The organism is Herbiconiux sp. VKM Ac-2851, assembly GCF_013205105.1.
GTDB classification, from domain to species: Bacteria; Actinomycetota; Actinomycetes; order Actinomycetales; family Microbacteriaceae; genus Herbiconiux; species Herbiconiux flava.
Genome location: NZ_JABMLJ010000003.1, coordinates 1 through 56290 on the forward strand (window position 1 = coordinate 1; position 56290 = coordinate 56290).

The 56290-nt window shown below is 68.8% G+C and carries 54 protein-coding genes (1 of these 54 cut by a window edge); 24 read left to right on the forward strand and 30 right to left on the reverse strand.

Annotated features, from left to right (window positions below; genetic code table 11):
- Positions 1–352 precede the first annotated feature (352 nt).
- Positions 353–667: a hypothetical protein gene (locus HQQ85_RS12920; protein ID WP_173182977.1), complete on the reverse strand. Its 315-nt coding sequence runs from the start codon at positions 665–667 to the stop codon at positions 353–355.
- 411 nt (positions 668–1078) lie between these two features.
- On the opposite strand from HQQ85_RS12920, the gene HQQ85_RS12925 reads away from it, so the two are divergent.
- Genes HQQ85_RS12925 through HQQ85_RS12945 form a run of 5 tightly spaced genes read left to right on the forward strand, consistent with a single transcriptional unit; the run spans position 1079 to position 5869 of the window.
- Entirely contained in the window at positions 1079–2527 is a 1449-nt protein-coding gene (locus HQQ85_RS12925) for an MFS transporter (RefSeq protein ID WP_254069457.1), read from the forward strand.
- Positions 2528–2566: 39 nt separating this feature from the next.
- The gene (locus HQQ85_RS12930) at positions 2567–3469 is read left to right on the forward strand and encodes an ABC transporter substrate-binding protein (protein ID WP_173182978.1); all 903 of its coding nucleotides are present in this window, start codon (positions 2567–2569) and stop codon (positions 3467–3469) included.
- Positions 3466–4464, forward strand: coding sequence for an ornithine cyclodeaminase family protein (locus HQQ85_RS12935; protein WP_173182979.1), 999 nt, complete (start codon positions 3466–3468; stop codon positions 4462–4464). The genes HQQ85_RS12930 and HQQ85_RS12935 overlap by 4 nt, the downstream gene beginning before the upstream one ends.
- Positions 4461–5177 (forward strand): aspartate/glutamate racemase family protein, encoded by a 717-nt coding sequence (locus HQQ85_RS12940; RefSeq protein ID WP_173182980.1) that lies wholly within the window; start codon positions 4461–4463, stop codon positions 5175–5177. Before HQQ85_RS12935 ends, HQQ85_RS12940 begins: the two co-directional genes overlap by 4 nt.
- Before the next feature lie 17 nt (positions 5178–5194).
- The gene (locus HQQ85_RS12945) at positions 5195–5869 is read left to right on the forward strand and encodes a GntR family transcriptional regulator (protein WP_173182981.1); all 675 of its coding nucleotides are present in this window, start codon (positions 5195–5197) and stop codon (positions 5867–5869) included.
- Positions 5870–6038: 169 nt separating this feature from the next.
- On the opposite strand, the gene HQQ85_RS12950 is transcribed toward HQQ85_RS12945, so the two are convergent.
- Both HQQ85_RS12950 and HQQ85_RS12955 read right to left on the reverse strand, forming a co-directional pair.
- On the reverse strand, positions 6039–6617 hold the full coding sequence (locus tag HQQ85_RS12950; RefSeq protein WP_173182982.1) for a recombinase family protein: 579 nt from the start codon (positions 6615–6617) through the stop codon (positions 6039–6041).
- 302 nt (positions 6618–6919) lie between these two features.
- Positions 6920–7180: a hypothetical protein gene (locus HQQ85_RS12955; RefSeq protein WP_173182983.1), complete on the reverse strand. Its 261-nt coding sequence runs from the start codon at positions 7178–7180 to the stop codon at positions 6920–6922.
- 850 nt (positions 7181–8030) lie between these two features.
- Here HQQ85_RS12955 and HQQ85_RS12960 point away from each other — a divergent pair.
- Both HQQ85_RS12960 and HQQ85_RS12965 read left to right on the forward strand, forming a co-directional pair.
- A complete protein-coding gene (locus HQQ85_RS12960) occupies positions 8031–9260 on the forward strand; it encodes an MFS transporter (RefSeq protein ID WP_371741890.1) in 1230 nt (409 codons plus the stop codon).
- A 67-nt stretch (positions 9261–9327) separates the two neighbouring features.
- Positions 9328–11571 (forward strand): glycoside hydrolase family 3 N-terminal domain-containing protein, encoded by a 2244-nt coding sequence (locus HQQ85_RS12965; protein WP_371741891.1) that lies wholly within the window; start codon positions 9328–9330, stop codon positions 11569–11571.
- Between the two features lie 86 nt (positions 11572–11657).
- On the opposite strand, the gene HQQ85_RS12970 is transcribed toward HQQ85_RS12965, so the two are convergent.
- The 7 genes from HQQ85_RS12970 to HQQ85_RS13000 all read right to left on the reverse strand — a co-directional run bounded on the left by HQQ85_RS12970 (position 11658) and on the right by HQQ85_RS13000 (position 20903).
- Positions 11658–12425: an SDR family NAD(P)-dependent oxidoreductase gene (locus tag HQQ85_RS12970; protein WP_173182985.1), complete on the reverse strand. Its 768-nt coding sequence runs from the start codon at positions 12423–12425 to the stop codon at positions 11658–11660.
- A gap of 30 nt (positions 12426–12455) precedes the next feature.
- The gene (locus HQQ85_RS12975) at positions 12456–13235 is read right to left on the reverse strand and encodes an SDR family NAD(P)-dependent oxidoreductase (RefSeq protein WP_173182986.1); all 780 of its coding nucleotides are present in this window, start codon (positions 13233–13235) and stop codon (positions 12456–12458) included.
- Between the two features lie 74 nt (positions 13236–13309).
- Positions 13310–14311 carry an SDR family NAD(P)-dependent oxidoreductase gene (locus tag HQQ85_RS12980; protein ID WP_173182987.1) on the reverse strand — a complete coding sequence of 334 codons (1002 nt, stop codon included), beginning with the start codon at positions 14309–14311 and terminating at the stop codon, positions 13310–13312.
- A 32-nt stretch (positions 14312–14343) separates the two neighbouring features.
- Complete coding sequence (locus tag HQQ85_RS12985; RefSeq protein WP_173182988.1) at positions 14344–15546, reverse strand: glycoside hydrolase family 1 protein; 1203 nt, start codon at positions 15544–15546, stop codon at positions 14344–14346.
- Between the two features lie 13 nt (positions 15547–15559).
- Positions 15560–17035 carry a glycoside hydrolase family 43 protein gene (locus tag HQQ85_RS12990; RefSeq protein ID WP_173182989.1) on the reverse strand — a complete coding sequence of 492 codons (1476 nt, stop codon included), beginning with the start codon at positions 17033–17035 and terminating at the stop codon, positions 15560–15562.
- A complete protein-coding gene (locus HQQ85_RS12995) occupies positions 17032–19506 on the reverse strand; it encodes a glycoside hydrolase family 2 TIM barrel-domain containing protein (protein ID WP_173182990.1) in 2475 nt (824 codons plus the stop codon). The genes HQQ85_RS12990 and HQQ85_RS12995 overlap by 4 nt, the downstream gene beginning before the upstream one ends.
- A 44-nt stretch (positions 19507–19550) precedes the next feature.
- The gene (locus HQQ85_RS13000) at positions 19551–20903 is read right to left on the reverse strand and encodes an MFS transporter (RefSeq protein WP_173182991.1); all 1353 of its coding nucleotides are present in this window, start codon (positions 20901–20903) and stop codon (positions 19551–19553) included.
- Between the two features lie 125 nt (positions 20904–21028).
- Between HQQ85_RS13000 and HQQ85_RS13005 the strand changes: the two genes are divergently transcribed.
- Positions 21029–21973 carry a LacI family DNA-binding transcriptional regulator gene (locus HQQ85_RS13005; protein WP_173182992.1) on the forward strand — a complete coding sequence of 315 codons (945 nt, stop codon included), beginning with the start codon at positions 21029–21031 and terminating at the stop codon, positions 21971–21973.
- A gap of 2 nt (positions 21974–21975) precedes the next feature.
- Here the strand turns inward: HQQ85_RS13005 and HQQ85_RS13010 are convergent, their stop codons facing one another.
- From HQQ85_RS13010 to HQQ85_RS13020, 3 genes are all read right to left on the reverse strand, one after another.
- The gene (locus HQQ85_RS13010) at positions 21976–22989 is read right to left on the reverse strand and encodes a Gfo/Idh/MocA family protein (protein ID WP_371741892.1); all 1014 of its coding nucleotides are present in this window, start codon (positions 22987–22989) and stop codon (positions 21976–21978) included.
- Positions 22962–23930: an alpha/beta hydrolase gene (locus HQQ85_RS13015; protein WP_173182994.1), complete on the reverse strand. Its 969-nt coding sequence runs from the start codon at positions 23928–23930 to the stop codon at positions 22962–22964. The genes HQQ85_RS13010 and HQQ85_RS13015 overlap by 28 nt, the downstream gene beginning before the upstream one ends.
- A gap of 75 nt (positions 23931–24005) precedes the next feature.
- The gene (locus HQQ85_RS13020) at positions 24006–24923 is read right to left on the reverse strand and encodes a zinc-binding alcohol dehydrogenase family protein (protein WP_173182995.1); all 918 of its coding nucleotides are present in this window, start codon (positions 24921–24923) and stop codon (positions 24006–24008) included.
- Positions 24924–24996: 73 nt separating this feature from the next.
- On the opposite strand from HQQ85_RS13020, the gene HQQ85_RS13025 reads away from it, so the two are divergent.
- Positions 24997–25425, forward strand: coding sequence for a MarR family winged helix-turn-helix transcriptional regulator (locus tag HQQ85_RS13025; RefSeq protein ID WP_173182996.1), 429 nt, complete (start codon positions 24997–24999; stop codon positions 25423–25425).
- 780 nt (positions 25426–26205) lie between these two features.
- Here the strand turns inward: HQQ85_RS13025 and HQQ85_RS13030 are convergent.
- On the reverse strand, positions 26206–27375 hold the full coding sequence (locus HQQ85_RS13030; protein WP_173182997.1) for a glycoside hydrolase family 32 protein: 1170 nt from the start codon (positions 27373–27375) through the stop codon (positions 26206–26208).
- A 199-nt stretch (positions 27376–27574) separates the two neighbouring features.
- On the opposite strand from HQQ85_RS13030, the gene HQQ85_RS13035 reads away from it, so the two are divergent.
- From HQQ85_RS13035 to HQQ85_RS13060, 6 genes are all read left to right on the forward strand, one after another.
- Complete coding sequence (locus tag HQQ85_RS13035) at positions 27575–28867, forward strand: ABC transporter substrate-binding protein (protein WP_371741893.1); 1293 nt, start codon at positions 27575–27577, stop codon at positions 28865–28867.
- Positions 28868–28945: 78 nt separating this feature from the next.
- The gene (locus HQQ85_RS13040; protein WP_173182998.1) at positions 28946–29839 is read left to right on the forward strand and encodes a carbohydrate ABC transporter permease; all 894 of its coding nucleotides are present in this window, start codon (positions 28946–28948) and stop codon (positions 29837–29839) included.
- The gene (locus HQQ85_RS13045; RefSeq protein WP_173182999.1) at positions 29836–30675 is read left to right on the forward strand and encodes a carbohydrate ABC transporter permease; all 840 of its coding nucleotides are present in this window, start codon (positions 29836–29838) and stop codon (positions 30673–30675) included. The genes HQQ85_RS13040 and HQQ85_RS13045 overlap by 4 nt, the downstream gene beginning before the upstream one ends.
- A 61-nt stretch (positions 30676–30736) precedes the next feature.
- The gene (locus tag HQQ85_RS13050) at positions 30737–31804 is read left to right on the forward strand and encodes a LacI family DNA-binding transcriptional regulator (protein ID WP_173183000.1); all 1068 of its coding nucleotides are present in this window, start codon (positions 30737–30739) and stop codon (positions 31802–31804) included.
- On the forward strand, positions 31797–32732 hold the full coding sequence (locus tag HQQ85_RS13055; protein ID WP_173183001.1) for a carbohydrate kinase: 936 nt from the start codon (positions 31797–31799) through the stop codon (positions 32730–32732). The genes HQQ85_RS13050 and HQQ85_RS13055 overlap by 8 nt, the downstream gene beginning before the upstream one ends.
- Entirely contained in the window at positions 32732–34066 is a 1335-nt protein-coding gene (locus HQQ85_RS13060; RefSeq protein WP_173183002.1) for a NosD domain-containing protein, read from the forward strand. The genes HQQ85_RS13055 and HQQ85_RS13060 overlap by 1 nt, the downstream gene beginning before the upstream one ends.
- A gap of 12 nt (positions 34067–34078) precedes the next feature.
- Here the strand turns inward: HQQ85_RS13060 and HQQ85_RS13065 are convergent, their stop codons facing one another.
- Positions 34079–34945, reverse strand: a complete 867-nt coding sequence (locus HQQ85_RS13065) for a helix-turn-helix transcriptional regulator (protein ID WP_173183003.1) — start codon at positions 34943–34945, stop codon at positions 34079–34081.
- A 124-nt stretch (positions 34946–35069) separates the two neighbouring features.
- Here HQQ85_RS13065 and HQQ85_RS13070 point away from each other — a divergent pair, with 124 nt between their 5' ends.
- Both HQQ85_RS13070 and HQQ85_RS13075 read left to right on the forward strand, forming a co-directional pair.
- Positions 35070–36050 carry an aldo/keto reductase gene (locus tag HQQ85_RS13070; protein WP_173183004.1) on the forward strand — a complete coding sequence of 327 codons (981 nt, stop codon included), beginning with the start codon at positions 35070–35072 and terminating at the stop codon, positions 36048–36050.
- 76 nt (positions 36051–36126) lie between these two features.
- The gene (locus tag HQQ85_RS13075) at positions 36127–37134 is read left to right on the forward strand and encodes an LLM class flavin-dependent oxidoreductase (RefSeq protein ID WP_173183005.1); all 1008 of its coding nucleotides are present in this window, start codon (positions 36127–36129) and stop codon (positions 37132–37134) included.
- A 103-nt stretch (positions 37135–37237) separates the two neighbouring features.
- Here HQQ85_RS13075 and HQQ85_RS13080 read toward each other — a convergent pair whose 3' ends face one another.
- The 6 genes from HQQ85_RS13080 to HQQ85_RS13105 all read right to left on the reverse strand — a co-directional run bounded on the left by HQQ85_RS13080 (position 37238) and on the right by HQQ85_RS13105 (position 43709).
- A complete protein-coding gene (locus HQQ85_RS13080; protein ID WP_173183006.1) occupies positions 37238–38734 on the reverse strand; it encodes an aldehyde dehydrogenase family protein in 1497 nt (498 codons plus the stop codon).
- 47 nt (positions 38735–38781) lie between these two features.
- The gene (locus tag HQQ85_RS13085) at positions 38782–39930 is read right to left on the reverse strand and encodes a mandelate racemase/muconate lactonizing enzyme family protein (RefSeq protein ID WP_173183007.1); all 1149 of its coding nucleotides are present in this window, start codon (positions 39928–39930) and stop codon (positions 38782–38784) included.
- Positions 39927–40898, reverse strand: coding sequence for a dihydrodipicolinate synthase family protein (locus HQQ85_RS13090; RefSeq protein ID WP_173183008.1), 972 nt, complete (start codon positions 40896–40898; stop codon positions 39927–39929). Before HQQ85_RS13090 ends, HQQ85_RS13085 begins: the two co-directional genes overlap by 4 nt.
- Entirely contained in the window at positions 40895–42298 is a 1404-nt protein-coding gene (locus tag HQQ85_RS13095) for an MFS transporter (protein ID WP_173183009.1), read from the reverse strand. The genes HQQ85_RS13090 and HQQ85_RS13095 overlap by 4 nt, the downstream gene beginning before the upstream one ends.
- A 97-nt stretch (positions 42299–42395) precedes the next feature.
- On the reverse strand, positions 42396–43073 hold the full coding sequence (locus HQQ85_RS13100; protein ID WP_173183010.1) for a GntR family transcriptional regulator: 678 nt from the start codon (positions 43071–43073) through the stop codon (positions 42396–42398).
- 75 nt (positions 43074–43148) lie between these two features.
- The gene (locus HQQ85_RS13105; RefSeq protein WP_173183011.1) at positions 43149–43709 is read right to left on the reverse strand and encodes a TetR/AcrR family transcriptional regulator; all 561 of its coding nucleotides are present in this window, start codon (positions 43707–43709) and stop codon (positions 43149–43151) included.
- A 91-nt stretch (positions 43710–43800) separates the two neighbouring features.
- Between HQQ85_RS13105 and HQQ85_RS13110 the strand changes: the two genes are divergently transcribed.
- Complete coding sequence (locus HQQ85_RS13110) at positions 43801–44637, forward strand: alpha/beta fold hydrolase (RefSeq protein WP_173183892.1); 837 nt, start codon at positions 43801–43803, stop codon at positions 44635–44637.
- A 110-nt stretch (positions 44638–44747) separates the two neighbouring features.
- Here HQQ85_RS13110 and HQQ85_RS13115 read toward each other — a convergent pair whose 3' ends face one another.
- The 3 genes from HQQ85_RS13115 to HQQ85_RS13125 form a co-directional block, all read right to left on the reverse strand.
- On the reverse strand, positions 44748–45218 hold the full coding sequence (locus HQQ85_RS13115; RefSeq protein ID WP_173183012.1) for a DUF805 domain-containing protein: 471 nt from the start codon (positions 45216–45218) through the stop codon (positions 44748–44750).
- A gap of 104 nt (positions 45219–45322) precedes the next feature.
- Positions 45323–45634 (reverse strand): ATP-dependent DNA ligase, encoded by a 312-nt coding sequence (locus HQQ85_RS13120; protein ID WP_173183013.1) that lies wholly within the window; start codon positions 45632–45634, stop codon positions 45323–45325.
- Positions 45635–45693: 59 nt separating this feature from the next.
- Positions 45694–46959 carry an MFS transporter gene (locus tag HQQ85_RS13125; RefSeq protein ID WP_371741894.1) on the reverse strand — a complete coding sequence of 422 codons (1266 nt, stop codon included), beginning with the start codon at positions 46957–46959 and terminating at the stop codon, positions 45694–45696.
- Positions 46960–47054: 95 nt separating this feature from the next.
- Here HQQ85_RS13125 and HQQ85_RS13130 point away from each other — a divergent pair, with 95 nt between their 5' ends.
- Positions 47055–47390 carry a hypothetical protein gene (locus HQQ85_RS13130; RefSeq protein ID WP_173183014.1) on the forward strand — a complete coding sequence of 112 codons (336 nt, stop codon included), beginning with the start codon at positions 47055–47057 and terminating at the stop codon, positions 47388–47390.
- A gap of 42 nt (positions 47391–47432) precedes the next feature.
- Here HQQ85_RS13130 and HQQ85_RS13135 read toward each other — a convergent pair whose 3' ends face one another.
- From HQQ85_RS13135 to HQQ85_RS13150, 4 genes are read right to left on the reverse strand one after another with little or no spacing between them, the layout of a single operon-like run.
- Positions 47433–48236 (reverse strand): ABC transporter ATP-binding protein, encoded by an 804-nt coding sequence (locus HQQ85_RS13135; RefSeq protein WP_173183015.1) that lies wholly within the window; start codon positions 48234–48236, stop codon positions 47433–47435.
- A complete protein-coding gene (locus HQQ85_RS13140; RefSeq protein WP_371741895.1) occupies positions 48233–49285 on the reverse strand; it encodes a FecCD family ABC transporter permease in 1053 nt (350 codons plus the stop codon). Before HQQ85_RS13140 ends, HQQ85_RS13135 begins: the two co-directional genes overlap by 4 nt.
- Complete coding sequence (locus HQQ85_RS13145; protein ID WP_371741896.1) at positions 49282–50328, reverse strand: FecCD family ABC transporter permease; 1047 nt, start codon at positions 50326–50328, stop codon at positions 49282–49284. Before HQQ85_RS13145 ends, HQQ85_RS13140 begins: the two co-directional genes overlap by 4 nt.
- A complete protein-coding gene (locus HQQ85_RS13150; RefSeq protein ID WP_173183016.1) occupies positions 50325–51353 on the reverse strand; it encodes an iron-siderophore ABC transporter substrate-binding protein in 1029 nt (342 codons plus the stop codon). Before HQQ85_RS13150 ends, HQQ85_RS13145 begins: the two co-directional genes overlap by 4 nt.
- Positions 51354–51502: 149 nt before the next feature.
- On the opposite strand from HQQ85_RS13150, the gene HQQ85_RS13155 reads away from it, so the two are divergent.
- The 5 genes from HQQ85_RS13155 (at position 51503) to HQQ85_RS13175 (ending at position 55601) form a co-directional block, all read left to right on the forward strand.
- On the forward strand, positions 51503–52576 hold the full coding sequence (locus HQQ85_RS13155) for a hypothetical protein (RefSeq protein ID WP_173182971.1): 1074 nt from the start codon (positions 51503–51505) through the stop codon (positions 52574–52576).
- Positions 52573–53352, forward strand: a complete 780-nt coding sequence (locus HQQ85_RS13160; RefSeq protein WP_173183017.1) for an ABC transporter ATP-binding protein — start codon at positions 52573–52575, stop codon at positions 53350–53352. The genes HQQ85_RS13155 and HQQ85_RS13160 overlap by 4 nt, the downstream gene beginning before the upstream one ends.
- Entirely contained in the window at positions 53349–54593 is a 1245-nt protein-coding gene (locus HQQ85_RS13165; RefSeq protein WP_173183018.1) for an ABC transporter permease, read from the forward strand. The genes HQQ85_RS13160 and HQQ85_RS13165 overlap by 4 nt, the downstream gene beginning before the upstream one ends.
- A gap of 160 nt (positions 54594–54753) precedes the next feature.
- Positions 54754–55173, forward strand: a complete 420-nt coding sequence (locus HQQ85_RS13170) for an Asp23/Gls24 family envelope stress response protein (protein WP_173183019.1) — start codon at positions 54754–54756, stop codon at positions 55171–55173.
- Positions 55170–55601 (forward strand): Asp23/Gls24 family envelope stress response protein, encoded by a 432-nt coding sequence (locus tag HQQ85_RS13175; RefSeq protein ID WP_173183020.1) that lies wholly within the window; start codon positions 55170–55172, stop codon positions 55599–55601. Before HQQ85_RS13170 ends, HQQ85_RS13175 begins: the two co-directional genes overlap by 4 nt.
- A gap of 86 nt (positions 55602–55687) precedes the next feature.
- Here HQQ85_RS13175 and HQQ85_RS13180 read toward each other — a convergent pair whose 3' ends face one another.
- Positions 55688–56113: a hypothetical protein gene (locus HQQ85_RS13180; protein WP_173183021.1), complete on the reverse strand. Its 426-nt coding sequence runs from the start codon at positions 56111–56113 to the stop codon at positions 55688–55690.
- A gap of 101 nt (positions 56114–56214) precedes the next feature.
- A protein-coding gene (locus tag HQQ85_RS13185; RefSeq protein WP_173182972.1) for a hypothetical protein crosses the window boundary here: on the reverse strand, positions 56215–56290 show its final stretch. 494 nt of this gene lie beyond the right edge of the window; the window shows 76 of its 570 coding nt (coding positions 495–570); the start codon falls outside the window, past its right edge; its stop codon occupies positions 56215–56217.

Genomic DNA, 56290 nt, shown 5'->3' on the forward strand with positions numbered 1-56290 from the left:
CGGGATTTTTCCCTCTGCGACGAGGCTACCGCATCCGTGCTCGGCTGGACGCGTCCAGACCTCCCGCACAACGATTCACTATCAATGCCCGAAAGACGGTCGGCCGGCGGGCGGCGACAAGGTCGGTGCGCTCCGTCGACGCCGCCGTTGTTGGGATGCCCGTTTAGCCCGCCCGATGAAATTGCCCGCAAGGGCGCCTTATCTGCAACACGTATATCGAGCCGTCTCGATAGGGGATCGATCACCGCGCGCCGCGACGGTCCGCCCGACACGCCGCAATCGGGCGTCTCATTTTCCTCGTCCGGAACGGTTCCGGTGACCGGGTGCTATTCGAGACGCCCCGTTCGTCCGGTCAGTTGATTTGGCTCTTGCTTGCGAGGTCAGCGCTCAAGCCTTCAATAAGCGTGACGATCGGCGATGGTTCCTTGATGTTGTAGCGGTAGGCGCCGTTCGCGACGATCGCTATTCGGCTTGAGAGGTCACTGTAAGTAGGGACGAGGTCGAGAACGCCGGGCCAATCGTGGGATAGGCGCTCGTGGGCGTCGATCCTCTCGGATGTGCTGAGAGTCATGCCGATCAGTGAGCTGCGCTTAGCGGCCTTGACAGTAAGAACGCCATCGAGGTCAGGATCAACGTCTGCGACGAGGACGACGTTGGTTGTGAACACAATCGGTCATGAGACATCGATGTTATGCGCCGGCGTGACTCAGAGTTTGCGGTCGGTAGATCGTGACTCTCCGTGACGTTCGGTTCGGGGTCTCTCCTGGCCTGCAGCGACCGCGCCATCGTGACGACCTGGGCCGCGTGAGCGCGGTTGTCGTTGCAGAGAGTGGAGGACTGCTCGCCCCGCGACGAACGGTGACATTCCTTGCCTACGGTCTCGGTTTCTACTCTGGGATACTAAATACAGTGAGGGGCCGCCCCAGAATTCGCTAGTGGCCCGTAAAGTCGGGATATAATGAGTTCGTAGCGTGATTGAAACCTGCTCGAAACAGTATCTGGGATACAAAAGAGGTGTCCACACATGGAAGCTGCTCTGACCGGCTCCATCTCACACCTCACACGCTGGGAGCTCCGCATGCCTGCTGTATCCCGCACCACCGTCTCGTCCCCCGCCTCATCCACCATCCCGGGCTCGGGCCACACCGTCGCCTCGGTTCTCGATTCGATCGGCTTCACCCGTGCGCAGTTCTGGATCTTCCTGCTGATCCTGGCCGGGGAGTTCTTCAACACCCTCGAGCAGAACTCGGTGGGCGCCATGGGCACCCACATCAAGGACTCGATGCAGATCGGCGACATCCAACTCACCGCCATCAACACCGCGACCGTCGTCGGCGGACTGATCGGGCGGTTGCTCGCCGGCTTCCTCGCCGACCGGTACGGCCGCCGCTTCTCGCTCAGCATCAACCTCCTGATCTACACCCTGGGCGGCCTGCTCAGCGCCATCTCGTTCAACTACGACATGCTGCTGGTGAGCCGCCTGATCGTGGGTATCGGCATCGGCGGCGAGTTTATGATCGGCATCGTGATGCTGTCGGAGATGGTCTCGACCAAGTTCCGCGGCACCGCGATCGGCGCCATCAACGTCGGCGCCGGAGGTGTGGGCAACTTCATCTCCTACGGCCTGTTCCTGCTGCTGCTCGGCCCCTTCGAGTCGCCGCTGGGCGGACCGGATGCCGTCTGGCGCTGGACGTTCGTGATCCTCGCCGTGCCCGCCCTGTTGGTCGTGCTCTACCGCCGACGCCTGCCAGAGACCCCGCGGTTCCTGCTCTCAAGGGGGCGGGTCGCGGATGCGAACCGGTCGCTGGCGATCCTTGCCTCGAATTCGCTGAAGTACACCGGCGCCCGGCCCCCGGTCGAGCTGACCGAAGCCGATCTGCCGCCCGTGAAGATGTCGGCGTCGCCTGCGGCCGTGTTCAGTCGGCCGGTCATTCGTCGCACCGCAGCATTGGGCGTCGCCTCGTGGATGGCCTTCGGATCGCAGGTCACGCTCAACTTCCTGATGCCGACCCTGCTCGTGGAGCGCGGCTACTCGGTATCGGAGAGCCTGCTCTACACGATGATCATGAACATCGGCTCGCTCCTGGGGGCCACGACGGCCGCGATCATCGCCGGCAAAGTCGGGCGGCGAACCGCCGTCGGAACCGCCGGCGTGCTCGGCTGCCTCACCGCCCTCGCATTCGCGGCCTTCGGCGACGGCACCGCCGCGATCCTCGTGCTCGGCGCCCTGTTCCAGTTCTTCACGATGGTGACCAACACCACCATCGCCACCTGGACGGCCGAGGTCTTCCCGACCGCGATCCGCGCCTCCGGCGCGTCGATCGTGAACGGCATCGGCAACATCGCCGGCGCGGTGATGCCCTTCCTCGCCGTGGCGCTCTACGGATCCTTCGCCTTCGCCGGCGTCTTCGGTCTCGCCGCCGTGATGTACGCCATCCTCGTGGTCGCCTCCCGCTTCGCCCCCGAGACCCGCGGCCGGTCGCTCGAAGACGTCAACGAGAACGCTATCGCCGCCGCAGCCCACTGACCACCATCCCCCCGACCGATCACTCACTGGAGGAACACCATGGACACCCTGAACATCTCGGCCACCGCCAACGGTCTGAACTACCTGCCCGAATACGTGGCGGATGTCGGCGGCATCTTCGCCGCGAACGACCTCGCGGTCACGGCCGTCGCCTGCGACCCGTGGACGGGGGTGCTCGACGACCTCGAGTCCGGAGCCGCCGACCTTGCGCTCGGCGGGCACTGGGTTCCCGGCCTCTACGCCGGGATGGACCGGAAGGTGACGGTGGTGGGTCAGCTGAACCACCGCTTCCCAATGACGATCGTCGCCCGCGACGCCACCGGCGCGGTGGGCCTCGACTGGCTCGCCGGGCGGGTGGTGCTCGCGCCGGGTGCCGGTGGCAGTGCGCCGTTCGAGTTCACGGCCGGACTCATCCGCGAGGCCGGTCTCGACGTCGCCGCCACCCGGTGGGTGCGCGACCTCTCGACCGCGATGATGATCGAGCTCTACCGCGGCGGTCTCGGCGACGCGATCATCCTCGATCTGTTGTCGGCCAAGGAGCTCGTGGCCGCCGGTGAGGGAACCATCGTGTTCAGCCACCTCGACTCCGGTGGAGTGATGCCCAACAGCATCTACTACTGCCGCACCGACCGGCTCGAGGAGCTCTCCGACCGCATCAACCGCTTCATCGACGCGATCGGCACCGCGATGGAGAGGATCACCTCCGGCGCCGCGACCGCCGAGATCGACACCGTGCTCGCCAGCCGCTGGCCCGACCGTGACCCGGCGCTGCTGCGCCAGGCCGCCGACGAGATGGCCGCCGGCGGGGTGTGGGACACCACCGTCATCGACCCCGCCGGGTCGGACCGGTGGATGCGCATCCTCGTCGATGCGGGTCTGATCGTGCGCGCCCCGTCGCTGGCCGAACTCACCAGCGCCCGCCCGGTCGGCGCCCGGTCATGACCATCGTCCTCGCCGCCGGCCAGATCGCCGATCTCGTCGGCGGCGTCGACGTCTACGCCGCCGTCGAGGCGATCTTCGCCGACCTCGGCACCGGAGCGATGACACAACCTGCGCCCATCGCCCTAGCCGGTGCGGATGACGCCGTCTTCCTGCCGATGGCCGCCCGCTCCGACCGGCTCGGCCTCGTCGCCGTGAAGCTGATGGCCGACATCCCCAGCAACGCCTCCCGTGGCCTGCCCTCGCAACGCTCCACCATCGTCGTCTCCTCCGTCTCGACGGGGGAGTGCGTCGCGGTTCTGGACGGTGGCATCATCACCCGGCTGCGCACGGCGGCAACCTCGGCCGTCGCGACGCGATACCTGGCGCGCCCGGACAGTCGGGTTCTCGGCCTGATCGGCGCTGGCAACCTCGCCCTCGAGCACGTCCGCGCCATCCGCCGAATCGCCCCGATCGGGGAGATCGTCGTCTGGTCGCGTTCGACGGCCACCCTCGATCGGTTCCAGGACGCGCTGGGAGGCCAGTTCGGCGCGCTCACCGTCGCCACCGGCCCGCAGGAGGTGATCGAGCGCGCGGACATCGTGTGCACGCTCACGCCGTCTATGGAACCGATCGTGAGGGGCGATTGGCTCCGGCCAGGGCAGCACGTGAACGCCGTGGGCGCCCGGCCGCGAGCCGGGCATCGCGAGCTCGACGGCGCGGCGATGGCGCGCGGCCTGCTGGTCGTCGACAGTGCTGCGACCGCCCGCGCGAAGTCGGGAGACCTCGTACAGGCCATCGTCGACGGGGCACTTGTCGACGACATGGTGCTGCGAGAGCTCGGCGACATCGTCGCCCGCACCGCGCCCGGACGCACCGGACATGACGAGATCACGGTGTTCGACTCCGTCGGACTCGCCGCGCAGGACCTCGCGGTCGCCGCCGCCGTGATCGACCTCGCCGTGAAGGACGGCGTCGGCCACAGCACGCGACTTCGGGCCGCGCCGGTGCTCGCATGACCCGCATCGCCGTCGTCAACTGCAACACGACCGAGTCGATGACCGAGACCGCGGCCGCCCGCGCGCGACTCGCTGTCGGTCCCGGCATCGAGATCGTCGCGGTCACCCCCACCTGGGGCGTGGAATCGGCCGAGGGCTGGTACGACAGCTTCATCAGCGCCGCCGCCGTTCTGCACACCCTCGAACGCCTGCCCGACGGCATCGACGGCGTCGTGATGGCCGGTTTCGGTGAGCACGGCCGTGAGGGCGCGCGCGAACTGCTCGACATCCCCGTGGTCGACATCACCGAGGCGTCCGCGCACCTGGCCATGCTGCTGGGCCGTCGCTACGGCGTCGTCACGACCGTGCGACGCGCCGCCGGCCAGATCGAGGACAGCCTCGCCGGCGCCGGGCTCATTGGACACTGCGCCGCGATCGAGGACACCGGACTCGGTGTACTCGAACTGGACGCCGACCCGTTCGCGACGGCAGAAGCCTTCGTCGCCGCGGGCGAGCGGGCGATCGCCCGCGGCGCCGAGGTGATCTGCCTCGGCTGCGCCGGGATGGCCGGACTCGAAGAGCACGTTGGCTCCCGCCTCCCGGTGCCCGTGATCGACGGCGTCGCCGCCGCCGCCGCACTCGTCGAGACGCTCATCCGGCAGTGCCTCCAGACGAGCAAGATCGACAGCTATGCCCGCCCTCTCGCCAAGTCGCGCAGCTGGCCGACCGGGTGAGCGTGTTGAATGGTCAGGTGGTCAGTGAAATCGAACCCCGGACCGTCGCCGCTCCCGAGGAATCCCTCGCCAGTCAGACCTACCGCACCCTGCGTCGCAACATCATCCTCGGTCACTACCCCCAAGGCTCACGACTCGTCGAAGCGGCCCTCGCTACCGAACTCCACGTCTCCCGACTCCCCATCCGTGAGGCCGTGCCGCAACTCGAGAACGAGGGCCTCGTGCGCACGCTCCCACGCCGAAGCGCCCGCGTCGCGGAATGGACCAGCGCCGACGTCACCGAACTCTACGACGCCCGCCTCAGCCTCGAGACCCTCGCCGCACGCCTCGCCGCCCGGGCCATCACCGACGGAGCATCTATCCGACCCCTCCTCGACGCGATCGACGCTGAACACCACGCGCTCAAGACCCAAGACTGGCTCGCCGCTGCAGAAACCTCCACCCAGGTGCACGAAGCGATCGTCACCATCGGCGGCAGCGCGCTCCTGACCTCGCTGATGCGTGGCATCACCGGACGACTCACCTGGCTCTCCTACCTCACGTCTGATCGTGATGAATCGCATCAATCAGTCGAGCACCACACCCTGCTCGACGCCATCAGCACCGGCAACGACCGCCTCGCCGAATCCATCATGTTCGCGCACATCGAACGAGGCCGCGCACCTTCCCTCGCCATCCTGGCCGGCGCTTGAACTAGGGTCTCGTCTCGCAACCCTAGGGATGCGAGGCGTCTCGTGAATGGCTTGGCGGGCAGCGTCTGAAAGGCTCCAGTGCGCCACGGCAGCGTCTCGCAGCTATGTCTTCAAAGCTGCCTCGACGGTTCACGTGCTCGAGCAGTCTGTGAGACACGGGACGCCACGGTCAGCGGAATTGCGCGCTTTGGTGGCGGTAAAGTGTAGCCCGGCTCCAACCGACTAGTTCCGCTGCCTCGGCCGCGGTCTTGCCTGCGGATCGAGCCTGGGCGACAATCGCGAGCTTTTCGCCGACGACACCGGGGTCGGACTTCGGGCGTCCGAATTGGGTGCCGGCTTCTCGAGCGACGGCTATGCCGGCGTTGACGCGTTCGACGATGAGCTCGCGCTCGTACTCGGCCAAGGTGGCGAGCATGTTGAGCATCAGCCGGCCCGTCGACGTCGCTGGGTCGATTCCGTCTGAGATGGATCGCACGTTGATGCCCGCGTCGCGGAGCCCGTTCACGGTATTGAGTACATCGATCAGGGAACGTCCGAGTCGGTCGACGCGCCAGACGACGACGGTGTCGCCGGCCTCGGCGTAGTCGAGGAGCCGCTGCATTCCCGGTCGTGATGCGGCGGTCTTGTTGCCAGAGGTGACGTCGGCGAAGATGTCCCGCTTCTGCACCCCTATAGAGAGCAGTGAGTCGATCTGAAGCTGCGGGTCCTGGCCGGCGGTGCTGACGCGTGTGTAGCCAAGAAGCCTCATGCCGCAATCATGTCTCGTAAAGCCTCTGGCTCAGCCCTAAGACACGCAGGCGCAGGAGATGACTTTGTGAGACACCGAGCGGCGCCGAGATTCCGGGGGAGGGGAGTGACCGGCCGGGCCCACCCCGGTTGTCTCGCAAATCTTTAGGTTTGCGAGACCCTGCCCGCGTTGCGAGTAAGGGTCTCGTGAAGCAGAGGAGATAGACGTCCCTCGCCGGTGCCGCCCCAAGCGGCGGTGTGAAGAACGTCGAGTCGCCGGAGAATTTCGTCTTCACACCCTTTCTCGGCAGGCGAGTTGTGGATTCAGTCCTCCCGTGGCTGTCCGCCGTCCTCCAGAGCGGCTCGCAGTTCGTCGAGCTCCTGAGTCCCGATGCCGATGAAGCTCTTCAGGGCGCGGCCCACCGGGATGGAGGCGGTCATCATGGCCATGTCGATCCCGAGCGACTCGTCGGATGACGTCGCATGACCCACCAGGGGCTGCAGTGCCGTGCCGAGCACGCTCCGGCCGTGCGCATCCGCCATCACCTCGCCGATCGTCGATTCGAACGAGAGGGGCACGGTCACCGCGTCCCCCTCGATCGTGACCTCGGTCGCGAGGAGAATGTCGCGGCTGGACGCCGCTGCCTCGAGATGGTTCCGGCACTCCCGCTGCGGTGGCGTCCAGAATCGCGGCGGCCAGCTCGTCGCGATGATGCTGGCGCTCCCGGCCGAACTGGTGCCGAGTGTTCTACATGGTCGAAACGGATAGCGACACGATCATCGCCGAGGAGCTGACTGCCTCGGTCGAGAGCGCCCTGAGTGACAGGATCGAGGCGCTCGAACCCGAGATCTAGGCCTCAGGATGAGCCGGTCACCTTCGGGATGTAGACACCCTTCCCGCGCGGCCCTCGAGCTCAACCTTGCTGACTAGCGCCGGAACTCTCTCGACCCACTACTCGCGAAGGGGACTTTCCGGTTCTAGCGAGGTAGCCGGTCCCTCTCGAGTCTTCTCGACGAGCCGGCGACGTACGAGCGTTTCACGTGCGGCTCAGTTGAAGTGTCGCGGCTATGACCAACGGGTGTGGCGGCAAACCGTGTTAATCGTTGATATCGAGCCACACGGCGATGAGGTCACTGGCTTCAGAAGGTACTTCGGATGGATCCAAGGCCTGAGTGGGCCGGGGTCGCTACCGATGCTCGCGGCACCCGTCCCTCAGTTTCGCGAATCTTTTGTCACGTGGTAACGTCCCTACACGATTGGTTATCTCGTGACAATTCGCAAAGATGCCCGCAGGACAAAGGAGTCGAAAAAGTGACGAACTCAGCTGGATTCGAAGAATCAGCAGAAGCTTTCCCAATCGCGCTATCACCCGTAACAGCGGAGTCTGAAGCGGTTGCGGAGAGAAGTCCGGTAGTCGAGGATGATCGTCCTCGCGTGCCGACGAGCTACATCACGTTTCTCCTGCTGGCGTTGTTCGGTGCAAACCTCGCGTTCGTGACCCCCATCGCCCTTTCGCTCGCAATTCAGATCCAGGCGCTCGCCCCCGACAATGTCGAGAGCCTCGGTCTGGTCCTGGGTATCGCCGCCGGCATCGGCGTCGTACTAGCTCCACTATTCGGTGTCCTCAGCGATCGCACCCGGTCGCGACTTGGGCGTCGTCGGCCATGGATGATTGCCGGTCTCGTCGTCGGCATCCTTGGTCTTACGATCCTCGCGCTGGCGCAGGACGTCCCGCTCCTCGCGGTGGGCTGGGTCGTGTCAACACTCGGATGGGGCCAGGTCATCGGCGGTCTGCAGAACTCTCAGGCCGACCGCCTCCCCGCGTCCCAGCGCGGGAAGGTCGCCGGGCTCACCGGTGTGGTGGGTCAGATTGCGCCGGTGGTGGGTGCGGTCGCGGGCGGGGCACTTGCGTTCAATTCGCTAGCGCTCTTCTTGGTGCCCGGCCTGATCGGTGTCGTGCTCGTGCTGCTGTTCATACTCTTCGTTCGCGAGTCCGACACCCGTGAGCGGGTTGCCGATGAAAAGCTCGACGTCAAGGGAATGCTCGCCAAGTACACGTTCAGCCCTCGCAAGTACCCAGATTTCTCCTGGAACTTCGTGGGCCGGTTCATATTCTTCTTCGGACTATCGCTGAGCTCGACGTTCACGGCCTTCTTCATGTCCTCGCGCCTAGGCCTGCCGATCGACCAAATCGGCGGCACAGTCGCCCTGGTCGGCTTGCTCGGGATCATCGCCACCATGGGCGGAGCGATCGGAGGAGGCTTCCTGTCGGACAGGCTCCGCCGACGCAAGCTCTTCATCCTCGGCGGCGGCACAGTCTTTGCGATCGGCGCCGTGGTTGTCGCCTTCGCACCGAGCTTCGAGGTAATCGTTGCCGGATTCTTCCTGACAAATCTCGGTATCGGTGTCTTCTCGGCGGTCGACCAGGCCCTCGTCCTCGACGTGCTACCTGAACGCGACACCCAGGCGGCCCGGTTCAACGCGTTGAACAGCTTCTCCTTCACCCTGCCGCAGGCTGTCGCACCGATCGTTGCACCCGCCTTCCTGCTCATCGGAATCGCCGCCGACGGCGACAAGAATTACACGCCTCTCTACCTAGCTGCAGCCGTCTGCACCATCATCGGAGGACTTGTCGTGCTGCTCCGAGTCAAGTCCGTCCGCTGACCCCGCCCCTGCCGACCGAAAGAACGACGTGTCCTCAGAATTTCCGTTCCAGAACCCAGCCCTTCCCGTGGCCGATAGGGTCGACGACCTCATCGGTCGCATGTCCATCGAGGAGAAAGCAGGCCAGCTCACCCAGTACTTCTGCTTCGACGTCGGTGAGCTCCCCGCTGACTTCGACATCGACTCACTACCGCCGGAGCATCAGCTATTCGTGCGTCAGCCCCTCGAGGTCGAGGCAGCGGCTGCCCAGGGAAAGGTGGGGTCGCTGCTGTTCATCAAAGATCCTGAGGTGGCGAACAGGTATCAGCGTCTGGCGATCGCGGGCAACCGGCACGGCATCCCGCTCATGTTCGGGTTCGACGTCATCCACGGCCTCCGAACGGTGCTGCCCGTGCCGATCGGGTTAGCAGCGACCTGGGATCCCGAGTCGGTCGAAGCCGGCCAGCGGGTCGCCGCGCGCGAAGCCCGCGCCTCCGGGATCCACTGGTCGTTCGCGCCCATGATCGACATCGCTCGAGACCCGCGCTGGGGCCGGATGGTCGAGGGGGCAGGCGAGGACCCCTTCCTCGGCGGCGCGGTCGCTGCGGCACAGGTCAGAGGATTCCAAGGCGACCTGGGAGCGGAAAGCGTGCTAGCCGGTCCGAAGCACTTCGCCGGCTACGGCGCGGCCCGAGGGGGCAGGGACTACGAGGACGCCGAGGTCTCGGACTCCGAGTTGCACAACGTCTACCTACCGCCGTTCAAAGCCGCGATCGACGCCGGCGCCCAGAACATCATGAGTTCTTACACGGACTTGAACGGCGTGCCCGCGAGCGGGAACCGGTGGCTCCTCACTGACATCCTCCGCACGGAGCTCGGCTTCACGGGCTTCGTTGTCTCCGACGCAAACGCCGTCAAATCGATGGAGAAGCAGCACTTCGCTGCTGGCCCGCGCGATGCCGCGGTACGGGCGATCACGGCCGGCAACGACATGGAGATGAGCGTCTCCCATCCCGCCTTCGACCATCTCCCCGACGCCATCGCCGCGGGGCTCCTCACCGAGGAGCAGCTCGACATTTCGGTGCGACGGGTACTTGCGGCGAAGTTCCGGCTCGGCTTGTTCGAAAATCCGTACACGGATGCCGACGCGGCCCCCGGAATCCTCACAGACCCCCGTCACCTCGACGTCGCGCAGGCGGTCGCCGAGCGCTCCACGGTGCTCCTGAAGAATGAGGGAGCGCTGCCCCTCGCGGGCAAGGGTCGTCTGGCTGTCATCGGGCGGCTCGCCGACAGCAAGCGGGACACGCTCGGGCCGTGGGTCTTCGGGCACACTACCGAGGACACAGTCACCGTGCTCGCGGGCATCCGCTCTCGCGCAAGCGATGACCTGACAGTCGACTACGCCCCCGGGGTGGCGATGCCCGACCGACTCTTCCCTTCTCCGTTCGACCGACAGGACCCCGACCCCGGCGAAGCCACTTACGGTAGTTCCGACGATGACGACATCGCGATCGAGGATGCCGTGCGCGTCGCCACAGCATCCGATGTGGCCGTGGTCGTCGTGGGGGAGCGGCAGAACCAGTCCGGTGAGCTCGCCTCGCGGTCGACGCTCGATCTGCCCGGCCGGCAGCTCGAGATGGTGCAGCGGATCGTCGAGACGGGCACGCCGGTGATCGTCGTCGTAATGTCCGGTCGGCCCCTTGACCTGCGCTGGATTGACGCCAACGCGGCAGCAGTCGTGCAGGCCTGGTACCCCGGAACCCGGGGAGGGCATGCCCTCGCCCGAGTGCTGTTCGGCGATGTCTCGCCCGCCGGTCGACTACCCTTCAGCTGGCCGCGGCACGTCGGTCAGGTGCCGATGATCTACGCCCACAACCGCACCTTCGCTCCGGACGACAGCGGCACCCGCTACTGGGACGAGGCTTCGACACCCCTCTACCCGTTCGGCCACGGTCTGAGCTATGCCACCTTCAGCTACGACAACCTACGCCTGGACCGCGGCTCAGTGCGCGTGGGGGAATCGGTGAGCGTGCTGATCGACGTCGCCAACACTTCCAGCCGTGACGCCGACGAGGTGGTGCAGCTCTACATCCATCAGCGGTACGGGTCCGCTTCCCGCCCCGTACGGGAGCTGAAGGGCTTCGAGCGCGTTGCGCTCTCTGCCGGCGAGACTCGCACCGTGACCTTCGAGCTCGGGGGCGAGTCGCTCAGTTACTGGAGCGCGGCGACCCGAGACCGGGTGCAGGACGTAACCACTATCGACCTCTGGGTCGGCGGAGACTCCCTGGCTGCCCTGACGGCCAGCCTCGACGTGGTGGCCGCCGAGAAGTAGCGGCGCGGAACGCAAAGACCTCCGCGGTCTGGTTCCGGGTGGTGGCCCGGTCCAGACCGCGGAGGTCTCTGTCGTCGTGCGACGGGTCAGGTGCGCATGGTGGTTCCGCCGTCGATGCAGAGCGTCTGGCCCGTGATCCACGCTGCCTGATCCGAGAGCAGGAAGGCCACCGCCGCGCCGATGTCGTCGGGCTCCCCCAGACGGTGAGAGGGCGTTGCCTGGAGAATCAGCTCCTGATATTCCTCTGGCAGATTGGCGCGGGTCTGTTCGGTCAGCACCATTCCCGGGGCGACGGCATTCGAGCGGATGCGCTGCTTGCCGTACCGTCTGGCTACGTGCCGGGTTAGTGCCCCCACTCCCGACTTCGTGGCAGCGTAGGCGACCTTGTCCGCCATACCCGCGTAGACGGCCCCCGACATCGTGTTGACTACGGACCCGCCGCCGGCGGCGAGGAGGTGGGGCAGCGCGTGCTTCAGCGTCAGCAGGTAGCCGGTGAGGTTCACGTCGAGACTTCGCTGCCAGGCGGCGAGCTCAATGTCGACGACGTCGGTGTCCTGCGCCACCTCCTCGGGCGAGATATTAGCGGCGACGTTGAACAGGCCGTCGATCCGGCCGAAGCGTCTGACCGCACCGTCCACCAGTGCCGCGACATCGGCTTCCGATGAGATGTCGGTGGCGAGAGCGAGCGATTCTCCGCCTGCAACGACTGCGGCTTCTGCCGTACGCTCGGCAGATTCGAGCCGGACGTCGCCGACCACTACCGACGCCCCAGCCGCCCCCAGGATTGCCGCGGTACTTGCCGCGATGCCACCTGCACCGGCGAAGACGATTATCTTTCCTTGCAGTCCGTCCATGGAATTCCTTTCCTTGTGGTTCGAGCCGGGTCAGGCGCTGATGAGTCCGCCGCCGTCGGCATGGATGTTCTGGCCGGTGATCCAGCGGCTGTCGTCGGAGACGAGGAACACGACCACGGGCGCGACGTCCTCGTAGGGGTCGCCGACGCGATGGAACGGGTTCGCCACGAAAGCTTTCTCGATGTGGTCGCGCGTGGCCGGCTCCATCCAGTCGATGCCGGTTGAGATGTTGTCGGTCATCCCGTTCGGGCAGATCGTGTTCACGCGAATGTTGTACTGACCCCATTCGCGGGCGACAACGCGCGACAGTCCGCGCACCGCTTCTTTCGCGGCCGCGTAGGGCGCGTAGAGTGCGTCGCCGGTCACGGCGGCTTCGGATGCGAAGTTGATGATCGACGCCCCGGCGCCCTCGTGGTCGCGTAGGTGCGGGAAGCTGAGCTTCATCAGGTGCCAGTAGGCGTAGACCGAGCTGCGCAGCTCGATGTCGAGGTCATCGATCGTCTTCTCGAGGAACGGGGCCGGCAGCGTGATCGTGTGTGCGTTGTTCACGAGGGCATCGATTGTGCCGAAGCGTTCCACCGATACGTCGACGAACCGCTCCAGGGCAGAGACGTCCATGATGTCGACCGGCACAGCCACGACCTCGGCGCCGCGCTCCTCACAGAGGCGCTTGGTCTCCTCCAGCTTCGACTCGGTGCGGGCGCAGATGGCGAGGTGGGCGCCCTCCGAAGCGGCGCGCAGGGCAAGCTGCTTGCCGATGCCGGAGGATGCTCCAGTGATCAGGACGACTTTGTTGTTCAGCTTGGTCATAGTCTCTTTCTGAGAGTGGTGGCGGTAGTGGTGGGGGCGAACAGCTGAGACTGAGGAAGCAGCTGCCGGGCGTTCTACTGGACGGACCAACCGCCGTCCGAGGCGAGAACCTGACCGTTGACGTTTGTGCTGTCGTCGCTCAGCAACCAGGTAATCGACGCGGCGAGGGTTTCTGCGGTCGTCACCGGAGGCAGCAGCGGGAAGAATCTGCTGATCCGTGCCTCGGCGAACTCAGACCGGAACTCGCCGGCGATGCCTGTCGCCGTCGGGCCAGGAGCGACGGCATTCACACGGATACCGCTCGACCCGTAGAAAAACGCGGCGCTTTTGGTCATTCCCACTACGGCGTGCTTGGAAGCTGTGTAGGCGGTGCCGGCGGCGTTACCGCGGAGAGACGCTTCTGACGCGACGTTCACGACGGTTCCTCTCCCCTCGGCAAGCATGGAGGGGAGCACTGCGCGGGTGAGTTTGAACGCGCCAGTGACGTTGATCGCCAACACCCGATCCCAGACCTGATCGTCCGTCTCGTGCAGCGGGAGCATCCCGTCCATGATCCCGGCAACGTTTGCCAAGCCGTCTAGCTTGTCACCGGCGGCCTCAACGATTCTCGCAATGTCGGCGTCGTCGGTGATGTCGCCGGCCACTGCGATGACCGCCTCTGCCGGTGAGGCATCCACGAGCGAGTCGAGGCGGTCGGTGGCGATGTCGACGGCGACGACCCGGCCGCCCTCCGCGAGGATACGCTCGGCGGTTGCGCGGCCGATACCCGAACCGGCGCCGGTGACGATGATCGTTTTGCCGGCGAACCGGGAGGAGCCGATCGGCGGGACGGATGTCTCGCGTTCGGGCAGGACGCCACCGTTCGCCTGGCGCACGAGGTCGTCGACGACATCCTGGCTGAGCTGCCCCTGGCTCATGGCCACCAGTGTGTTCAGGGGGAGGTTCTGGATCTGGGCCAGGACGCTGTCGTCTCGGCCCAGCGCCGTCAGGAGCTGAGCGATGATCGGCGCCCCGATCGGATGCTCGATCCAGACCGCGATCGTCGAGTCGCCGGTAAGCGGGGTGGGTTCGGACATGGTTCTCCTATTTCTCGAGGGCGTGCGGGGCGTCAGGGGCGGCCGCGTCGGGCGACCCCGCCGAGCCAGGCCAGGCTCGGCTTCGGGGTGCGCGCGAAGGTGGAGCGGTCCACGGCGATGAGGCCAAAGGTGGGCTCCCAGTGCCCCCATTCGAAGTTGTCGAGAGCGCTCCAGTGCAGGTAGCCGCGCACGTCGATGCCGTCGTCGATGGCGGCGAAGAGGCCGGTGAGCGCCTCGGCGGTGTAGGCGATGCGACGGTCGTCGTCGGCGGTGGCGATGCCGTTCTCAGTGATCAAGATGGGCGTTCCACCGGTGACCGTCCAGGCATGCCGGACCGCGAGGCCGAGGGCGTCCGGGCGGTACGGGGTGCCGACGAGGGTGTTGTCGGGACTGGCGGGATGTGCCACGAGGCCATTGCGGTCGATCCCCTGGGTTGAGTAAGCCTGCACGCCAATGAAGTCGTCGTCCCGAGATGCCTCGAGGAAGATGTCCTCGCGGTCATACTGCTCCTGGTGGAAGCGCTCTTCAGCTGCCTGATCGGTGGGGTAGAGGGCGAGGTTGGCGATCGTCCAGCCGACCGCTGCCCGGGTGCGCTCGTGGAGGATCCCGCGAGCGAGGTGGTGGGCTTCGATCAGCCGCTCGGTGGCTTCCGGCAGGGGAAGTGGCAGCACGAACCCGCCCTCGGGCTGCACGGTGGGGGTATCCATCTCGGGAACGGCATCGGAGTTGATTGCGCCCGCCATGAGCATCATGAAGGCGAACATGTTCGGCTCGTTGATGGTGCAGACCCACTCGACCCCGTCGAGGATTTCGCTCACCTTCGTTACGTATGCAGCGAACCGGTCTAAGGCGGTGTCGCCGAGCCAACCCCCTTCTTCGATGAACCAGCGCGGGCTGGAGAAGTGGTGGAGGGTCACCACCGGGGTGAGCCCAAGCTCCAGAGCGGTGTCGATCATCCGCCGGTAGTGGTTGAGGGCAGCAATCGAGAAGGCTCCCGGCAGGGGTTCCACCCGCGCCCATTCGATACCGAAGCGGTAGGCGGTCAGCCCGGCGTCGGCGAGGAGGCGCATGTCTTCCTCGTAGCGGTGGTAACTGTCGACAGCGTCTCCGCTTGGGTTGAACTGGGGCATCCGCTGTTCGTATACCCACCAGTCACTGTTGACGTTGTCCCCTTCGATCTGGTGGGGAGCCGTCGCGGCGCCCCAGAGGAACTCGGGTCGTGTAGATTCGGTCATCGGTTTCTCTCGTTCAGATCGCGGTGTCGGTCGTGTATCGGATTTCCTGGAGGTGCACGAGCCCGGAGACGGCCTCGACGCCGAACACTCTGCCCGTGAACCCGCCGGTGACCTCGGTGGAGAGGTAGCGGCCGTCGAAGCTGCCGAAGTGGTGTTCGACCTCACCGGCCCAAGCGCTCAACTCAATCAGGTCGGGTTCGAGCGAAACCCCGTGGGGCAGCACCGGTGCCGGCCGCGACGCGAGCTGCAGCACCGGGGTGGCGGCGGGTCGCCAGCTGCCGACCGTGTGAGTGATCGTGCCGATAGACACGGTGGCGGTGACGGTGGTGCCGTCATAGCTCAGGCCGTACCAGTTCTTCTCGTCCATCCGGAGCCCGAGGCGCCCCTCGCCGCCATCGACGGTAAAGCTCGCAGTCACGGTCCAGGCCTGGTCGACGGCACGAGCGGCGAGGACAGTGTGGCCGTCGTCTGCCCGACCGTCGATAAGAAGGCCGCCGCCAGGCGTCAGCGTGGTGAACGAGGAGGGGAACCGGCCGACCCCAAGCCAGCGTGAATGCAGTGCGGGGTCGGAGAAGGTGTCGACGAAGGAGTGGTCGATGGGCTGGACCGGGTAGCGGTCCTCGTCGACAACCGGCCAGCCGTCCACCCAGTCGATGCCGACGAGGAACGACTCCCGCCCGTTGACGTGGAACCCGGGGGTCTGACCCCGTGGGCGTACGCCGAGATGCACTGCCGCCCACGAACCGTCGGCGAGCTCGATCAGATCGGCATGGCCCACGTTTTGCACTGGCAGAGGGAGGCTGCGGTGGCTGAGAATCGGGTTGTGCGGTGCTGCCTCGTACGGCCCCTCGAGCGAGCGGGCGCGCGCGATGGTGACTGCGTGGCCACGCTCGGTGCCGCCCTCGGCCAGGAGAAGGTACCACCAGTCGTCGACACGATAGAGGTGAGGTCCTTCGGGGAAGGCGAGTCCGGTCCCTTCCCAGAGCTGTATCGGTGGGCTCGCGAAGCTACCGGTAGCGGTGTCGATCGGTGCGGAGAGGATGCCGGGGTGGGCAGGGTCGAGCGAGCACCAGGTCACGTGTGCGGTTCCAGCCTCGTCCCACACGATGTCAGGGTCGATTCCGAGCGCTCCGTTGATGTGCACCGGATCGCTCCAGGGCCCGGCGGGATCGGTAGCCGTGATGATGAAGTGGCCTCGGCCGAGCGGGATGTCGTTCACGTTGGTGACGATGATCCAGAATCGTCCGTCGTGATGACGGATGGTGGGGGCGAAGATGCCGGCGCTCGGGTAGCCCCGGTGCTCGGCAATCTGGGTGCTACGGGTCAGGGCATTTCCGATGGGCGCCCAGGTGATCAGGTCAGTGCTTGAGTGCACGGGAAGGCCGGGCAAGTACTCGAAGCTGGAGTTGACGAGGTAATAGGTGTCTCCAACCCGGCAGACGGACGGATCGGGGTGGAACCCGGAGATGATCGGCTCGGTGACGGTCATGGTGTGGTACTTCCTGTGATGGCTATCGGTTGTTCGGTGGTGGCTACTTCGGAAGTCGTCGTGTCCGCTGCGGGGGTGGACGAGAGCGTCAGTTCGGCGGAGCCGTACCGGGTGGATGTGGCCCGCACGACGATCTCGCCGGCTTCGTCTGTGCTCCGGACGATCGCCAGGGCACGCCCTCGGTGGGTGCGGTGCTCGGTGTCGACGAATGTGCCCTCGGTTGTGGGGGAGGCGCTGCCGAGCGCCGCGAGTATCCCGGGCCCGCTGATGTCGACGGTTACGTCGTCGTCGGAGCCGAGATCGACGGTGCCAGCCTCGTCGGCAAGCTCGACCCAGATGTAGGCAAGATCGTTCGACCCCGACAGTTCGCTCGTCTCCGCTCGTAGCCGCAGGCTCGGCGAGGCCGCTGATCGCAGCGTGCTGCGACCGGTTTCGACGCCGTCACGGTACGCGATCGCCGTAAGCTCGCCCTCTTCATAGGGTGCGCTGAATCGAGTGAGGAAGTTCTTCTTCGGCCCTGCCTTCCGGTGACCCAGCGAGCGGCCGTTCAGCAGCAGCTCCACGTGATCGGCAGCCGAGTACACTTCGATCTCGGCAGTCGTGCCGGTATGGCCGCGCCAGGACCAGCCGGGTAGGGCATCCGTCGACAGCCACGGCGTCTTGTTCGGTCGCTGACCGGCTCGGTCGAGCGGCCTCACGGCGATGCCCGGATTGTCGGTGATGCCCCAAACGGCCTGAACGAGGTGCAGCATGCCGGTGGCGCCGCCGGTGATGTCGAAGATGCCGCAGCCTGCGAGGATTCCTGGGAACGGCTTTGCGATGCCGCCGGGCTCTGAGCCATAGGACCAATAGCCGAGCCCGACCTCGCCGAGGTAGTCCCAGCCGGTCCAGCTGAAGTCCCCAATCACTCCCGGGACTGTCGTCACCCGCCGCCAGATGGCGGGCAGATCCCCGGGCATCGACTCGGTGCCGACGATGATTCGGTCGGGGTAGCGCCGGCGCGCTCCACGGTAGCTCGCGTAGCCGTAGTTGTACCCGGCGATATCGACGGCGGCGAAGGCGCCCCGACTGGCGCGGTCGGCTGCAGGCAGGGTCGACGCGAGCACCATCATGCGGCCGATCTTGGCCGCCATCTGGTTGGCGGCGGTGCTTGTTGCCGGAGTTCGTTCGGGAGGGGTGTCGTGTCGGTCAGTGTCACTCTTGCTTCGGGTGGCCATCATTGCCAGGAGCGGGTTGACCGCGATGGTCGTTGGGCGGGTTGGGTCTTGCGCCCGGATGAAAGCCGCGATGCGCTTGGCCATCTCGATGCCCCCAGGCAGCGCGGACTCCGCGATCTCATTGCCGATCGAGTACATAATGACCGACGGTCGGTTGCGGTCCTGCTCGATCATCGCGACGGCGTCATCGGCCCACTCATCGCGGAAACGGGGCGCGCCGTCGTGGGGTGTCTTGCGGCGGAACCAGATGTCGGTGAGCTCGTCCATGACGTAGAGGCCGAGAGCGTCGCAGGCATCGAGAAATGCGCGTGACAGGGGATTGTGTGCGCTCCGGATCGCGTTGAAGCCCGCTTCTTTCAGGATGCGCGCCCGCCGCCATTCCGCCGCGTCGACGGTTGCGGCTCCGAGGATGCCGTTGTCATGATGTACCGCGGTTCCGCGCAGTAGCACCGTCGTTCCATTGACGCGGAGCCCGTGGCGTGAATCGACTTCGATTGTGCGGAAGCCTGTACGGATCTGGCGTTGGTCGGCGACGATGTCGTTGACGACCATCGTCACTTGAATGTCGTAGAGATGTGGCGTATCGGCCGACCACGGCTCGACTCCCGGGATGACCGTGGCGAAGCGTACGATTGGCGCGGTCGCTGTCACCTCACTGCAGAGTACCGGTTGGCCGTTACGGCTGACCTCTAGCCTGACGATAGCCCCGGTGGCTGAGGGCCCCTCGAGGTGCACCGTGACATCCGCCGTCGCTTCATTGTCGCCGTCCGCTGACGTGACCGATCGGGTGACGACCTTGACACCGTCGGAGGAGATTCGGTCGGCTGCGACGGATCGCAGCCACACTGGCCGGTAGATGCCTGATCCGGTGTACCAGCGGCTGTTCGGTACCGCGGAGTTGTCGACGAATACCTCTATTAGGGCTTCGTGTCCCGAGGGCGTCGCCGGGAGTGCTACCTCGAATTGGCGGTACGGGCTGAGGCTGACGCCTCGTTCCTTGCCGTCGATGAGGACGCGGGTGTGGCCGAATACGCCTTCGAAGAGGAGTGAGTGCAGCCGATCATCGGACGGGGCCGTCCATCGCTTCCGGTAGAGGTACTTTCCGCCGGGGAAGAACCCGCCGTGATTATCGGTTCCGCCCTGCGCCACTCGCGGCTCGCCGATCATGGCGTCGTGGGGGAGCTGCACGGGCTCTTCGGGTGAGGAGCCATCCCGGTGGAAGGTCCAACCTTCGGTGAAAAGGGTCTTGGTCATTGGTTTAGCTCCAAAAATGGGCGGGCGGTGGGGTGCAGAACGGCCTAACGGACGCCCCGTACCTTCCACTGCACGATGATGCCCGCGATGATCGTGAGGGCTGCGGCAATGAGAAAGAGGAGACCGTAGTTTTTCTCGCCACCACTGACGCCGATCAGGATGAGGGGCGCGGCCAGTAGGGGAGCGACGGCCTGGGCGATCGAGGTGCTGTAGCCGTTGATACCCAGGAAGCGGCCGGCGTCGGTGTCCTTCTCCGGCAACACGTTGAGCACCAGCGCTTGGTCCACGGAAGAAAATATGCCGAGCGCAAGACCCGTCAGCCCGGACCCCACCAGGAGAATGACGAAGTTGCTCCCCCCGAACGCGAGCACGATCGCACCAATTGTGTAGAGCAGGCCGGCGCCAAGGACAAAGATTCGGCGGCGTCCGATCCGGTCGGAGAGGAACCCTCCCAGTAGGGCGCCCAGTCCGGTCACGGCGATGCTAACCAGCGATAGGACGACGATGATCCCGCCGATCTCGGAGACCTGGCCGCTCTCCGTGAGCCGAGAGGCAAAGAACAGGGACGTAAATGTGGTCGAGAACGTCACCCCGGTCATGAACAGCAGCCGGGCCAGCCAGTTCCAAGCGAAGTCGGGGTAGCGGCGGGGGTTGAAGACCAGGCTGCCCAGTACCTTACGTACGCTCAGCTGATCACTGAACTCGACCCCTCGGGTGTCACGTTCCGGCACGAAGATGAACCAGCAGAGCATCGCGAAGAGCCCGACCGCTCCCGGCACCAGGAAGACCAGGAAGTTGTTGCCGATGAAGGCGCTGGCGAGACCGACGCCTGCGACCGGTGCGACCATCTGAACGAAGCCAGTCAGACCCGCGACCCGGCCGTACTGCGATTCGGGGAGACGGTCAGCTTGGGACTGGATCAGGGAGTTCATGCCGCTGCTCCAACCGAAGGAGGTGACGATCCAACCGATGAGGAGAACCGGCACTGTCGTGGCGGTGGCGATGACACTGAGCCCGATGAAACCGACAACCGCACCTCCGATCGCGAACTGGCGTCGTCGGCCGAATCGAGACCGGGTGCGGTCGCTCCAGAGCCCCATCAATGGGCCGGTGATCGTCGTCACGATCGCTGCGATGCCGATGATGTAGCCCAACACCTCGACGTTCGACGGGGCGATCTCCTGGATGCGCAGAGACAGTGAGAGCCCGATCGGCGCGACCAGTGCGACGTAAGCACCGAACATCGCGAACAGCAGAAATCCGATGAACTTCGCTTTGACCTGGGTGCGGATGGAGCCGGTCGGGGTGCTTTCGGCGCGCGTCTCGGCGGCTAGAGCCTGCTGGCTTGGGGAGGTCGACGAGCCGGGTGCGGCCGGCGCGTTCGGGTTATCCGACATGGGGACTCCTTCGTCTTGTGTCTTTTACCACGTGATAATGCAGTACAACATAGGTGTTATCTCGTGTCAACTCGATTGCCACGAGGTAACTGCGTGTACCGTTGGAACGGCTTTGGAGGTTGAACATGACGGTGACGAGTGCGGATGTAGCCAGGCATGCCGGGCTCTCTCGAGCAACCGTCAGCCAGGTGCTCAACGGTCACGCACACCGTTTCGCAGTGGAGACTGCTGAGAGGGTGCTGAAGGCGGCGAAGGAGCTCGACTACGAGCCGTCCACGGCCGGGCGCATGCTGCGCACCGGTCTGAGCGACTTCGTCATCGCTCTCGTGCCGAATACGACTTTCGGTGGCAATCTCCAGGACATCTTCGACACTGTCACCGAGCAGCTAGCAAAGCGGGGATTGACTCTTGTCCTCCGGCTGTCGACCCAGTCACCTTCGTCGCTCGACCGCATTCTGGCTGGGATGAAGCCGAGGGCGGTGCTATCGCTCCAGCCGTTCACCGACCAAGAGAAGTCAATCCTGGCGGAGCGAGGCGTGCCCAGCTTCGACACCTCAACGAGCGGCAACCTGAACTACTCCATTGGACGAATCCAGGCTGAGCATCTCGTGGCCCAGGGTTATCAACGCATAGCTTTCGCGCACCTCCGCGACAATCGCCTCGATCCCTATGGAGACGACCGGGAAAATGCGGTCAAGGACGTCTGTCGGGAAGCTGGTTTGCCCGCGCCCATGGTTTTCGGGCTGGGCGTCGACGCCGCCGAAGCAGGGGCGGCACTCGATCTTCTTAAACCCGGTGTCGGGGTGGCCTGCTACAACGACGACATCGCTATAACCCTGTTGAATGCGGCAAATAGGCGAGGCTGGAGCGTCCCCGCGGACATTGGACTCGTGGGAATGGACAACACCCCGCTGTCACAGGTGACCAATCCCCGTTTGACGACGATCGGCTACGACCTAGCGGCTGTGGCGCAGCTGTCGGTAGCGGCAGCGCTGGCAGCGCTCGGTGAGGGCGAGGTGCCGGCGGCCGCTGACATTGAACTCCACCTGATCGCCGGCGACTCGGCCTGACCTCACGGACGCAGAGGAAGCCCTGCTTCCTGGTAGATCGCGTCGAGTAGTTCGAGATGGGCGGTCGCTGCCGATGCGTTGGTTTCGACGGGTGAGCGCAGTTTCACCGCATCTCGAAAGGCCTCAAGCTGGAAGTCGTACGTGCTTTTGCGCGTGGGCATCTCGGTTCTGGACCGCCCTCGCCGTCGAATCCTGATGCGACTGCCCATTTGGGGATGGAAAGGGAAGGTCACTCGCAGTGACCCGTCCGATCCTTCGATGGTCAAGCTCATCTCGAAGAGCGGGAAGGACCACATGGCCGATGACACGGTGGCGGTTATCCCGGCAGGGAAGGTGAGCGTGGCGTCCATGCGGCGATCGATCGGTCCCCGAGTTCTGGCCTGTGCCCGCGAAACGGCGGCATCTGAGCCGAAGAGCTCCGTCGGTGCTCTGACGGGGTAGTAGCCGATGTCCAGGAGGCTTCCGCCGCCGAGCGGGAACGACCAGCGGATGTCCTTCCCAGGAGGGATCGGCACGAAGAAGGTTGAGCGGGCGGAATGAACGCACCCGATCTCGCCGTCGTGAATGATGTCGCGAAGTCGCCCGTACAAGGGGTGATAGTGGGAGTGGTAGGCCTCCATGACGACGCGATCCGACTGCGCTGCCACCCCTTCGACGCGCGATGCTGACGCTGCGTTCCCCGCGAAAGGCTTCTCGCAGATCACGTCTTTTCCAGCCTCAACCGCCGCAACCACCCACTCCGCGTGGAGCGACGCGGGAAGCGGAACATAGACCGCATCGACGGTCGGATCACGCAGCAGACTCTCGTAGCTTTCGTGGGCGACCTGAATGCCGTGGTCGGAAGCGAAGGTTTTGGCCCGCGACTGGTCCCGTGCCGCTACCGCGTGAGCAACGACTCCACTCACGCGGTGGCTAGGCCGAATTATCGCGTCCCGCACTATTCGCGCTGCACCAAGCACCCCAATCCGAAGGGGGCTTTGGTCCACCGTCACGATGCAAGAATTCTCGAGACCCACGACGACCTGGCGGTGGCCGCCATGCGTGCAAGCTCCGACTGCGGTATCAGAGCCTCCCAACCGTGGGTCCCACCGGGCCAAACGTGGAGTTCGGCAGCAGCGCCGTCACGCCAGAGCATGCTGGAATACGCGACAACCTCGTCTCGAAAAACTTCCGCGGAGCCGACGTCGAGGTAGGACGGCGGGAGGCCGGTGAGGTCTGTCGCTCGAGCGGGGGCGGCATAGACAGACACTGAGTCGGAGCCACGCCTTTCACCGAGCAGAGCGTTCCAGCCGACGAGATTGCTCCCTCGATCCCAGATGCCGACTCCGTCGAACTGGTGACTAGACACCGTCTCGTTTCGGTCATCAAGCATGGGACACAGGAGGAACTGACCAAGGAGAGGTGGCCCTCCTCGGTCCCTGGCAAGCAGTGCGACGCCGGCGGCGAGGCCGCCACCGGCACTGGCCCCGGCAATCAAGATGCGCGCGCGGTTGACTCCCAATAGGTCCGCATTGGTCACGGTCCACTGGAGCGCGGCGTAGCAGTCCTCAACGGGCACCGGATCTGGATACTCCGGCGCCAACCGGTACTCGACCGTGACGGCTACGGCGTCATGCTCGACCACCCAGGGCGCCACGAGCGACATGCCGGTCATACGGTCACCCATCACCATTCCGCCGCCATGAATGTGAAAGATGGCCGGGCCAGCGCTCTGGTGATCTCGTCTTCTCAATGCGGTGAGTGCCAGCTCAGCCCCGTCATGACCGGGCACGACGAATTCAAGCCTCTCGAGCTCATGAGCGCTGAAGTCTTCGGGCACGGACAGCTGCCTCATGGCGGGCAGCGTCCCAAGCGATAGAGGCGAAAAGATGCCGCTGGCGCCCATTGCTTCCAGCCCTGCGGCGACTGCGGGGTCGTAAGGAGGCCGCGGCCAGGATCTAGAAACGTTGTCAGTCATGGTGACTCCTTCGTCGTGCCGCACGGTCTTGAGCGAAGATATCCGCTGAGTTATCACGTGTCAATGCAGCTCGGTTCAGGGGATGAACACAATCCGCTCCCGGCTGGGCGCGGTCCAGGCGCCGGTGATGTCCGCCAAAGGGATTGCACGTGCCGTCACGTGGGCCGACTTGGAAGTGACGAATGCGGCGAGTAGCGGGAGCTCGGCGATGATGTCACGGGTACTTACCGAGCCCTGACCGCTGCCGACGAGCTGCAGTGCGGAGGAACGAAGAGCCGCCGAGGGGATTGGGGCTTCTGCTCCCGCCACCGAGCCGATCTGTACCCAAGCCACGGGCTTGGCCCGATCGGCCCGACTTCCCACGAACGCGCCCATCGCGCGGCCGGCGGGCGACCCCCATACATAGTCGAGCACGACGTCAGCTTCGGATGCGCGACTGACCTCCTCGAAGGTCAGGACGTCGTCAGCGCCGAGCTCGGTCAGTTCGGAGAAGCGGGTCGTATCGCGTGCCACTGCACTCACCCGTGCCGCGCCGAGGTGTCGGGAGACCTCGATGGCGAGTCGTCCCGCATTGCCGGCGGCGCCCACGATCAGCACATGCGCAGCGTCGGGCAAGGTGATTCGCCGCGTCAGGGCGATCCACGACGACATCGCCGGATTCATTGCCGCAGCCACGACAACGGGGTCGAGTGAGGGGTCGAGGATGACGCTTGCGCGGCGGTCGATCGCGATGCGCTCGGCCATTGCGCCCTCCTCGGTCACGAAGTAGCGAAGCGCCCCGTCCGAATCGCGGCCCACCCCGTCGACGCCCGGTATCAGCGGCAGCGCGCCGGTTGTTGTGTAATGAGCACCGTTCGCCTGTGAACGCACACGCGGGTGGAGTGCAGCGGCGAGCACGTCGAGCATGATCTGCTCGGGCCGATCGGCGGCGGGGTCGGGTGCGTCGGAGTAGTGAGGGGCATCGTCGAACGAGGTGACGAGTGCTGCATGCATGAGAGCCTCCAAAGTCTTATAGTTGGTAGTGCGAACAATATAGTTCGTACTACCAATCAAGTCAAGGAGTGCGATGACCGACGATAGCGAGCAGGCCCGTCTAGTCGATGCCCTGGCCCAGACGGCCTTTGTCGTCACGAGTGCTTTGAATCGCATCGCGTCCGACAATGACCTATCACTCACTCAGCTGCGGCTGCTCGGAGTGCTCCGCGGTCGCCGGCCCCAGATGAGCCATCTGGCGTCGCACCTGGGCTTAGAGAAGTCCACCCTCTCGGGCCTGATCGAGCGGGCCGAGCGGCGCGGCCTCGTCGGTCGCGCCCGTAGCGCCACCGATGGTCGCGCTGTCGAGGTTTTCCTTACCGAGGATGGAGATGCATTGGCCGCACGAGTGCAGGGCGACGTGCGGCTCGCGGTGCTGCCTGGTGCCTCCGGATTGTCATCCGCCGAGCGCAATCACCTCACGGTCTTGATCGAAAAGCTGCTGGGGCCAACCCTGCTCTGAGCCTCATTATTCAGTCACGTCAACAACCGATCCCCGCAGCGCAGTGCCACCCTTGACACAACGATCACCATCAGCGTGGGTGATTCATCGAACAAGGACCCCCTTCTACGACCGAGCGGCAGTAGTCGCAGGCCGATCGTTGCATGAACGGCAGGGCCACCGGTGGCCCTCGAGGTCGGCGTGTGCAACCAACCGGTGAAACATGCTTGGCCAGCGCGAGCAGTTCGATCTGCGCGGAACGCAAGGGCCGAGCGCGACGCGTCGCGGTCGCAGCTGACAGTGCTCGATCACGTCGGACGCTCGCTGTTAACTCTTCAGTCGGCGCACGGTCACGTCGCCGATAATGTACCTTCTGTCGAGTACTCGATTTGCCGCATTCCCCTGACGCTACCTCTGTCCTCGCCGGTTGAGAGGCCCGTTCGCGGTGATGGGCACTGGCGCTCAAAGGTCAGAGCGAGACACCGCGGCGGCCTTTCGCGATCACCCGCCGGCGATGCCGATGGCGGTCTTCCCCATGCTTAGCTTCACACGGCGAGGCGGGCCTGCTCTCGCGCTTCTCATCCACCACGATGACGATTTCGTACGCGGTGACGCCCCCTATGGCGGCGGCGCGACCACCGCTACAGCTGACGCAGATGGGCGCGGTATCGCCATCGTCGGCGTCGAAACCGCATGGTCACGAGTCTTGTCGGCCGCTGAACGATGACGTCTCATCCGAGACTTCGCGTCAATTCGGCCGGCACTCTCGTCGCTTCGTGCGACCCCGCGGTCAGCCGGCGCCTACTGCACCGCGAACGGCGACGCCGCCCCCACCCCGAACAGCGCCGCCCCCGTGAACACCTCGACGGTCTCGCCGTCGACGAGCACCTCCACCGCGCCGTCGCCGGCCGGCACCACCGTCTCCGCGCCCTGCCAGGTGCAGACGACCGAGTCGAGCTCACGCCGGAGAGTGAGCGTGCCGTCGGCGCTCGACGCGGCCCACTCCTGGCCGACGGCGATCGGGGCGCGTGCGGCAGCCGAGGCCTCCGCGACCGCGGGGTGCGGCGCCGCGACGAGGGTGTCGCCCTCCAGCCGCAGCACGTGCGGCACGCTGAGCGCGCTGCTGCGGCCGACGTCGGGATCGCTCGCCCCGCGCATCCACGAGATCAGGCAGGGCCGGCCGTCGCGGTCGCGGAAGAACGAGGGCGCGTAGTAGCTGTCGCCGTACGTCAGGCGCCCCCAGCTGCTCGCAGCGAAGCGGCCGTCGGCAAAGGAGCCCACGGCGTAGGCGACGTAGTGCAGCTCGTCGTCCTGCCAGACCGAGGTGACCATCACGTCGCGGCCGTCGATGGTGAAGATCTGCGGGCACTCCCAGAGCGCGCCCGTCCACACCGGGTCGGTCTCGCTCGTGCTACGCGATGCCGCCAGGCCGTCGAACGACCAGGAACCGAGGTCGTCGGAGACGAACGAGCTCGCCGCGGCGTCGCCGCCGACGATGGCGGTGCCCACGAGCATCCGCCACTTCTCGCCGTCGCGCATCACGAAGGGGTCGCGGAAGGCCACGAGGTCGAGCGGCGGCGCCTCGGCGACCACGTCGCCCTTGGTCCAGACGAGCCAGTCGTCGTCGGCCGGGGTGGCGGTGCGGATGCGGCCCACCCCGAACTCGGGCGTCGAGACCGCGGTGTAGAAGATCGTGGCGCGGCCCTCGTCGTCGACCGCGAGGGAGCCCGACCAGATGCCGTCGTCGCCGTCGCCCGGTTCGAGGGCGACCGGATGCTCGGTCCACGAGATCAGGTCGGGGGAGCTCGCGTGGCCCCAGCGGCACTCGGGAGCCCACGTCGTGCGGTCGGGCACGTACTGGAAGAACAGGTGGTAGCGGCCGTTGTGCCAGGTGAGCGCGAGCGGGTCGTTCATCCAGCCGGAACCGGGCGTGAAATGCCAGCGGGGGCGGGCGCGCGTCGCGTGCGTCATAAGGGCGGCTCCTTCTGCTGCCGCCGTCGATGGCGGGTCTGCTCGACAAGTATGGACTTGACAAGACGATTTGGCAAAACGTATTGTCATTCCTGTCGCCACGGCGATGCGCGCCGGCACCCACGGCACGTACCCTCGCAATCACGCAACGTCGCACAGAATTGGAGTCGAAGTGATGATGCTTCGCACACACCGACCGGTGTCCCGCCGGGTCCTGGCCGGAGCCGCCGGCGCCCTCGCAGTCGCCACCGCCGTCGTCCTCTCGGGCTGCGGTGCCGGAGGAGGAGCCCCTGCCGCGGGCGACGACTCGATCACCGTGCTCGTCGAGGCCGGTGGTCACGGCGAGCTGCAGCCCATCGCCGACCAGTTCGAGAAGGACACCGGCACCTCGGTCACCTTCGTCGAGCTGCCCTACGACGGCCTCTACAACCGGCTGAACAGCGAGTTCAGCTCGGGCTCGCTCTCGTTCGACGTCGCCGCCCTCGACTCGATCTGGCTGCCGACCTTCGCCGAGGCGCTGACGCCGCTGGATGACATGATGACCGACGAGGTGCAGTCCGACCTCTTCCCGGCGCTCGTCACCGAGGCGCAGGTCGACGGCTCCTTCGTCGGGATGCCCGCCTGGACCAACTCGGAGATCCTCTACTACCGCACCGACCTCTTCGAGGACCCGGCCCAGCAGCAGAAGTTCAAGGCCGAGTACGGCTACGACCTGGTCCCACCCACCACCTGGGAGCAGTACGCCGACGTCGCGAAGTTCTTCACGCAGGACACCGACGGCGACGGCCAGGTCGACGTGTACGGCACCGACGTGAAGGGCGCTGTCGAGACCGAGTGGCTCGCCACCCTCTCGCAGACCGGCGAGAAGGACATGGTCGTCGGTGACGACGGCACCGTCTCCCTCGGTGACGCCGACAGCCTCGCGGCGCTCGACTTCTACACCAGCCTGCTGCCGTACGCGCCGTCGGGCGCCGCACAGCTGGACTGGGCCGGATCACAGAACCTCTTCAACCAGGGCCAGCTCGCGATGATGCGCTTCTGGGCGCACGCCTACAAGCAGATCCCCGCCGACGCGGCGGTCACCGGCAAGGTCGGCGTCACCACGATGGTGGGCGGCCCCGGCGGGGTCGCCGGCGTGCCCGGCGCCTGGTACCTCTCGGTGCCTGCCGGCACGAGCAAGCAGGAGAAGGCGCTCGAGTTCGTGCAGTACGCCTACGACCACAACGAGCTGTCCGTCGACACCGACCTCGGCCTCGCCTCGCGCATCTCGGTGCTCGAGAAGTACCAGGACGAGCCCGGCTACGAGAACTACAAGCCGCTGGTCGACACCCTGAACGCCACCGCGACCATCCCGCGGCCGGCGAATCCGAACTGGCAGGAGATCGTCGACTCGGCGCTCATCCCGATGCTCCAGAAGGCCGTCGTGCCGGGCGCTGACAACCAGCAGCTCCTCGACGACGCCAAGGCGCAGGTGGAGTCCATCACCGAGTGACCCGGGCTGCGGCGCCCCGACCCGACCGGGGCGCCGCAGCGCTCTCCCGCCATCCGCCCCCGACCCGAAAGTCTCCTCGTGCGTCTCACCGATCGCCGGTTCGCCTTCCTCCTGATGCTTCCGGCCACCGCCTTCCTCGCCGTCTTCGTGGCGTGGCCGCTCGTGCAGTTCGTCTCGGACTCGTTCTTCGAGATCAGCAAGTTCGCCGGCGGCCCGCGCACCTTCGTCGGCCTCGACAACTACGTCGAGGCGTTCACCTCGGGCGACTTCGGCAACGCCGCCTGGCGCACCGTGGTCTACACCGTCATCGTGGTGGTCTTCGAGTTCGTGCTCGGCCTCGCCGTCGCCCTGATGTTCACGGCCCTCGGCAACTCCTCGCGGGTGTTCCGCACGATCTTCCTCTACCCGCTGATGATCGCCCCGATCGTCGCCGGTCTGCTCTGGCGCTTCCTGCTGATCGACAACTTCGGCATCGTCAACCAGCTGCTGACGGATGCCCACATCCTCAGCGACCCGGGCCAGATCCAGTGGCTGAGCGACCCGAACATCGCCCTGTTCTCGGTCGCGATCCCCGACATCTGGCTGACGACGTCGTTCATCTCGCTCGTGCTGTTCGCGGGCCTGCAGAACATCCCCGGCGACGTGATCGAGGCGGCGAGGCTCGACGGGGCGCGCTACCCGACGATCCTGTTCCGCATCATCATCCCGCTGCTGAGGCCCGTGATCGCGGTGGCCCTGATCCTCCGCGGCATCGACGCGGCCCGCGCCTTCGACGTCATCCTGATCCAGACCAACGGCGGCCCTCAGCAGAGCACCGAGACGATGTCGCTGCTCGTCTACCGCACCATGGTTCGGTTCGGCGACCCGGGCCTCGCGAGTGCCATGGGCACCGTCTACCTCGTGGCCATGCTCGCGGTCTCGGTCGCGGCCATCCTGCTCATCTGGCGACCCGGAAGTGGGAACACCCGATGAACGGCCTCGAAACCACCCGAACGAGCTCCCGGGCCATCCTCTGGGTCGCCCTCGTGCTGCTCGTCGTGCTCTACGGCTTCCCCTTCCTCTACATGCTCTTCACCTCGTTCAAGACGCCGCTGGAGACCATCGCGGTGCCCCCGACCGTGCTGCCCTCGAGCTGGACGATCGAGAACTACGCCTCGGCCATCGGCCGTGACGGAGTGGTCGCCTCGTTCGTGAACAGCGTCGTGACGGCCGTGCTCAGCACTGCCATCTCGCTGGTGCTGGCGCTGCCGGCGGCGTATGCGGTGACCCGCTTCCGCACCCGCTTCGGTCGCTTCTTCATCGTCGGCGCCCTCGTGATGCGGATGGTTCCGCCGATCGTGATCGGTGTGCCGATGATCGGCATCTTCCGCAGCCTCGGCATCTCCGACACCTCGTTCGCCCTGGCGATCGCCCACGCCACCATCTCGCTGCCGCTGTCGATCTGGCTGATGTCGAGCTTCTTCGAGGCCGTGCCCGAGGAGCTCGAGGAGGCGGCCAAGATCGACGGTGCGAGCCGGCTCGGCGCGCTCTGGCGGGTGGTGCTGCCGGTCACCGCGGGAGGGATCGCGGTCACCGCGATCTTCGCCTTCCTGGCGTCGTGGAACGAGTTCCTGTTCGCGCTGCTGCTCACCGCCACGCGCTCGCAGACGACACCCATCGTGATCGCGAACTTCCAGACCCAGTTCGGCCTGGACTGGGGCGCGATGACCGCCCTCGCGGTGCTGTACTCGGTGCCGGTCATCCTGCTCGCCCTCGTGCTGCAGCGTCACATCGTCGCCGGACTGACCGCCGGGGCGGTGAAAGGGTGACCGACTCGGTGAGAATGGTCGCGAGCCGAATCGCCCGGCCTCGAGCATCCAAGGGGACACAGTGGCACGCAAAGCGGTAGGCATCAAGGACGTGGCCCGCGAGGCGGGGGTCTCGGTGACCACGGTCTCGCACATCCTGAACGACGTGGAGTTCGCGCGTGCCAGCGACGAGACCCGCGAGCGGGTGAAGTCCACGGCCGAGCGGCTGGGCTACGGCGCGAACCGCATCGCGCGGAGCCTGCGCCGCCAGCAGTCCGAGATGATCGGGCTGCTGAGCGAGGAGATCGCCACCACCCCGCACGCCGGCCGCATCATCCTCGGTGCGCAGGAGGCGGCCCGGAAGCGCGGCCTCACCCTCGTGCTCATCAACACCAGCCGCGACGAGCTCGACATCCAGCGCGACACGGATGCCCTGCTGCGCCAGCAGGTCGACGGAGTGCTCTACGCCACGATGTACCACCGCGAGATCGACCTCCCACGCTCGCTGCGGTCGGTTCCGACGGTGCTGATCGACTCGACCTCGCACGACGGGAGCGTGCCGTCGGTCGTGCCCGACGAGGAGGGCGGAGCGTACGTCGCCGTGGACGAGCTGATCGGGCACGGCCACCGGCGCATCGGCTTCGTCACCAACTCCGACGACGTCCCGGCCACCCGCGGCCGCCTCGCCGGCTACCGGCGCGCGCTGGCCGAGGCGGGCGTGGAGTTCGATCCGGCACTCGTGGTCGCCGAGCAGTCCGAGACCCCCGGCGGCTACAAGGCCGCCCTCGCGGTGCTCGACCGCGACGACGCCGACCGGCCGACCGCCCTGTTCTGCTACAACGACCGCATGGCCATGGGTGCCTACCGGGCCGCGGCGGAGCTCGGGCTCCGCATCCCCGCCGACCTCTCGATCGTCGGCTTCGACAACCAGGAACTGATCGCCGAAGGCCTCTACCCGGCCCTCACCACCGTCGCCCTGCCGCACTTCGAGATGGGCGAGTGGGCCCTCGGCGCCTTGGCCGAGCTGATGGTGGGCGACGCCGACTCCGCGACGAAGGACAGCTACCAGCCCGCGGTGCTCTCCTGCCCGCTGGTGCGGCGCGACTCGGTCGCGGCGCCCCGCCCGGTCGGAGGATCCGCCGGTGACTGAGCTGCTCGTCGTCGGCGAGGCCCTCGTCGACGTGGTGTCGACCCCCGACGGGCGGCAGGAGCACCCCGGCGGAAGCCCGATGAACGTCGCCATCGGTCTCGCTCGGCTCGGAGCATCCGTCACCCTGGCGACCCGCCTCGGCACGGATGCCCGGGGCCGCGCGATCGCGCACCATCTCGCCGACTCGGCGGTGCGGCTGGCGCCCGGCTCGATCGACCCCGCGACCCGCACCTCCAGCGCGACCGCCACGATCGGCCCCGACGGATCGGCGAGCTACGACTTCGACATCGCCTGGGACGTCGCCGAACTGCCCACGACCGGCTTCGAGCTCGTGCACACCGGATCGATCGGGGCGCTGATGGCACCCGGGTCGGGCGCGGTCGCCCGGTGCTTCGAGTCCGTCGACGGGGGAGTGCTGCGGTCGTTCGACCCCAACATCCGGCCGTCGGTGCTCGGCAGCCGCGGCGAAGTGCTCCCGCTCGTGGAGCGACTGGCCCGGGCGAGCACGGTGGTGAAGCTGAGCGACGAGGATGCGCGCTGGCTGCATCCCGAGCTCGATCCGCTCGAGGTGACCGCCCACTACGCGCGGCTCGGCGCGTCGATCGTCGTGGTCACCCGGGGTGGCGACGGCAGCCTGCTGCGAGTCGGAGCCGAGACGGCCGACGTCTCCGCGCCGATCGTCGACGTGTCCGACACGATCGGCGCCGGCGACTCGTTCATGGCCGGGCTGCTGTTCGGCCTCACCACCTCGATCGGTGCCGGGAGGGTGCGGGCGGCCGCCTTCGACGACATCCTGCAGGCCGCCCGGTTCGCCGCCGCCTGCGCCGCGATCACGGTCGGCCGTCCCGGCGCCGATCTCCCACGACGGCACGAGGTCGCCGTCCCGGCACTGGTACCCGCACCCGCACCTTCAGAGAGAGGCAACTGATGAGCACCGCCAACCGCTACGACGTCACGACGTGGCCCGTCGGCGATCCCGCCCAGGACATCGGGGAGGTGCTGAACAGCATCATCGCCGACATCCACAGCCGCCAGCCGGCCTCGGTCGACTCCGACGGCGGCCGGCCCGGCGCGGTGATCGTGATCCCGCCGGGCGACTACCGGCTGCGCACCCAGGTGCTCATCGACCTCAGCTTCCTCCGGATCGAGGGGTCGGGCCACGGGTTCACCTCGTCGAGCATCCGCTTCAACGTGCCCGAGGAGGAGTGGCCGGACCTCCACGAGCTGTGGCCGGGAGGCAGCCGCATCCTCGTCGACCTGCCCGTCGCCGCCGGGGCGAGCGAGCTCGAGGGGGCCGCCTTCGTGGTCTCGCGGAGCGGCAGCCCACGGATCAGCTCGGTCGAGTTCTCGGGCTTCTGCATCGACGGGCTGCACTTCACGGGCGAGCGTTCGGGCCGGCATCCGGAGAACAGCTACGTCAACGGCAAGACGGGCATCTACGTCGAGAGCGCCAACGACTCGTTCCGCATCAGCGAGATGGGGTTCGTCTACCTCGAGCACGCACTCACGATCTGCAACGCGGATGCGCTGTCGATCCACGACAACTTCGTCGCCGAGTGCGGCAGCTGCATCGAGCTGCGCGGCTGGGGCCAGGCCTCGAAGATCACCGACAACCTGATCGGTGCCGGCCCCGACGGCTACTCGATCTACGCCGAGAACCACGGCGGGCTGCTGATCACGGCCAACAACGTCTTCCCGCGCGGAGCGAGCAGCGTGCACCTGGAGTCGGTGAGCCGCTCGAGCGTGACGGCCAACCGGCTGCATTCGTTCTATCCCCGGATGCTCGTGCTCTCAGGCGGCAGCTCGGAGAACCTCGTCGCGTCGAACCACCTGCTGCGCGACCACGAGCCGTGGACGCCGTTCCTCGGCGTCGACAACGGCCTCGACGATCTCTACGGACTAGTGCGGATCGACGGGAGCGACAACTCGGTCATCGGCAACCACGTCTCGGAGGTGATCGATTCGGCGAGCATCCGCCCGGCCGGTGCGCGGCCGGTCGTGATCAGGCTGGCGTCGGGCAGCGGCAACTACGTGGCCACGAACCACGTCGTGGCGCGGGGCGTGCACGCGTCGACGGGTGGCTCGGCGTTCGAGGCCCAGGTGGATGCGCTGCTGGCGACCTCGGCGGCGGAGACCCTGGCCGTCACGGCCGTCGCCGTCGACCCGGCGTCGACGCGGAACACGATCCTCGACAGCGGCACCGACGCCGAGGTGCAGGCCGATCGCGCGGTCAACGCGGTGCGCCCGACCCCGACCGTCTGAGCCGTCGGGCGGTCAGCGCACCTGCGGCTCGCGCGGCGCCGCCCAGCTAGACAGCACCCGGAGGGCGTCGGCGGCCGGGCTCGCCGGGGGTGCGCTGTAGGCGATGAGCTGGAGACCACGGACGGAGGAGAGCTGCATCGCCTCGTAGTCGAGGTCGAGCGCGCCGACGACCGGGTGCACGATCTGCTTGACGCCCGTGCTGTGCTCGCGCACGTCGTGAGCGGCCCAGAGCGTGCGGAACGGCTGGCTGCGCGTGGAGAGCTCGCCGACGAGGTCGCTCAATCGGCGGTTGCGGGGGGTGCGGCCGGCCTCCGCGCGCAGTAGCGCGACCGTCTGGGTGGCCGTCGCCGTCCAGTCCCGGTAGAAGTCCTCGGCCCGGGGGTCGAGGAAGACGTAGCGGCAGAAGTTCGGCGGCCTGACCGGATGCTCGAACAGCTGCGAGAACACCGCCCGTCCGAGCGAGTTGCTCGCCAGCACGTCGAGCCGGCCGTTCTGCACGACGGCGGGCACGTCCTTCATGGCGTCGAGCAGCTGCTGGAGGCCGGCGTCGACGGGCCGGATCGGCGCAGCCCGGCGGGCCCGGGGCGCGGCGCCCTCATTGGCGGCGCGCACCAGGTCGTAGAGGTGGTTGCGCTCGGCGTCGTCGAGCCGGAGTGCGCGCACGAGGCTCTCGAGCACGGCCTCGGACACGCCCTTCACGTTGCCCCGCTCGAGGCGCACGTAGTACTCCACGCTCATCCCGGCCAGGAGAGCCACCTCCTCCCGGCGGAGGCCGGGCACGCGGCGGCGCAGGTTGAAGTCGGGTAGGCCGGCCTGCTGCGGCGTGATCCTGGCCCGGCGGGTGGTCAGGAACTCACGCACCTCGTCGGGAGTGTCCATGCCCCGAACCTACGACAGATCCGGCCCGCGAACGGGGCACCACCGTTAACCCTACAGACGGTGGCTCCCAGGATGCCCGGCTGCCCTCTTGACTGGGACCACACCACGAAAGGACCCACCCATCATGAAGAACGCACAGCTGGGCGGCCTCGAGGTCTCCCGCATCGGACTCGGCGCGATGACCATGGCCGGCACCTACACGAGCGGCGGAGGCCTGGACGACGATGAGTCGGTGCGCGCCATCCACCGGGCGCTCGATCTCGGCGTCACCCACATCGACACGGCCGAGATCTACGGTCCGTACCTCAGCGAGGAGATCGTCGGCCGGGCCCTCCGGGGGCGCCGCGACGAGGTCGTCGTCGCCACCAAGTTCGGGCTGGTCTCTCACGCGGGCGGCGGACCGGGCACGATCGACAGCTCGCCCGCGAACGTGAGGGCCGCCGTCGAGGGCTCGCTCGAAAGACTCGGCACCGACTACATCGATCTCTACTACCAGCACCGCGTCGACCCGGGCACGCCGATCGAGGAGACCGCCGGTGCGGTCGCCGAGCTGGTGGCCGAGGGCAAGGTGCGGCACTTCGGGCTCTCGGAGGCCTCGGCGCGGACGATCCGCCGGGCGCACGCCGTGCATTCGGTCGCCGCCCTGCAGACGGAGTACTCGCTGTGGACCCGCGATGTCGAGGCCGAGATCCTGCCCGTGCTGCGCGAGCTCGGCATCGGGTTCGTGCCGTACTCGCCGCTCGGGCACGGTCTGCTGACGGGGCGGCTGCGGTCGGCCGACGAGATCCCCGACGACGACTGGCGCAAGACGAACCCGCGGTTCGTCGGCGAGAACTTCGCCCGCAACCTGCGACTGGTCGACGAGGTGCGCGCGATCGGCGCCGAGATCGGGGCGACGCCCGCGCAGACGGCGCTCGCGTGGATCCTCACCCGCGGCGACGACATCGCCCCCATCCCCGGCACCCGCCGGGTGGCGCGCGTGGAGGAGAACACGGCGGCCGACGCGGTCTCGCTCACGCCCGAGCAGGTCGAGCGCCTCACCGCGCTCGAGCCCGCGGCCGGCGCTCGGCACGACGACGCGAACATGACGACCATCGACCGCTGAGCGAGGCGTCGGCGGCCGCCGTGCCGCCGCCGCCCCGGTCGGGAAGCCTTCGCCGCCCGCCGGCGTTGGCTCTTTCATGACCGTTCCCCTCTCGATCCTCGACCTCGCCCCGATCGCCCCCGGCGAGACCGCGCGCGACAGCTTCGCCGCCTCCGTCGCGCTCGCCCAGCAGGCCGAGGCGAGCGGCTACCGGCGGGTCTGGTACGCCGAGCACCACAACATGGAGTCGATCGCGTCGAGCGCGACCGCGGTGCTGATCGCGCACGTGGCCTCCCAGACCTCGACCATCCGGCTCGGAGCCGGTGGTGTGATGCTGCCCAACCACGCCCCGCTGACGATCGCCGAGCAGTTCGGCACGCTCGAGGCGCTGCACCCCGGCCGCATCGACCTCGGGCTCGGGCGGGCACCCGGCAGCGACCAGGCGACGTTCCGGGCGCTCCGCCGCGACCCCGCGTCGTCTGAGCGGTTCCCCGAGGACGTGCTCGAGCTGCAGGGCTTCCTCGCCGGCGAGTCGCGGGTGCCCGGCGTGGGCGCCACACCGGGGGCCGGCTCGCGGGTGCCGCTGTACATCCTGGGCTCGTCGCTGTTCGGTGCCCGGCTCGCCGCCGCCTACGGGCTGCCCTACGCCTTCGCGTCGCATTTCGCCCCGGATGCTCTGCACGACGCCGTGGCGACCTACCGACGTGAGTTCACCCCCTCCGCCCAGCTCGACCGGCCGCACGTCATAGCCGGGGTGAACGCGATCGCGGCCGACGACCGTGACGACGCCGAGCAGCAGTTCGCGCGCATGAAGCGGGCCCGGCTGATGATGCTGCTGCGGCAGAGCGGCCGCATCTCGCTCGAGCGGCAGTTCGGCGACGACGAGCTCGACTACCTGCTGACCACCCCGGCCGGAGCGCACGTCGCCACCATGACGACCTACACCGGCATCGGCACGGGCGCCGAGGTCGCCGACTACGTCGAGGACTTCGCGCGCACGGCCGACGTCGACGAGGTCATCGTGGCGCACGCCTCCCTGGAGACGGACGCGCGTGTGCGCTCGGTCGAGCTGCTCGGCGACGCGCACGCCCGCGTCGCCGCCTAGAGGGGCCGACCGCCGGATCGGTCTGAGACGCCCGCGTCGCCGCTAGCCGGCGCCACCGGAGAGGGCGGCGAAGGCAGGCGAAGGCAGGCGAAGGCAGGCGGCCTCACGGCAGCACGAGCACCCCGTCCACACGCCGCGGGAAATCGACCGGGCCATCACGCAGCTCGGTCGGCAGCTCGGCCTCCGGCGCGTTCTGCCACGCGACCGGCCGCAGGTAGCGCCGGATCGACGTCGCGCCCACCGAGGTGTGCACCGAGTCGGTCGAGGGCCACGGACCGCCGTGGTGCTGCGCCCAGGCGACGGCCACTCCCGTCGGGTACTGGTCGTAGAGGATGCGCCCCGCGCTCGCCGTGACCGCAGCCCGGGCCGAGGGCACGCCGGCGTCTCCGGGCTCGAGGAACAGCGTCGCGGTCAGCGTTCCGGGAAGGCCGGCAGCGAGCCGGGCGGCGTGCTCGTCGTCGCGGTAGCGCGCCACGACGGCCACGGGCCCGAAGCACTCCTCCGCCAGGCGGCCGGCCAGGTCGTCGCCGTCGAACTCGACGACGGCCGGGGTCGTCGACCGGGTGGCGGAGGCCGAGCCGCCGGCCAGCAGCGAGGCTCCGGGAACGGCTGCCAACGAGGCGAGCCCGTCACGGTAGGCGTCGGCCATCCCGAGAGTGAGCGCCGGCTTGGCGTCCACGCCGGCGACCGCTGACGCCAGCGCCGAGACGAGGGTGTCCCCGGCGGCGCCCGCCGGCACGAGCGCGATGCCCGGCTTGGTGCAGAACTGCCCGCCGCCCTGCACGATCGACGCCGCGAGACCGGCGGCGATCGTGTCGGCCCGGGCCGCCGCGGCGGCGGGCGAGACGAGCACCGGGTTGATGCTGCCGAGCTCTCCGTAGAACGGGATCGGCGAGGGCCGGGCCGCCGCCAGCTCGGCCAGGGCGCGCCCGCCGCCGGGCGAACCGGTGAAGCTCGCGGCGCGGATCGCCGGCGCCTGCACGAGGTCGATCCCCGCCTGGTAGCCGTGGACCACCGACACGGCGCGCCCCACCACGGGGTCGGTCGCCTCGGCGATCACCGACGCGACGAGGGCGCTGGTCTCCGGATGCGCGGGGTGCGCCTTCACGACGACCCCCGCTCCGGCGGCCAGCGCGGCCGCGGTGTCCCCGCCCGGCACCGAGAAGGCGAGGGGGAAGTTGCTCGCGGCGTAGACGGCGACGGGGCCGAGCGGAACGAGCATCCGGCGCAGATCGGGCCGCGGGCCCATGGGGGTGTCGCCCGCGTGGTCGATAACGGCCTCGAGGTAGGAGCCCTCGCGCAGCACCTCGGCGAAGAAGCGCAGCTGGTAGGCCGTGCGGGTGAGTTCACCGTTCAGGCGGGTCGCGCCCAGGGCGGTCTCGGAGTCGGCGGTGGCGACGATGTCGTCGCGCCGGGCCTCCAGCGCGTCGGCGATCGACTCGAGCAGGCGGGCCCGGCCCGTGCGGCCGAGTGCCTGGAGGCGGGCGGTCGCAGCGGATGCCGCCGCCACGGCGGAGGCGAGGCCGGCCGCGTCGGTCTCCTCGAGGTCGAGGGTGCGGCGCACTCCGGTCGCCGGGTCGGTGGTGGTGATGGAGGTCATGCTGTCGTGCTCCTTCGTCTCAAGGGTCGGGTCGGTGGGCGGGTGCCCTACATCCACCCCGTCGACCCGTCCGGCTTCACCGGCACCCGCCGCTCCCAGTGCACCCAGTCGTCGTGGGCGAGGGCCGTCTCATCGATCGTGATGCCCCAGCCCGGCCGGTCGGGCCGCAGCTCGAGGTGCCCGTCGACCGGCGTGTACGGGTCGTGGCACCACGACACCGGGTCGGGCTTGTACTCGAGAATGGAGAAGTTCGTCGTCGCCGCCGCGAAGTGCACGTTCGCCGCGGTCGCGAGCGGGCCGAGCGGATTGTGCGGTGCCACGGGCACGTAGTGGGCCTCGGTGAGGTGCGCGATCTTCACCATCTGAGTCAGCCCGCCCACCACGCAGATGTCGGGCTGCACGATGTCGGCGCCCTGCACCGAGAGCAGCCCGAGGAACTCGTTGGGGGAGTATAGCGATTCGCCGGTCGCGAGCGGCACCGACAGCGCCGACAGCTCCGCGCGGATGCGCGCCCAGGCCGGCAGGTACTCGGGCCGGATCGGCTCCTCCAGGAAGAGCGGGTCGTTCGGCGCGAGGGCGGCCCCGAGCGCGACCGCCTGCTGCGGCGACCAGAGGCAGGCGTGGGCGTCGAAGGCGAACTCGAAGTCGTCGGGATGCGCATCCCGCACCTCACCGAAGTACCGCCCCAGCTCGGCTGCCACCACCCCGAAGCGGTGCCGGTGCAGCTCGGTGCGGTACGGGCTCAGCTTGAAGGCGGTGAAGCCCTCGGTCTCGTGCAGCCGGGTGGTGCGATCAAGCAGCTCGGGCACGTCGGGGGCCGAGTAGAGTCCGGCGTAGACGCGCACCCGGTCGCGCACCGCGCCGCCGAGCAGCTGGTAGACGGGCAGCCCGGCGGCCTTGCCCGCGATGTCCCACAGGGCGTGGTCGATCGCCGCGAGGGCCGCGAGCCCGAGGGCGCCGGGCGGGAACCGCGACGACTGCAACAGCAACTGCGCCACGTAGGAGGTGCGGCGTGCGTCGATGCCCTTGATCTGCTCGAACAGGTACTCCAGCAGCGGCGGGAAGGCGAGGTCGGGACCGTGGTTGTACACCTCGGCCCAGCCCTCGAGGCCGTCGTCGGTGGTGATCTTCACCAGCACCCGCGGGCGGTCGCCGACGCGCTGGAGGTAGGTGTCCAGCCGCTCGATCACGGTCATGCCGGCACTCCCGCCGTCTCGGCGTCCCAGTGCAGGGGCGGCGCGGCGGGCCAGTCGGCGATCGACTCGCGCACCTCCTCCCGGGCGCTCGCCGAGAGCGGGGCGCTCGGCGGTCGCAGCTCGCGGCGGCAGAGGCCGAGCTGGTGCATGGCCTCCTTCACGACTGCCACGTTGTCGGCCGAGCGGCCCCGAGCCCGCAGGTGCTCGAACTGACGGATGCTCCGCCACACGCTCTCGGCCTCCGCCGGGTCGCCGCCCCGGAGCGCCTCGAGCATCGCGAGCGAGGTCGCGGGCACCACGTTCACCAGCCCCGAGGTGAAGGCCCGGGCGCCGCCCTGCCAGTACGACGGGGCGTACGACTCGGCGAGCCCGGCGATCCAGAGCACCTCGGACGCCGTGGCGGCGGCCACCTCCGAGCGCACGGTGGCGAACACCACCGGGTCGGGCACCGAGTACTTCAGCGCCACCACGTTGGGCGCCGCGTCGATCAGCCGCGCGATCTCGGCGCCGCCGATGAGGGTCGAGCTCAGGTAGGGCACCACCCCGATCTCGGGCACGGCCGAGGCGATGGCGACGTTGTAGTCGATCCAGCCCTCCGGCGAGAGGTAGGGCAGCACGGGCTGGTGCACCATCACGGCGTCGGCCCCGGCGTCACGGGCGACGCGGGCGTCGGCGATCGCGGTGCTGAGGTCGAGCCCCACGCCACCGATGATCACCGCCCGGCCGGCCGCCGCATCCGTCACCGTGCGGAGCACCGCGCGGCGCTCCTCGGGCGAGAGGGCGTAGAACTCGCCCGTGTTGCCGTTCGGCGTGAGCGCCGTGACGCCGGCGACGACGAGGCGGTCGATCAGGGCGGTGAGCAGCGGATGATCGACCTCGCCGTTCTCGTCGAACGGCACGACGGGGATGCCGACGACGGTGGAGAGCCGGGCGATCAGGGCGTCGCGGTCGAGGCCGGATGCGGTCATGACGAGGTCCTTTCGGAGGGCGCGGTGGTGGTGCCACTGGGCGGGGCGGTGGCGTCGGAGGGCGGGACCGTGACGTCGGAGAGAGGGACGACGGGCTTGATGCGCACCCAGAATCCGTAGATCGCGGCACTGATCAGGCAACTGAGCGCGGCGAAGACGAGCGGGCCGACGTAGGAGTTGTCGCTGAAGGTGAGGAACAGGCCGATGGCGATCGGGCTGATCAGGTTGCCGAGCTGCGAGCCGAAGTTCTGGAACCCGGCGACCGAGCCGACGGTGTCGCGTGACTCGGCGACCTCGGCCGGCAGGCTGAGGATGGCCGCGCCGGCGAAGGAGTGCGCAGCGCTCGAGACGGTGAGCACCACCATCACGAGCACGTTCGACTCGATGAAGGGGCTGAAGCCGATGCAGGCGCTCAGCACCAGGCCGGCGATGATCGGGATCTTGCGGGCGGCCCCCGCGGAGACCTTCCCCGAGGCCAGCAGGCGGTCGGAGACGATGCCGCCGAGCACGGTCGCGCCGATCGCGATGACGGCGGGGATCGCACCGACGAGGCCGAACTCCTCCTTGGACAGGCCCCGGTCGTTCAGCAGGTAGCTGGGGTACCAGGTGAGGAAGAAGGCGCCGGCGAGCGAGCGGAAGACGTAGCCGAACATCAGCGCCCAGACCTGGTTGTTGCGCAGCAGCGCGCGCCAGGGCTTCTTCTCGCCGGTCGACGCGGCGGCCACCATCTCGCCCTGGTCGGAGTTGATGTACTCGAGCTCCTCGGCGTTGACGCGGCGGTGCTTCTCGGGGGCGCGGTACACGGCCAGCCACCCGACGACCCAGAGCGCGCCCACGACACCGATCAGCAGGAAGGCGAAGCGCCATCCGGCGAACACCGCAAGGGCGGTGACGACCGGGATCGACAGCGCGGTGCCGATCTGCTGCCCCATGTCGAACAGGCTCGACGCGAAGGCGCGCTCCCGGCGGGGGAACCAGCGCGAGACGACCTTGACGTTGGCCGGCTGCACGGGCGCCTCGCCGATGCCGAGGCCGAGGCGGAAGACGATCGTCGAGACGACGCCGGTGGAGAGGGCGGTCAGTGCGGTCCAGATCGACCACCAGCCGACGGCGATCGGGTAGATCACGCGGGGCCCGAACTTGTCGAGCAGCCAGCCGCTCGGGATCTGGAACAGGGCGTAGGTCCAGAAGAACGACGACAGCAGCACGCCCTGGATGGCCGGGCCGATCTCGAACTCCTCGGCCATGAAGGGCAGCGCCACGGCGAGCGCGGCGCGGTCGAGGTAGGCGATGGTGAGACCGAGGGCCGAGAAGCCCACGATCGTCCAGCGCATGTTCGAGCGCTTCCGGCGGACGTCGGGCGTGGCCGCGGGGGCCGGTTTTGTATCATTGTGAAGCATCGTTGCTCCTTCGTAAGCGACGGTGACCGCTCCGTGAGGAGCGTTGAACGACGGGGCGGCTCGGGATCTTGGCGGTGAACGAGCCGTCTCCCCACTTCTAGGCGGATCCCCCTTCCGGCGTCGGATGCTCGGCCGGCACGACGTGCCGCCGGGCGAAGTCGGCGATGTGCTCGCGCACGAGTCGCGCGGCGCCCTCGGAGTCGCCCGCCTGGGCGACCTCCAGGATGCGCGCGTGCTCCTCGGCCTCCCGCTGCCACGAGGCGCTGCGCGCCCAGGAGCCGGCGGAGATCAGCGCGATCTGGTCGCGGAGGCCGTCGAGGGTCTGCAGCAGCAGCGGATTGCCCGAGTGGCGGTAGAGCGCGCGGTGGAACTCGCGGTTCGCCATGCTGCGCTCCGAGCCGCTCTCCGCGGCGGCGGCGCGGGCGAGGGCGTCGGCCGCGCCGGTGAGGTCGGCGCCGGAGGCGATGCTGCGTCGCACGGCCTCGGGCTCGAGCAGGAGCCGCATGTCGTAGATGGCGACCGCGTCGTCGTCGCTGAAGACCCGCACGATCGCGCCGGTGTACGGGCGGATGACCACCAGGCCCGTTCCCTCGAGCGTCTTCAGCGCCTCGCGCACGGGGGTCTTCGAGACGCCGAGCCGGCCAGCGAGCTCGGCCTCGACGAGCGCCTCACCGGGCTCGAGCTGCCCGTTCAGGATGGCGCTCTTCAGGATCTCGAGCACGTGGGAGGTGCGGGACGTCGTCCCGACCGGCCCGAACTGTGTCGTCGCTGCCATGCGCACTCCCTCGTGGTATTTCGTACATCATATATGACGCGCGACCGAGCGCAAGAGCGCTGGACCCTACGCAACTCAAGGCAGGGCGGCGTCGACGAGGATCTCGGCCGCGGCGCGGGCGTGCCCCGCCGCCGAGGCGTCGCCTGCGATCGCGGCAGTGGTCTGCGCGCCCTCCGCGAGGATGGCGAGCTGCGGAGCCAGTGACGGCGGAGCGCCCGCCTCGGCCGCGAGGCGCGCCATCTCGTCCTGGAACGACTGCTTGTGGGCGCGGATCAGTGCGCTCACCGCCGGGCTCACGCCGCCGAGTTCGCCGAAGGCGTTGATGAAGCCGCAGCCGCGGAAGCTCTCTTCGGCGAACCATGCCGAGAGGTAGTCGTAGACGGCGAGGATGCGCGAGCGGGGGTCGCTCCGGGTTCCGACGACGGCGTCCAGTCCGCTGGTCCACTGCTCGTGCCGCCGTTCGAGCATGGCGAGCACGATGCTCTCCTTCGACGGGAACACCGAGTAGAGGCGCCGGAGGCTGACGCCGGCCGCGTCGCGCACCTCGTCCATGCCCACGGCGCTGAAGCCACGGGAGTAGAAGAGGGCGTCGGCGGCGTCGAGCACGCGCTCCCGGGCATCCGTTTCTGCAGTCATGGGACCAGTGTACTTGCGCTGAGAACGATGGTTCTCCTATACTCGGACGCAGATGAGAACGAGCGTTCTCACGGTCGGAAGGAAAGACACCATGGGCTACATCACCGTCGGCACCGAGAACAGCGACTCGGTCGAGCTGTACTACGAAGACCACGGCACGGGCCAGGCCGTCGTGCTGATCCACGGCTTCCCGCTCGACGGGCACTCCTGGGAGAAGCAGTCGGCCGCGCTGCTCGACGCCGGCTACCGCGTCATCACCTACGACCGTCGCGGCTTCGGGCAGTCGAGCCAGCCGACCACCGGCTACGACTACGACACCTTCGCCAGCGACCTCTACACGGTGCTCGAGACCCTCGACGTGACGGATGCGGTGCTCGTCGGGTTCTCGATGGGCACCGGCGAGGTGGGCCGCTACCTCGGCCGCTACGGTTCCGGCCGGGTGGCGAAGGCCGCGTTCCTCGCCTCGCTCGAGCCCTACCTGCTGAAGACCGACGACAACCCCGAGGGCGCCGCGCCGCTGGAGTTCTTCGAGGGCATCGTCGACGCCGTGAAGACCGACCGCTACGCCTACTTCACCGGCTTCTACCAGGACTTCTACAACCTCGACGAGAACCTCGGCAGCCGCATCTCCGAGGAGGTCGTGCGCGCCAGCTGGAACACCGCCGCCGGCAGCGGCTTCTTCGCCGCGGCCGCCGCCCCGCTGACCTGGTTCACCGACTTCCGCGCCGACATCGCGAAGATCGACGTGCCGGCGCTCATCCTGCACGGCACCGGTGACCGCATCCTGCCCATCGACGCCACCGGCCGCCTCTTCGCGAAGGCGCTGCCGAACGCCGACTACGTCGAGATCGAGGGCGCCCCGCACGGCCTGCTCTGGACGCACGCCGCTGAGGTCAACGAGGCGCTGCTCGCCTTCCTCGCGAAGTAGTCCCGTGACGACGAAGGGCCGGCTCGATGCCGGCCCTTCGGGTGTTCCTGGGTGCGAGCGCCCCGCTGTGGGGTGCGAGCGCAGCGCTGTGTGGTGCGAGCGCAGCGCGCCTAGCGGTCGAAGCGCCGGCCGGCCGGGTCGGAGGCCGACACGAAGAACACGAGCAGGATGATCGCGCCCACGATCGGGATGAGGATCAGCAGGTACCACGCCCCGCTGCGGTTCGTGTCGTGCAGCCGGCGCCAGGCCAGGGCGAGCGTCGGGATGATGGTCGCCAGCGTCCAGATGACGGCGATCGCCGACACGACGGTCGCGCCCGGGGTCATGCTCGTCTCGCCGGTCATAGCCGCTCCCGCGCCGCCCGCCGCGAGCGAGGCGATGTTGAGCACGGCGCTGACGATGAACACGACGAGTGCCCACCACCAGTACTCGCTGCGGCTGGCCCGCCCCGAGAAGGTCGCGTACTTCTGGAAGAAGCGCTTCGCGGCGACGCCGAACGGCGCTCCGTAGTAGGGCTGGTCGAGCGGCGGCTCGCCGCCCTGTGTCTGCTGGGGATAGGTGGCCGGGCTGCCGGTCGTCATGGCGATCTCCTCGAGATGGGGGTGGTCGTCGCCGAGCCTAGGGCTGCGGCGGCCCCGGGCTCCGGATGCCGAGGGGCCCCAAAACGGGGGCTGGGCGCACGGGGCTACGGCGCCGGGTCCGCGGCGGGCTCGGGGAGCACCTGGAGGCCGCTCGGGGAGTTGGCCGTGCGCATCAGCGCCTCGACCCAGGCGCGGTTGAGCGACGGCGGCCGGCTGCCCGAGAAGTCGAAGACGACGGAGTGGTGCGGGTGCATCCAGATCGTGGTGCGCCCGCCCCCCGCGGCCGCGTCGTCGCGCCAGGAGAAGAGGAACGATTCGCCGCGCCTGAACTTCGCCCCGATCACGGTCTGCAGATGGGCGAGCGTGCGGTCCTCGAAGGTGATCGTCGTCTCGGACGCATGGATCAGCCGGCCCACCGCACCCCTCTTCTCGTCGTCGTGCGTCTCAGACTGTAGCCAGCGGGCCCCCGGGGGGCCTATTCGGCCTGAGGGCCCTTGACAGACGGCACGAGAACCGGCAGGGACTCCCGCCGCGTCGAGAGCACCCCCGCGAACACCAGGGCCAGCAGCCCGGCGATCGGCACGATCAGCAGGCCCACCCGCAGGCTCGTGGCGTCCGCCACCGCCCCGACGATCGGCGGCGAGACGAGGAAGCCCACCCGCAGCAGCCAGCTGACGATCGTCAGCCCCGTGCCGGGGCGGAACCCGGGCAGCTCGTCGGCCGCCTGCATGGCGGCGGGGATGAGCGTCGACACCCCGAGCCCCGCGAGCCCGAAGCCCGCGATCGTTCCCCACACCGTGGGGAAGGCCAGCGCGAGCCCCATCCCCACCAGCACGATCGCGCCACCGGCCCTGGCCACCGCGCGCTGGCCGAACCGGTCGACGAGGCCGTCGCCGAGCATCCGGCCCACGAACTGCATGCCCTGCAGGGCGACGAAGCCGATGCCCGCGAGGAAGGCCGAGGTGCCGAGCGAGCCCGAGAGGTAGAGCGCCGACCAGGAGGCGCCCGAGTCCTCGACGACGGCGCCCACCGAGGCGATCACGACCAGCGCGAGCAGCACGCCGTACTTCGCCAGCGGCCCCCGGCCCGCCCGCGGTGACGGCGACGGCGAGGGCGACTCCGCGGTGACGGATGCCGCCGGCTGCACGACCTCGAGCGGCTCCGGGCCGGGCAGCAGCAGGCGGTACGCGACCAGGGCCGCCACCGAGAACAGCACCCCGCTCAGCGCCAGGTGCAGCGGGATCGGCACCGCGAACTGCGCGGCCGCCGCGCCCAGCACGCCGCCAGAGACGGCGCCGATGCTCCAGATCGCGTGGAAGGAGTTCAGGATCGAGCGCCCGTACAGCCGCTGCACCCGCAGGGCGTGCGAGTTCTGGGCCACGTCGGTGATCGAGTCCATCGCCCCGGCGACGAACAGTCCACCGGCGAGCACCGCCCACGACGAGCCCGAGCCCGCGACCAGGATGCCGACGGCCGACAGGATGGTCGCCACCACCGCCACCCGCGAGGAGCGGAACCGCCGCACCAGGGCTCCCGCGCTCAGTCCGGCGAGCAGGGCGCCCACCGGGAATGCCGCGACGGCGAGGCCGAACGAGGTCTTGCTGAGGTCGAGCTGCTCGACCAGCTCCGGGTAGCGCGGCAGCAGGTTCGCGAAGATCGCGCCGTTCGTGAAGAACAGCACGGCGGCGCCGATACGGGCCCGGCGGGCGAGGGACGTTGGGCGCGGGCGTTCGGCGGTCACCGTCCTCACGCTAACAGCCCGGATGCTCCTGCCAGACGCCCGGGCGGAGCGCAAGCCCCCACCGCACCGCCGCGCCCGCGCGTACGGTCTCGGGCATGAAGCACGTGACCTTCGCCGACAAGTCCCTCCTCGTGGGTGACGACGCCGCTGACACCCTCACGGAGTACAGCGCCGCCGTCGCCCGTCATCACACCGCCGACACCGTGACCCTCACCGCCTACGGCTGGGACGGTGCCGACGTCGAGGCGACCTTCGTGCTCGACCAGGGCACCGTGCTGATGGCCGAGAGCACCCCGTCGTCGCTGCCGGAGCCCGACAACGACGAGGTCGTGCGCGAGATGCGCGAGAAGCTGATGCGCCTGTCGTCACCGAATCCGGTGGAGCCCGACGACACGACGATGCCCCCGAGCTACGAGGAGCTCGACCTCTAGGCGAGACCTTTCCGCGCGACCTCTAGGCGAGGTCGGAGCCCTTCAGGCCACCACGTGGTGCCGCCCGAGCGGCAGCATCAGCGGCTTCCCCGAGGTGGGGTCGGCGATGATCCGGTTCTCCAGTCCGAAGACGGTGCGCACGACGTCCTCGGTGAGCACCTCGGCGGGGGTGCCCGCGGCGTGCACCCGCCCGTCGGCGAGCGCCACCAGGTGGTCGGCGTAGCGCGCGGCCAGGTTCAGGTCGTGCAGCACCATCACGATCGTGGTGCCGCGCGTGCGGTTGAGGTCGGTGAGCAGGTCGAGCACGTCGATCTGGTGACTGACGTCGAGGAAGGTCGTCGGCTCGTCCAGCAGCAGCAGGTCGGTCTGTTGCGCCAGCGCCATCGCGATCCAGACCCGCTGGCGCTGGCCGCCCGAGAGTTCGTCGACGGGCCGGTCGGCGAGCGCGACGGTCTCGGTGGCCTCCAGGGCGGCGGCGACTGCGGCGTCGTCGGCGGCGTTCCAGCGGGCGAACAGGCTCTGGTGCGGGTGCCGCCCCCGGCCCACGAGGTCGGAGACCGTGATGCCCTCGGGCGCGATCGGCGACTGCGGCAGGAGACCGAGGGTGCGCGCGAGCTCCTTGGCGGGCATCCGGTGCACCTGCTTGCCGTCGAGCAGCACCTGGCCGCCCTTCGGCGCGAGCAGCCGCGACATCGAGCGCAGCAGCGTCGACTTGCCGCAGGCGTTGGCGCCCACGATGGCGGTCACGGCGCCGGGCGGCACGGCCAGGTCGAGGCCGTCGACGACGGTGCGGTCGCCGTAGCCGAGGGTGAGGTCGGCGGCGACGAGGGTGTGGCCACGGGTCACAGCGAGCCTCCTGAGCGATTCGAGCGGATGATCAGATACACCAGGTAGGGAGCGCCGAGCACTCCCGTGACCACCCCGACGGGGTAGCGCGTGCCGAACGCGAACTGGCCCACGAAGTCGGCCACCACTACGAGCAGTGCGCCCACGAGCGCCGCGGGCACGAGCAGGGAGCCGCCCGGCCCCACCAGCCGCGCCGCGATCGGCCCCGAGAGGAACGCGACGAATGCGATCGGCCCGGCCGCGGCGGTGGCGAAGGCGATCAGGCCGACGGCGGTGATGATCACGATGAGCCGAGTGCGGTCGACGCGCACGCCGAGCGCCGAGGCGGCGTCGTCGCCGAGCTGCGTGACGGCGAGGTTGCGGCCCTGGCCGAGCAGCACGGGGGAGAGCAGCGCCACGGCCGCCAGCACGGGCAGCACCTGCGGCCAGCTGGTGCCGTTCAGGCTGCCGGTGAGCCAGCGCATGGCCTCCTGCAGGTCCCACTGCGCGGCCTGCGAGAGCACGTAGGCGGTGACGCTGTCGAGCATCGCGGCCACGCCGATACCGATCAGGATGAGCCGGGTTCCGGCGACTCCGCTGCGGTACGAGAGCAGGTAGATCAGCAGCGCCACGGCGAGGCCGACGACGATGGCGAACACCGAGACCTCGGTGGCGCCGAGCGACAGGGTGACGATCGCGAAGGCGGCCGCGGCGCTGGCGCCCGAGCTGATGCCGATGATGTCGGGGCTCGCGAGCGGGTTCCGCAGCATGGTCTGGAAGGCGACGCCGCCGAGCCCGAACGAAAGCCCCGCCAGTACGGCGAGGGCGGTGCGCGGCAGGCGCAGGCGGCCGACGGTGAACGAGGCGCCCGGCACGTCCTGCCCCAGGATGACGCCGATCACGTCGGCGGGCGGGTAGAAGGTGCGGCCGGCCATCAGACTGACGGCGGCCATCACGGCGATGAGCAGGGCGAGCAGCACGATCACGGTGCGGCGGCGGCGGGCTCTCGTGGCGCGGCCGTGCTGCACCGCATCCGTCGTCGATGTCGGGGCGCCGTCGAGCAGCGTCACAGGCTCTTCACCTTCTGCCGGCGCACGATCGCGATGAAGAAGGGCGCCCCCACGAGGGCGGTGATGATGCCCACGTCGATCTCGGCGGGGCGCGCGACGACGCGGCCGAGGATGTCGGCGGCGGTCAGCAGGCAGGCGCCCACGACGGCCGAGAACGGCAGCAGCCAGCGGTGGTCGACGCCGACCAGCAGCCGGCAGGCGTGCGGCACGACGAGGCCGACGAAACCGATCGGCCCGGCGATCGCGGTGACGGCGCCGCAGAGCACGACCGCGCCGAGGGCTGCGCCGCCCCGGGCCAGGGCCACGCGCTCGCCGAGGCCGGCCGCGAGCTCGTCGCCGAGGGCGAGCGAGTTGAGCCCGCGCGCCGAGAGCAGGCAGATCACGAAGCCGGCGACCACGAACGGCAGCACCTGCTGGATGCTCGCCGCGGTCGCCCCGCCCACGCCGCCGATCTGCCACGAGCGCACGCTGTCGGAGATGTCGCCCCGCGGCAGCACGATGGCGCTCGTGAACGACACCAGCGCCGCCGAGGTGGCCGCACCGGCGAGCGCGAGCTTCAGCGGGGTCGCCCCGCCCCGGCCGAGCGAGCCCACCACGTAGACGAAGACGGCGGCGATCGCGGCGCCGGCGATGGCCACCCAGATCTGGGCCGAGGCGCTCGCCAGGCCGAAGAAGGCGATGCCGGTCACCACGGCGAGCGACGCGCCCATGTTCACGCCCAGGATGCCCGGGTCGGCCAGCGGGTTGCGCGTGACGCCCTGCATCACGGCCCCCGACACGGCCAGGGCGGCCCCCGCCAGCACGGCGAGCAGGGTGCGCGGGATGCGCGTCGCGACCGCGGCCCGGTCGAAGCCGTCGGTGGCGCCGCCGAGGGCCGCGACGATGTCGTCCCAGCCGACTTCGCGCGACCCCACGGCGACGCTCGCCGCCGCGAGCGCCACCAGCACCGCGGCCGCGATCAGCAGCCAGAGCGCACGCAGCCGTCTCGGGCGCCGCACGACGGCGGCTCCCGAGACGGCGGGTGCGAGGCTGGTCGAGGTCACGCCTTGTCGGCGGCCTCGGCGAGCAGTGCCAGGTAGTCGTCGAGCACCCACGAGATCGACAGCGGCGTGGGGTTCGCGGCGGTGCCGAGCGGGCTGGTGCCGGGCAGGGCCACGATGGCCTTGTTCGCGACGGCGGGCATCTGCGACAGCAGCGGGTCGGCCTCGAGCGCGGTCAGCAGCTCGTCGCCGCCGTAGGTGACGATGATGTCGATGTCGGTGAACGCGTCGGCCTGCTCGGCGCTCTGCGTGAGGGCGAAGAGGTCGGTCGTCGCCGAGGCGGTGGCGATGCTCTCAGGGGTGGTCAGACCGAGGTCGTCGAAGAACATCGCCCGGGTGTCGTGGGTCGTGTAGAAGCTGACCTCGCTGAGGTCGGCGGTGTCGACGTGGGTGAGGAACGCGGCCGAGGTGCCCTCGAGCTGCGGGTACTCGGCGGCGGCGTCGGAGATCTGGGTCTCGAGGTCGGCGATGAGCTCCTCGCCCTCGGCCTTCTTGCCGATGGCCTCGCTGTTCAGCTCGATCATCTCGCGCCACGGGGTGCCCCAGGCGGTCTCGGGGTAGGCGACGACCGGGGCGATCTCGCTCAGCGTGTCGTAGTCCTCCTGCGTGAGGCCGGAGTAGGCCGCGAGGATCACGTCGGGGTCGGTGTCGGCGACCGCCTCGAAGTCGATGCCGTCGGTCTCGTCGAAGAGCACGGGGGTCTCGGCGTCGAGCTCGGTGAGCTTCTCCTCGACCCAGGGCAGCAGGCCGTCGCCGTCGTCGTCGCCGAAGTTCGCGGCGGCCATGCCGACGGGCACCACGCCGAGGGCCAGCGGCACCTCGTGGTTCGCCCAGTTCACGGTGGCCACGCGCTCGGGCTGCGTCTCGATCACGGTGGTGCCGAGGGCGTGCTCGATGGTGATCGGCTGGAACGCTCCGTCGGTGGAACCGGAGTCGGTCTCGGCTGACGAGGAGGACGAGCAGGCGGCGAGCGAGGCGGTGAGCAGGGCCGCCGTGGTGAGGGCGGCGAAGCGCGTGGCGCGGGGCATGGAGGTGCCTTTCGGTGGGATGCAGGAGGGTGCAGATCTGCGCTGCTGTGACGGCGCATTAGGATTGCCTAACCAAACTACGGGAGCCGACGGTCCGATTGCAAACCCCCTAGGATTCGATGCGGGGGACAGGAAGGTACGACGTGGGTGTGGCGAGGAAATGGGTCTTCCCGGTCATCCGGATCATTCTGATCGCGGTGATCGCAGTGGCTCTGGGCAAGCTGGCGTTCTTCCCGGACAAGCTGGCCGAGGCCGATCCGGCGGTGCCCACGGGCGCGCTGGTCGAGCCGACGGTCGCCGTCGCGCGGGGCACGATCACGAACGACGTCGTGCTCGACGCGACCGTCTCGGCCGACCCGGCGGTGCCGGTGAAGTCGACCGCCGCGGGCGCCGTCGACGAGGTGTTCGCCGCGGTCGGCGCCTCGATCGCGGCCGGCGACGTGGTGTTCGACGTGAAGGTCGAGATCGAGCGCGACCCCGGCGAGACGGTCGACGCCGAGGGCAAGCCGCTGCCGGCGATCTTCCGCTACGAGCAGGTGCTCGCGCCCATCACGGGAACGCTCAGCTCGCTCGGCGTGATCCCCGGGCAGACGGTCACGATCGGCGAGGCCGCCGGGCAGATGGCGCCGCCGACCTACTCGGTGTCGGGCTCGCTGCAGCCCGCGCAGCAGTACCGCCTGGTGAGTCAGCCGACCGAGGCGTCGGTGGCGATCACCGGCGGGCCGGCTCCGTTCACCTGCACGGGGCTGAGCATCCGCACGCCGCTGGCGGGGGCCTCGGACGGCGGTTCGGGCGGGAGCGGTGGGGGCGTCACGGGCGGCGCGACCGACGGCGGTGGCGGCTCGGGCGGCGGTGGAGCATCCGGGAGCACCACCACCGTGAGCTGCCCGGTGCCCGACGGTGTCACCGTGTTCCCCGGGCTCGCCGCTCAGCTGACCATCGCGGGCGGCAAGGCCGAGAACGTGCTGGTCGTGCCGACCACGGCCGTGCGCGGCGCCGCCCAGACGGGCGCCGTCTGGGTCGTCACCGCCGACGGCGCGAACGAGGAGCGGGCCGTCGGCCTCGGCCTCAGCGACGGCAGCACGGTCGAGATCACCGGCGGGCTCGCCGAGGGCGACACGGTGCTGCAGTTCGCGCCGGGCGCGGCAGCCGTTCCCGCCGACGGCATGGAGGGCTGCACCACGCTGCCCGACGGCAGCGGCGTCTGCGGACCGGTCTCGTGACCCTGCTGCACCTCGCGTCGGTGACGCGCACGGTGCTGCCCCCCGACCAGCCGGCGCTGACCATCCTGAACGGCGTCGACCTCGACGTGGAGGAGGACGACCGCATCTCGGTGGTCGGGCGCTCGGGCTCGGGCAAGTCGACGCTGCTGAACCTGCTGGGCCTTCTCGACACCCCCACCAGCGGGGTGCTCGAGTTCGCCGGGCGGCCCGTGAAGGACTACTCCTCGGGCGAGCGGGACCGGGTGCGCGGGCGCGAGATCGGCTTCGTCTTCCAGCAGTTCAACCTGCTGCCCGGGCGCACCGCGCTGGAGAACGTGATCATGCCGCTGCTCTACGCCGAGGGCCGGCAGTTCTGGCGGCGGCGGGCCATCGCGGCCGAGATGCTCGAGGAGGTGGGGCTCGGGCACCGGCTCGAGAGCCTGCCCGACCGGCTCTCGGGCGGAGAGCAGCAGCGGGTCGCGATCGCGCGCTCGCTCGTGCGCGGGCCGCGGCTGATCCTGGCCGACGAGCCGACCGGGGCGCTCGACCTCGACACGGGGCAGAGCGTGATGGAGCTGATCGACGAGGTCGCCGCGCGCACGAATGCGGCGCTCGTGGTGATCACGCACGACCCGGCGATCGCCGAGCGGTCGCGGGACCACTACCGGCTCGATCACGGGGTGCTGACGCGGGTGGGGGCTGGTGTCGGTGCGGATGCGGGTGCCGGCGTGGGTGCCGGCGCCGCGGCTGAGGCCGTTGCTGGGGCTGGGGCCGGGACTGGGGCTGGGGCCGCATGAGCCGCCTGCTGACCGGGCTGCTCGGCGCGGTGCTCGAGGCGTGGCAGGAGCTGCGCATCCACCGCACCCGCGTGCTGCTCTCGCTGATCGGCGTCGCCGTGGCCGTCTGCTCGCTCACCACGGTCGTGGCGCTCGGGGGCATCCTGCAGCAGTCGACCGCCGAGTTGAGCGAGCGCCAGAGCGGACGGCCGGCGACGTTGTACGTCTCGGCCTACCGCGACGACGGCGGGCAGGTCGACGCCGAGACGCTCCAAACGGCGTGGACCGAGACCGTCTCGCGCTACGGCATCGACTACGCCAGCCGCGTGGTGAACGCCTCCGTGCCCGTCGACTCCCCGAACGGGGTGCTCTCGGTCGGCACCCAAGCAGTCGACCAGCCCTACGGCGAGATGCACCGGGTGCGCATCTCGGAGGGGTCCTGGTTCAGCGCCGACGACGACGAGCAGCTCGCGCCCCGCGTCATCGTCAACTCGGTGTTCTGGGACTCCCTCGGGCAGCCGGCGCTCGACGCGCATCCGCTGCTCTCGCTCGGCGGCGACGACGGCACGACGGCGGTGATCGTGGGGGTCTACCCCTCGGCCGACTGGGAGACCGAGCCGGCGATGTTCATGCTCGCCGACCAGCTCGCGGCCTTCCAGCAGGCGGATGCGGGGGCGGGCGCAGCGACGGACCCCTTCGCCGGGTCGTCGGTGCAGTACGAGCTGTGGGTGCCGACGGGTGACTGGGAGGCGCTCGCCGCGGCGGTGAAGCGCGACCTCGCGGCGGCGGTCGGAGACGGGGCGACGGTGGACGTGCAGCGGCAGGACGCCGCTCAGTACGGCGACGACCCCTTCCTCGTCACGCAGATGATCGTCGGCGGCATCGCCCTGCTCGTGCTGCTGCTCGGTGCGCTCGGGCTCGTCAACATCGCGCTCGTGACGGTGAAGCAGCGGGTGCGGGAGATCGGCATCCGCCGCAGCTTCGGGGCGACCGCCGGGCGGGTGTTCTTCGCCGTGATGATGGAGAGCGTCGTCGCGACGATCGCGGCGGGCGCCGTCGGGGTGGCCGCGGCCATCCTGATCGTGCAGAGCCCGATGGTGCACGACCTCGTCGGTCAGGGGCTCGTCACCGACTTCCCGCCGTTCCCGGTCGACGCGGCGGTGCTGGGGCTCGTGGCGGCGTCGGCCGTGGGGGCGCTGGCGGGCATCCTGCCGGCGCTCGTCGCGGTGCGCGTCAAGGTCATCGACGCCATCCGCTACTGAACGCCCGGCTGCATTGAGCCCCTGGTCGCACTGAGCCCGGTCGCGCATCCTCTCTGAATGCTCCCTGGGTGCGTATGCGATCGTCGATCCCGACCACGTCTCATCGGTGAAGACCCGCTTCGGAGCCTCCACCCGGGAGGCCCCCACCCAAGGAGAGATCATGACCGACACCACCACCGCCAAGCACTCCACCACCGCCTCGAAGGGCAGCAACACCATCGCCGACGGCGTGGTCGAGAAGGTCGCCGGCATCGCCGCGCGCGAGGTCCACGGCGTGCACGACCTGGGCGGTGGGGCCGCTCGGGCCATCGGCGCCATCCGCAACGCCATCAACGCGCAGGACCGCGGCCAGGGCGTCAAGGTCGAGGTCGGCGAGCGCCAGGTCGCGGCCGACATCACCGTCGTCGCCGAGTACCCCGTCGACCTGCAGAAGCTCGCCGACGAGATCCGCGCGAGCGTGGGCGACGCCATCACCACCGTGGTCGGCATGGAGGTCGCCGAGATCAACGTGACGGTCTCCGACGTGCACATCCCCTCCGACGACGAGGGCGACGACGCCGCCGAGAGCCGCGTCGCGTGACCTCACCGACCGCCGCGGGCCGGCACGTCGAGCCGATCGACCTGAGCCAGGTGCCCGCGCCGGCCGGGGTCGAGCCCGACCCCGCCGAGATCCTGGCGCGCACCGTCGCCGACACCGCCCTCGGCGTGAGCGGCGTGCACCGGCTCGACACCCCCTTCGGGCGGGCCGTCGACGCGGTGCGCCGCTCGGCCTTCGGGTCGGCCTCCTACCCCGGCGTCGCGATCTCCCGGCGTGACGACGGCCTCGCGATCTCGGTGTCGCTCGTGGTCGAGTACCCGGCGAACGTCACCGAGGTCGCGCAGACGGCCCGCACCCAGATCGCACACGCGGTCGGGCAGCTGCACGAGCATCCGGCCGCCGTCGACGTGACGATCACCGACGTGCACGGCCCGTTCGACGCGACTACGAGCACCGGGTCACCGGAGTAATCGGGCGCCGTACGCTCCGGACGAATAATCGGCACCACGGCGACCACTATGGCGGCGGAGGGCCGGAAACGGCCGGAGCGTACGGGTCAGGCGGGGAGCAGGGTGACGGGGGCGTGCTCCTGGCGGGTGACGCCGTCGATGACCGCGAAGCCGCGCACCTCGGGCTGGGAGTCGAGGCAGAGGGCGGGCTCGGCGAGGTCGAGCGTGACGCAGACGGCGCCGTCGGGGTAGGTGACCTCGGCGTCGTCATGCCGCCGCTCGAGGTCGCCGCAGCGGCTGAACACATTCACGGACTGCGGCTCGAACACCGCGTAGAGGGTCACCCGGCGGCCCGCCCCGTCGCGCAGTGCGTCGACCCCGAGCGTGACGGCCTCGACCCGGCCGGCGGGCAGCACGTCGGAGAGGGCGAACGTCAGCACCAGCCGGTCGTCGACCGCCGTCTCGACGAACGCGCCCAGCATCGGCCAGCCCGCCCAGTCGGTGCCGCGCCCGTCGGCCTCGCGCTCCCGCATGGCGCCTCCTCCGCGTGTCCGCGCCGGCGCCCGTGTCTCGGCCACCGTCTGCGTCCACCGTCGCCCCGATGGGCGCCACCGCTGAGGGGCTTGACAGGCGCCTAGACGGCGGGCCGCAGCTCCAGCTCGTCGCGGAAAGTGAGCGGGTTCTGACCCGGGAGCGTGATGTCGAAGGTT

Bases quoted from the DNA above. Each gene is read 5' to 3' on its own strand.
- HQQ85_RS12950 (WP_173182982.1), bottom strand. From the start codon at position 6,617: ATGAGGCTTCTTGGCTACACACGCGTCAGCACCGCCGGCCAGGACCCG.
- HQQ85_RS13045 (WP_173182999.1), top strand. From the start codon at position 29,836: ATGAACGGCCTCGAAACCACCCGAACGAGCTCCCGGGCCATCCTCTGG.
- HQQ85_RS13000 (WP_173182991.1), bottom strand. From the start codon at position 20,903: ATGTCGGATAACCCGAACGCGCCGGCCGCACCCGGCTCGTCGACCTCC.
- HQQ85_RS13015 (WP_173182994.1), bottom strand. From the start codon at position 23,930: ATGACTGACAACGTTTCTAGATCCTGGCCGCGGCCTCCTTACGACCCC.
- HQQ85_RS13025 (WP_173182996.1), top strand. From the start codon at position 24,997: ATGACCGACGATAGCGAGCAGGCCCGTCTAGTCGATGCCCTGGCCCAG.
- HQQ85_RS13020 (WP_173182995.1), bottom strand. From the start codon at position 24,923: ATGCATGCAGCACTCGTCACCTCGTTCGACGATGCCCCTCACTACTCC.
- HQQ85_RS13070 (WP_173183004.1), top strand. From the start codon at position 35,070: ATGAAGAACGCACAGCTGGGCGGCCTCGAGGTCTCCCGCATCGGACTC.
- HQQ85_RS13065 (WP_173183003.1), bottom strand. From the start codon at position 34,945: ATGGACACTCCCGACGAGGTGCGTGAGTTCCTGACCACCCGCCGGGCC.
- HQQ85_RS13030 (WP_173182997.1), bottom strand. From the start codon at position 27,375: ATGACGCACGCGACGCGCGCCCGCCCCCGCTGGCATTTCACGCCCGGT.
- HQQ85_RS13130 (WP_173183014.1), top strand. From the start codon at position 47,055: ATGAAGCACGTGACCTTCGCCGACAAGTCCCTCCTCGTGGGTGACGAC.
- HQQ85_RS12935 (WP_173182979.1), top strand. From the start codon at position 3,466: ATGACCATCGTCCTCGCCGCCGGCCAGATCGCCGATCTCGTCGGCGGC.
- HQQ85_RS12980 (WP_173182987.1), bottom strand. From the start codon at position 14,311: ATGTCCGAACCCACCCCGCTTACCGGCGACTCGACGATCGCGGTCTGG.
- HQQ85_RS12995 (WP_173182990.1), bottom strand. From the start codon at position 19,506: ATGACCAAGACCCTTTTCACCGAAGGTTGGACCTTCCACCGGGATGGC.
- HQQ85_RS13180 (WP_173183021.1), bottom strand. From the start codon at position 56,113: ATGCGGGAGCGCGAGGCCGACGGGCGCGGCACCGACTGGGCGGGCTGG.
- HQQ85_RS12970 (WP_173182985.1), bottom strand. From the start codon at position 12,425: ATGGACGGACTGCAAGGAAAGATAATCGTCTTCGCCGGTGCAGGTGGC.
- HQQ85_RS12985 (WP_173182988.1), bottom strand. From the start codon at position 15,546: ATGACCGAATCTACACGACCCGAGTTCCTCTGGGGCGCCGCGACGGCT.
- HQQ85_RS12975 (WP_173182986.1), bottom strand. From the start codon at position 13,235: ATGACCAAGCTGAACAACAAAGTCGTCCTGATCACTGGAGCATCCTCC.
- HQQ85_RS13085 (WP_173183007.1), bottom strand. From the start codon at position 39,930: ATGACCGTGATCGAGCGGCTGGACACCTACCTCCAGCGCGTCGGCGAC.
- HQQ85_RS13095 (WP_173183009.1), bottom strand. From the start codon at position 42,298: ATGCTTCACAATGATACAAAACCGGCCCCCGCGGCCACGCCCGACGTC.
- HQQ85_RS13110 (WP_173183892.1), top strand. From the start codon at position 43,801: ATGGGCTACATCACCGTCGGCACCGAGAACAGCGACTCGGTCGAGCTG.
- HQQ85_RS13060 (WP_173183002.1), top strand. From the start codon at position 32,732: ATGAGCACCGCCAACCGCTACGACGTCACGACGTGGCCCGTCGGCGAT.
- HQQ85_RS12940 (WP_173182980.1), top strand. From the start codon at position 4,461: ATGACCCGCATCGCCGTCGTCAACTGCAACACGACCGAGTCGATGACC.
- HQQ85_RS12990 (WP_173182989.1), bottom strand. From the start codon at position 17,035: ATGACCGTCACCGAGCCGATCATCTCCGGGTTCCACCCCGATCCGTCC.
- HQQ85_RS13100 (WP_173183010.1), bottom strand. From the start codon at position 43,073: ATGGCAGCGACGACACAGTTCGGGCCGGTCGGGACGACGTCCCGCACC.
- HQQ85_RS13075 (WP_173183005.1), top strand. From the start codon at position 36,127: ATGACCGTTCCCCTCTCGATCCTCGACCTCGCCCCGATCGCCCCCGGC.
- HQQ85_RS13170 (WP_173183019.1), top strand. From the start codon at position 54,754: ATGACCGACACCACCACCGCCAAGCACTCCACCACCGCCTCGAAGGGC.
- HQQ85_RS13080 (WP_173183006.1), bottom strand. From the start codon at position 38,734: ATGACCTCCATCACCACCACCGACCCGGCGACCGGAGTGCGCCGCACC.
- HQQ85_RS13150 (WP_173183016.1), bottom strand. From the start codon at position 51,353: ATGCCCCGCGCCACGCGCTTCGCCGCCCTCACCACGGCGGCCCTGCTC.
- HQQ85_RS12930 (WP_173182978.1), top strand. From the start codon at position 2,567: ATGGACACCCTGAACATCTCGGCCACCGCCAACGGTCTGAACTACCTG.
- HQQ85_RS13090 (WP_173183008.1), bottom strand. From the start codon at position 40,898: ATGACCGCATCCGGCCTCGACCGCGACGCCCTGATCGCCCGGCTCTCC.
- HQQ85_RS13005 (WP_173182992.1), top strand. From the start codon at position 21,029: ATGACGGTGACGAGTGCGGATGTAGCCAGGCATGCCGGGCTCTCTCGA.
- HQQ85_RS13115 (WP_173183012.1), bottom strand. From the start codon at position 45,218: ATGACGACCGGCAGCCCGGCCACCTATCCCCAGCAGACACAGGGCGGC.
- HQQ85_RS12925 (WP_254069457.1), top strand. From the start codon at position 1,079: ATGCCTGCTGTATCCCGCACCACCGTCTCGTCCCCCGCCTCATCCACC.
- HQQ85_RS13165 (WP_173183018.1), top strand. From the start codon at position 53,349: ATGAGCCGCCTGCTGACCGGGCTGCTCGGCGCGGTGCTCGAGGCGTGG.
- HQQ85_RS13105 (WP_173183011.1), bottom strand. From the start codon at position 43,709: ATGACTGCAGAAACGGATGCCCGGGAGCGCGTGCTCGACGCCGCCGAC.